Source organism: Nonomuraea sp. NPDC049378 (assembly GCF_055586745.1).
In genome coordinates, this window is the sequence record NZ_JBVJHP010000016.1 from 113,590 (window position 1) to 170,042 (window position 56,453).

The 56,453-nt window shown below is 70.3% G+C and carries 49 protein-coding genes (2 of these 49 only partly in view); 30 read left to right on the top strand and 19 right to left on the bottom strand.

Annotated features, from left to right (window positions below):
• From ACZ6SA_RS32075 to ACZ6SA_RS32125, 11 genes are all read left to right on the top strand, one after another.
• A protein-coding gene (locus ACZ6SA_RS32075) for an extracellular solute-binding protein (protein ID WP_465832396.1) crosses the window boundary here: on the top strand, nt 1-1,106 show its 3' portion. Its footprint begins 184 nt before the window's first position; the window shows 1,106 of its 1,290 coding nt (coding positions 185-1,290); the start codon falls outside the window, past its left edge; its stop codon occupies nt 1,104-1,106.
• On the top strand, nt 1,103-2,062 hold the full coding sequence (locus ACZ6SA_RS32080) for a carbohydrate ABC transporter permease (protein ID WP_347643697.1): 960 nt from the start codon (nt 1,103-1,105) through the stop codon (nt 2,060-2,062). Before ACZ6SA_RS32075 ends, ACZ6SA_RS32080 begins: the two co-directional genes overlap by 4 nt.
• Nucleotides 2,063-2,082: 20 nt before the next feature.
• Nucleotides 2,083-2,901 (top strand): carbohydrate ABC transporter permease, encoded by an 819-nt coding sequence (locus tag ACZ6SA_RS32085; RefSeq protein WP_465832399.1) that lies wholly within the window; start codon nt 2,083-2,085, stop codon nt 2,899-2,901.
• A 2-nt stretch (nt 2,902-2,903) separates the two neighbouring features.
• Entirely contained in the window at nt 2,904-4,274 is a 1,371-nt protein-coding gene (locus ACZ6SA_RS32090) for a glycoside hydrolase family 5 protein (RefSeq protein ID WP_465832401.1), read from the top strand.
• A 134-nt stretch (nt 4,275-4,408) separates the two neighbouring features.
• Nucleotides 4,409-4,771, top strand: coding sequence for a nucleotide pyrophosphohydrolase (locus ACZ6SA_RS32095; protein WP_347643700.1), 363 nt, complete (start codon nt 4,409-4,411; stop codon nt 4,769-4,771).
• A gap of 47 nt (nt 4,772-4,818) precedes the next feature.
• Nucleotides 4,819-7,971, top strand: coding sequence for an AfsR/SARP family transcriptional regulator (locus ACZ6SA_RS32100; RefSeq protein ID WP_465832403.1), 3,153 nt, complete (start codon nt 4,819-4,821; stop codon nt 7,969-7,971).
• A 44-nt stretch (nt 7,972-8,015) separates the two neighbouring features.
• The gene (locus ACZ6SA_RS32105; RefSeq protein WP_465832405.1) at nt 8,016-9,230 is read left to right on the top strand and encodes an amidohydrolase family protein; all 1,215 of its coding nucleotides are present in this window, start codon (nt 8,016-8,018) and stop codon (nt 9,228-9,230) included.
• A gap of 28 nt (nt 9,231-9,258) precedes the next feature.
• Nucleotides 9,259-9,939: a helix-turn-helix domain-containing protein gene (locus tag ACZ6SA_RS32110; RefSeq protein ID WP_465832407.1), complete on the top strand. Its 681-nt coding sequence runs from the start codon at nt 9,259-9,261 to the stop codon at nt 9,937-9,939.
• A gap of 113 nt (nt 9,940-10,052) precedes the next feature.
• Nucleotides 10,053-10,694 carry an HAD family hydrolase gene (locus ACZ6SA_RS32115; RefSeq protein WP_465832409.1) on the top strand — a complete coding sequence of 214 codons (642 nt, stop codon included), beginning with the start codon at nt 10,053-10,055 and terminating at the stop codon, nt 10,692-10,694.
• A gap of 230 nt (nt 10,695-10,924) precedes the next feature.
• Entirely contained in the window at nt 10,925-12,034 is a 1,110-nt protein-coding gene (locus ACZ6SA_RS32120) for a serine hydrolase domain-containing protein (protein WP_465832411.1), read from the top strand.
• Between the two features lie 612 nt (nt 12,035-12,646).
• On the top strand, nt 12,647-13,459 hold the full coding sequence (locus ACZ6SA_RS32125) for an alpha/beta hydrolase (RefSeq protein ID WP_465832413.1): 813 nt from the start codon (nt 12,647-12,649) through the stop codon (nt 13,457-13,459).
• 141 nt (nt 13,460-13,600) lie between these two features.
• Here ACZ6SA_RS32125 and ACZ6SA_RS32130 read toward each other — a convergent pair whose 3' ends face one another.
• Complete coding sequence (locus tag ACZ6SA_RS32130; RefSeq protein ID WP_465832415.1) at nt 13,601-14,173, bottom strand: hypothetical protein; 573 nt, start codon at nt 14,171-14,173, stop codon at nt 13,601-13,603.
• A 95-nt stretch (nt 14,174-14,268) separates the two neighbouring features.
• Here ACZ6SA_RS32130 and ACZ6SA_RS32135 point away from each other — a divergent pair, with 95 nt between their 5' ends.
• Nucleotides 14,269-14,874 carry a TIGR03086 family metal-binding protein gene (locus tag ACZ6SA_RS32135; RefSeq protein WP_465832417.1) on the top strand — a complete coding sequence of 202 codons (606 nt, stop codon included), beginning with the start codon at nt 14,269-14,271 and terminating at the stop codon, nt 14,872-14,874.
• A 444-nt stretch (nt 14,875-15,318) separates the two neighbouring features.
• Here the strand turns inward: ACZ6SA_RS32135 and recQ are convergent, their stop codons facing one another.
• A complete protein-coding gene (gene recQ, locus ACZ6SA_RS32140) occupies nt 15,319-17,127 on the bottom strand; it encodes a DNA helicase RecQ (protein ID WP_465832419.1) in 1,809 nt (602 codons plus the stop codon).
• Between the two features lie 208 nt (nt 17,128-17,335).
• Here recQ and ACZ6SA_RS32145 point away from each other — a divergent pair, with 208 nt between their 5' ends.
• The 3 genes from ACZ6SA_RS32145 (at nt 17,336) to ACZ6SA_RS32155 (ending at nt 19,090) form a co-directional block, all read left to right on the top strand.
• On the top strand, nt 17,336-17,746 hold the full coding sequence (locus ACZ6SA_RS32145; protein ID WP_347643710.1) for a DUF6463 family protein: 411 nt from the start codon (nt 17,336-17,338) through the stop codon (nt 17,744-17,746).
• Nucleotides 17,747-18,024: 278 nt separating this feature from the next.
• The gene (locus ACZ6SA_RS32150) at nt 18,025-18,783 is read left to right on the top strand and encodes an SDR family NAD(P)-dependent oxidoreductase (protein WP_347643711.1); all 759 of its coding nucleotides are present in this window, start codon (nt 18,025-18,027) and stop codon (nt 18,781-18,783) included.
• Nucleotides 18,784-18,886: 103 nt separating this feature from the next.
• Nucleotides 18,887-19,090 carry a DUF3040 domain-containing protein gene (locus ACZ6SA_RS32155; RefSeq protein ID WP_347643712.1) on the top strand — a complete coding sequence of 68 codons (204 nt, stop codon included), beginning with the start codon at nt 18,887-18,889 and terminating at the stop codon, nt 19,088-19,090.
• Here ACZ6SA_RS32155 and ACZ6SA_RS32160 read toward each other — a convergent pair.
• The 4 genes from ACZ6SA_RS32160 to ACZ6SA_RS32175 form a co-directional block, all read right to left on the bottom strand.
• The gene (locus ACZ6SA_RS32160) at nt 19,061-19,315 is read right to left on the bottom strand and encodes a DUF6343 family protein (protein WP_465832422.1); all 255 of its coding nucleotides are present in this window, start codon (nt 19,313-19,315) and stop codon (nt 19,061-19,063) included. The genes ACZ6SA_RS32155 and ACZ6SA_RS32160 overlap by 30 nt on opposite strands.
• 31 nt (nt 19,316-19,346) lie before the next feature.
• Nucleotides 19,347-20,051 (bottom strand): maleylpyruvate isomerase N-terminal domain-containing protein, encoded by a 705-nt coding sequence (locus tag ACZ6SA_RS32165; protein WP_465832424.1) that lies wholly within the window; start codon nt 20,049-20,051, stop codon nt 19,347-19,349.
• A gap of 17 nt (nt 20,052-20,068) precedes the next feature.
• Nucleotides 20,069-20,773, bottom strand: coding sequence for a DUF4344 domain-containing metallopeptidase (locus ACZ6SA_RS32170; protein WP_465832426.1), 705 nt, complete (start codon nt 20,771-20,773; stop codon nt 20,069-20,071).
• Between the two features lie 142 nt (nt 20,774-20,915).
• Entirely contained in the window at nt 20,916-21,650 is a 735-nt protein-coding gene (locus ACZ6SA_RS32175; protein ID WP_465832428.1) for a hypothetical protein, read from the bottom strand.
• 190 nt (nt 21,651-21,840) lie between these two features.
• Between ACZ6SA_RS32175 and ACZ6SA_RS32180 the strand changes: the two genes are divergently transcribed.
• The gene (locus ACZ6SA_RS32180) at nt 21,841-22,716 is read left to right on the top strand and encodes a sugar kinase (protein WP_347643717.1); all 876 of its coding nucleotides are present in this window, start codon (nt 21,841-21,843) and stop codon (nt 22,714-22,716) included.
• Between the two features lie 15 nt (nt 22,717-22,731).
• Here the strand turns inward: ACZ6SA_RS32180 and ACZ6SA_RS32185 are convergent, their stop codons facing one another.
• On the bottom strand, nt 22,732-26,004 hold the full coding sequence (locus tag ACZ6SA_RS32185; RefSeq protein ID WP_465832431.1) for a discoidin domain-containing protein: 3,273 nt from the start codon (nt 26,002-26,004) through the stop codon (nt 22,732-22,734).
• Between the two features lie 239 nt (nt 26,005-26,243).
• On the opposite strand from ACZ6SA_RS32185, the gene ACZ6SA_RS32190 reads away from it, so the two are divergent.
• The 5 genes from ACZ6SA_RS32190 (at nt 26,244) to ACZ6SA_RS32210 (ending at nt 32,025) form a co-directional block, all read left to right on the top strand.
• Nucleotides 26,244-27,260, top strand: a complete 1,017-nt coding sequence (locus ACZ6SA_RS32190; RefSeq protein WP_347643719.1) for a LacI family DNA-binding transcriptional regulator — start codon at nt 26,244-26,246, stop codon at nt 27,258-27,260.
• A gap of 93 nt (nt 27,261-27,353) precedes the next feature.
• Nucleotides 27,354-28,703: an ABC transporter substrate-binding protein gene (locus ACZ6SA_RS32195; RefSeq protein ID WP_465832433.1), complete on the top strand. Its 1,350-nt coding sequence runs from the start codon at nt 27,354-27,356 to the stop codon at nt 28,701-28,703.
• A 13-nt stretch (nt 28,704-28,716) separates the two neighbouring features.
• Nucleotides 28,717-29,574 (top strand): carbohydrate ABC transporter permease, encoded by an 858-nt coding sequence (locus tag ACZ6SA_RS32200; RefSeq protein ID WP_347643721.1) that lies wholly within the window; start codon nt 28,717-28,719, stop codon nt 29,572-29,574.
• Nucleotides 29,571-30,506 (top strand): carbohydrate ABC transporter permease, encoded by a 936-nt coding sequence (locus ACZ6SA_RS32205; protein ID WP_347643722.1) that lies wholly within the window; start codon nt 29,571-29,573, stop codon nt 30,504-30,506. The genes ACZ6SA_RS32200 and ACZ6SA_RS32205 overlap by 4 nt, the downstream gene beginning before the upstream one ends.
• A 4-nt stretch (nt 30,507-30,510) precedes the next feature.
• Nucleotides 30,511-32,025, top strand: coding sequence for a glycoside hydrolase family 13 protein (locus tag ACZ6SA_RS32210; RefSeq protein ID WP_465832436.1), 1,515 nt, complete (start codon nt 30,511-30,513; stop codon nt 32,023-32,025).
• Between the two features lie 4 nt (nt 32,026-32,029).
• Here the strand turns inward: ACZ6SA_RS32210 and ACZ6SA_RS32215 are convergent, their stop codons facing one another.
• Nucleotides 32,030-33,499 (bottom strand): nitrilase-related carbon-nitrogen hydrolase, encoded by a 1,470-nt coding sequence (locus tag ACZ6SA_RS32215; RefSeq protein WP_465832439.1) that lies wholly within the window; start codon nt 33,497-33,499, stop codon nt 32,030-32,032.
• A 101-nt stretch (nt 33,500-33,600) separates the two neighbouring features.
• Between ACZ6SA_RS32215 and ACZ6SA_RS32220 the strand changes: the two genes are divergently transcribed.
• The gene (locus ACZ6SA_RS32220) at nt 33,601-34,125 is read left to right on the top strand and encodes a carboxymuconolactone decarboxylase family protein (protein WP_347643725.1); all 525 of its coding nucleotides are present in this window, start codon (nt 33,601-33,603) and stop codon (nt 34,123-34,125) included.
• On the opposite strand, the gene ACZ6SA_RS32225 is transcribed toward ACZ6SA_RS32220, so the two are convergent.
• The 8 genes from ACZ6SA_RS32225 to ACZ6SA_RS32260 all read right to left on the bottom strand — a co-directional run bounded on the left by ACZ6SA_RS32225 (nt 34,122) and on the right by ACZ6SA_RS32260 (nt 44,277).
• Nucleotides 34,122-35,414: a phospholipase D-like domain-containing protein gene (locus ACZ6SA_RS32225; protein ID WP_465832441.1), complete on the bottom strand. Its 1,293-nt coding sequence runs from the start codon at nt 35,412-35,414 to the stop codon at nt 34,122-34,124. The two genes, ACZ6SA_RS32220 and ACZ6SA_RS32225, sit on opposite strands and share 4 nt — an antisense overlap.
• Nucleotides 35,415-35,491: 77 nt before the next feature.
• A complete protein-coding gene (locus ACZ6SA_RS32230) occupies nt 35,492-36,487 on the bottom strand; it encodes a LacI family DNA-binding transcriptional regulator (RefSeq protein ID WP_347621705.1) in 996 nt (331 codons plus the stop codon).
• 35 nt (nt 36,488-36,522) lie between these two features.
• Nucleotides 36,523-37,893: a GH1 family beta-glucosidase gene (locus ACZ6SA_RS32235; RefSeq protein ID WP_347643727.1), complete on the bottom strand. Its 1,371-nt coding sequence runs from the start codon at nt 37,891-37,893 to the stop codon at nt 36,523-36,525.
• On the bottom strand, nt 37,890-38,693 hold the full coding sequence (locus tag ACZ6SA_RS32240) for a carbohydrate ABC transporter permease (RefSeq protein ID WP_347643728.1): 804 nt from the start codon (nt 38,691-38,693) through the stop codon (nt 37,890-37,892). Before ACZ6SA_RS32240 ends, ACZ6SA_RS32235 begins: the two co-directional genes overlap by 4 nt.
• The gene (locus ACZ6SA_RS32245) at nt 38,690-39,652 is read right to left on the bottom strand and encodes a carbohydrate ABC transporter permease (protein WP_347643729.1); all 963 of its coding nucleotides are present in this window, start codon (nt 39,650-39,652) and stop codon (nt 38,690-38,692) included. Before ACZ6SA_RS32245 ends, ACZ6SA_RS32240 begins: the two co-directional genes overlap by 4 nt.
• On the bottom strand, nt 39,649-40,947 hold the full coding sequence (locus ACZ6SA_RS32250; RefSeq protein ID WP_465832445.1) for an ABC transporter substrate-binding protein: 1,299 nt from the start codon (nt 40,945-40,947) through the stop codon (nt 39,649-39,651). The genes ACZ6SA_RS32245 and ACZ6SA_RS32250 overlap by 4 nt, the downstream gene beginning before the upstream one ends.
• A 165-nt stretch (nt 40,948-41,112) precedes the next feature.
• Nucleotides 41,113-42,003 carry a serine/threonine-protein kinase gene (locus tag ACZ6SA_RS32255; RefSeq protein WP_347643731.1) on the bottom strand — a complete coding sequence of 297 codons (891 nt, stop codon included), beginning with the start codon at nt 42,001-42,003 and terminating at the stop codon, nt 41,113-41,115.
• A gap of 345 nt (nt 42,004-42,348) precedes the next feature.
• Entirely contained in the window at nt 42,349-44,277 is a 1,929-nt protein-coding gene (locus tag ACZ6SA_RS32260; protein WP_465832447.1) for an N-6 DNA methylase, read from the bottom strand.
• Between the two features lie 76 nt (nt 44,278-44,353).
• On the opposite strand from ACZ6SA_RS32260, the gene ACZ6SA_RS32265 reads away from it, so the two are divergent.
• Together ACZ6SA_RS32265 and ACZ6SA_RS32270 are read left to right on the top strand one after the other, a co-directional pair.
• Entirely contained in the window at nt 44,354-45,124 is a 771-nt protein-coding gene (locus ACZ6SA_RS32265) for a PP2C family protein-serine/threonine phosphatase (protein WP_347643733.1), read from the top strand.
• A gap of 222 nt (nt 45,125-45,346) precedes the next feature.
• Complete coding sequence (locus ACZ6SA_RS32270) at nt 45,347-46,234, top strand: CHAP domain-containing protein (RefSeq protein WP_465832450.1); 888 nt, start codon at nt 45,347-45,349, stop codon at nt 46,232-46,234.
• Between the two features lie 107 nt (nt 46,235-46,341).
• Here the strand turns inward: ACZ6SA_RS32270 and ACZ6SA_RS32275 are convergent, their stop codons facing one another.
• Entirely contained in the window at nt 46,342-47,391 is a 1,050-nt protein-coding gene (locus ACZ6SA_RS32275) for a glucose 1-dehydrogenase (protein ID WP_465832452.1), read from the bottom strand.
• 104 nt (nt 47,392-47,495) lie between these two features.
• Here ACZ6SA_RS32275 and icmF point away from each other — a divergent pair, with 104 nt between their 5' ends.
• The 4 genes from icmF to tpx all read left to right on the top strand — a co-directional run bounded on the left by icmF (nt 47,496) and on the right by tpx (nt 52,614).
• Nucleotides 47,496-50,708, top strand: a complete 3,213-nt coding sequence (gene icmF / locus ACZ6SA_RS32280) for a fused isobutyryl-CoA mutase/GTPase IcmF (RefSeq protein ID WP_465832454.1) — start codon at nt 47,496-47,498, stop codon at nt 50,706-50,708.
• Nucleotides 50,709-50,796: 88 nt separating this feature from the next.
• Nucleotides 50,797-50,973, top strand: coding sequence for a hypothetical protein (locus tag ACZ6SA_RS32285; RefSeq protein ID WP_347643737.1), 177 nt, complete (start codon nt 50,797-50,799; stop codon nt 50,971-50,973).
• Between the two features lie 95 nt (nt 50,974-51,068).
• Nucleotides 51,069-52,043, top strand: a complete 975-nt coding sequence (locus ACZ6SA_RS32290) for a helix-turn-helix domain-containing protein (RefSeq protein ID WP_465832457.1) — start codon at nt 51,069-51,071, stop codon at nt 52,041-52,043.
• 70 nt (nt 52,044-52,113) lie between these two features.
• On the top strand, nt 52,114-52,614 hold the full coding sequence (tpx, locus tag ACZ6SA_RS32295; RefSeq protein WP_347643739.1) for a thiol peroxidase: 501 nt from the start codon (nt 52,114-52,116) through the stop codon (nt 52,612-52,614).
• Here the strand turns inward: tpx and ACZ6SA_RS32300 are convergent.
• Entirely contained in the window at nt 52,584-53,498 is a 915-nt protein-coding gene (locus ACZ6SA_RS32300; protein ID WP_465832459.1) for a TIGR03619 family F420-dependent LLM class oxidoreductase, read from the bottom strand. The genes tpx and ACZ6SA_RS32300 overlap by 31 nt on opposite strands.
• A gap of 61 nt (nt 53,499-53,559) precedes the next feature.
• Between ACZ6SA_RS32300 and ACZ6SA_RS32305 the strand changes: the two genes are divergently transcribed.
• Nucleotides 53,560-54,309 (top strand): helical backbone metal receptor, encoded by a 750-nt coding sequence (locus ACZ6SA_RS32305; RefSeq protein ID WP_347643741.1) that lies wholly within the window; start codon nt 53,560-53,562, stop codon nt 54,307-54,309.
• A 4-nt stretch (nt 54,310-54,313) separates the two neighbouring features.
• On the opposite strand, the gene ACZ6SA_RS32310 is transcribed toward ACZ6SA_RS32305, so the two are convergent.
• Nucleotides 54,314-55,486, bottom strand: a complete 1,173-nt coding sequence (locus ACZ6SA_RS32310) for an ROK family transcriptional regulator (RefSeq protein ID WP_465832462.1) — start codon at nt 55,484-55,486, stop codon at nt 54,314-54,316.
• 471 nt (nt 55,487-55,957) lie between these two features.
• On the opposite strand from ACZ6SA_RS32310, the gene ACZ6SA_RS32315 reads away from it, so the two are divergent.
• On the top strand, nt 55,958-56,453 hold the 5' portion of the coding sequence (locus ACZ6SA_RS32315) for a zinc-dependent alcohol dehydrogenase (RefSeq protein ID WP_465832464.1). It continues 461 nt past the right edge of the window; 496 of the gene's 957 nt are visible here — the first part of the coding sequence; the start codon lies at nt 55,958-55,960; the stop codon falls past the right edge of the window.

Genomic DNA, 56,453 nt, shown 5'->3' on the forward strand with positions numbered 1-56,453 from the left:
AGTTCATGGCCAAGAACCCGAACGTCACCATCAAGGCCACCGTCCTGGAGAACGACGCCTACAAGGCCAAGCTCACCACGGTGACGCAGTCGGGCAAGGCGCCCGACGTCTTCGCGACGTGGGGCGGCGGGGTGCTCCAGCAGCAGATCGACGCGGGACTGGTCAAGGACCTCTCCGGCGACGTCGCCGACGTCCTGCCGAACTTCACGCCCGCCGCGCTGAGCGCGTACCAGTTCGACGGCAAGACGTACGGGCTGCCGACCGACATCGGGCTGGTGGGTTTCTGGTACAACAAGAAACTTTTCGAGAAGGCGGGCATCAGCGAACCCCCCGCCACCTGGTCGGCGTTCCTCGAAGACGTCAAGAAGCTCAAGGCCGCGGGCATCACCCCGATCGCCCTGGCCGGCAAGGAGAAGTGGCCTGGCCACTACTACTGGGCCTACCTCGCCATGCGCATCGCCGGCCTCGACGCGCTCAAGCAGGCCGCCACCGACCACGACTTCACCAAACCGGACTTCGTGGCCGCGGGACAGCAGGTCAAGGCGCTGGCCGACCTGCAGCCGTTCCAGAAGGGCTTCCTGGGCGCCGGGTACGGCACCCCTGACGGCCAGGCGGCCACGATGGGCAACGGCAAGGCGGCCATGGAGCTGATGGGCCAGTGGGCGCCGGTCACGCAGGAGGACGCGGGCGAGGGCCTCGGCGACGACCTCGGCTTCTTCCCCTTCCCCGCGGTCGAAGGCGGCAAGGGCTCGATCGGCGACGCCTTCGGCGGCGGCGGAGGCCTGGCCGTGGGCGCCGACGCGCCCAAGGAGGCCGTCGACTTCGTCAAGTACATGACGGAGATGGAGAACCACTCCAAGGCCGTCGAGGCGGGCGGCGTGCTGCCCGTGCTCAAGGGCGAGGAGAGCGCGGTCAAGGACGCCAACCTCAAGCAGGTGGCGGCCCTGCTCGCCGAGACCACCGGCTACCAGCTCTACCTCGACCAGGCCTACCCGCCGGCCGTCGGCCAGCAGGTCAACGACAGCGTGGCCGAGCTCATCGGCGGCACGAAAACGCCGGAAGAGGTCTCCCAGGACATCACGGAAGTGGCCAAGAGCGAAGAATGACGACACTCACCAGAGGGCCGGAGGCGGTCAAGCTTCCGGCCCCCGCCCCCGCCGCCAGGCGGCGCGGACGCTGGGTGACCATCACCCTGTTCCTGCTGCCGGCGCTCGTCCTGTTCCTCCTCCTCGTCGTGGCCCCCATGCTGGTGGCCGTCTACTCCAGCGCCTTCAAGTGGAACGGCTTCGGCGGGCTGCCGACCGACTTCATCGGCTTCGACAACTTCACCCGGCTGTTCGGCAGCGAGATCTTCGCGCAGGACCTGTGGCACCTGCTGGTGCTGGTCGTGTTCTCGATCTGCGTGCAACTGCCGTTCTCGCTGGCCCTCGCGATGCTGCTGAACCAGCGCATCCGCGGGCGGGCGCTCTACCGGGTCGTGTTCTTCGCGCCGTACGTGCTCTCCGAGGTGATCACCGGCGTGCTGTTCTCGCTGATCCTGGCGCCGGACGCGGGCATGGCCAACCAGCTGCTGTCGGTGTTCGGGGTCGAGTCGGAGTGGCTGGCCGACCCCGACACGGTGATGCCGTCGCTCTTCCTGGTCATGACGTGGAAATACTTCGGCTTCCACATGATGATCTATCTGGCGGGACGGCAGAACATCCCCAACGAGCTCATCGAGGCGGCGCAGATCGACGGCGCCACGGGCTGGAAGACGTTCAGGCACGTCACGCTGCCGCTGCTCGGCCCGACCATCCGGATCAGCATCTTCCTGTCCGTCATCTACACGATCCAGCTGTTCGACCTCGTCTGGATCCTCACCGGGGGCGGGCCGTCGCACTCCTCCGAGACGATGGCCGTCACGATGATGGAGTGGGGCTTCAAACGCACCCAGGTCGGCTACGCCAGCGCGATCAGCGTCGTGATGTTCGTGCTCAGCCTCGTCTTCGCTCTCGTCTACCAGCGTTTCGTGATGCGCCGTGACCTCGAGGGCGCGTCCACCTCCATGGGAGGCCGCCGATGAACCACGGCAAGGCGACCCGTGTGCGTCGCACCACCCTGCCGCTGCACCTGATCGCGTGGATCGTCGGCGCCTTCATCCTGATCCCGGTCGTCTACGCGCTGCTCGGAGGGTTCAAGCAGAACAGCGAGCTGTCCTCGAACCCCTTCGGCCTGCCCAGGACCTGGGCGACCGGCAACTACACCGAGGTGCTGGCCTCCGGCTCGTTCTGGTTGCAGATGTGGAACAGCACGTTCATCGCCGTCGCCACGACCGTGGTGACGGTCGCGCTGTCGGCGCTGGCGGCGTTCGTCTTCGCGAGGTTCGCCTTCCGCGGCAGGGAGCTGTACTTCACGCTCTTCACGGCCGGGCTGATGTTCCCGTTCGCGGTGGCCATCCTGCCGATCTTCGTGCTGCTGCGCACGCTCGGGCTGCTGGACGACCCGATGGGCGTGATCCTCACCCAGGCCGCCTTCGGCCTGCCGCTGACGATCATCATCCTGCGGGGCTTCTTCCGCAGCATCCCCGGCGAGCTCGAAGAGGCGGCCACCATCGACGGCTGCTCCCCGTTCGGCTTCTTCTGGCGCATCCTGCTGCCGATGGCCAGGCCCGCCATCGCCACCGTCTCCGTCCTCGCCATCGTGGGCAGCTGGAACAACTTCATGCTGCCGCTCGTGGTCTTCAGCGAAGAGGCGAGCTGGACGCTGCCGCTCGGCATCCAGCAGTTCCAGGGCCAGTACGCCTCGGACACCGCCCGCATCCTCGCCTACCTCGTCCTGGCCATGGTGCCGGCACTCGGGTTCTACGCCGTCGCAGAACGCCACCTTGTCGGTGGTCTCACCGCTGGTGCTACGAAAGGGTGAACATGCTTCACGTGTCCGGAACCCAGCTCGTCGCGGACGACCACACACCGGTACGACTACGCGGGGTGGGTCTCGGGGGCTGGATGAACATGGAGAACTTCATCACCGGCTATCCGGCCAACGAGAGCTCGATGCGGCGGGCCGTGCGCTCGGTGCTCGGCGAGGAGCGGGCGGAGCTCTTCTTCGACCGGCTGCTCGCGTCGTTCTTCACCGAGCAGGACGCCGACCTGCTGGCCGGGCTGGGGATGAACTGCGTGCGCATCCCGGTCAACTACCGCCACTGGGAGTCCGACGACCGGCCGTTCGAGATCGACCCGCAGGGCTTCCGCCACCTCGACCGGGTGATCGGGCTGCTCGGCGAGCGTGGCATCTACAGCGTCATCGACCTGCACGCCCTGCCCGGCTCCCAGAACCAGCACTGGCACTCCGACAACCCCACGCACGTGGCCGGGTTCTGGCAGCACCGCCACTTCCAGGACCGGGCGGTGCACCTGTGGGAGGTCATCGCCGACCACTACCGCGACCATCCCTGGGTGGCCGGCTACAACCCGGTCAACGAGCCGGGCGACCTCACCGGCAAGGTGATCGGGCCCTTCTACGATCGGCTGGTCAAGGCCGTGCGCGCCGCGGACCCGGGACACATCCTGTTCCTGGACGGGAACACGTACGCCACCGACTTCTCCATATTTCGTGAAATGTACGAAAACACGGTTTTCGTCCTGCACGACTACGCGCTCGCCGGCTTCGCCCACGGCGGGCCGTACCCCGGCTACACCCGGGGCGAGTGGTGCGACCGCGACGAGCTGGAACGCACCTTCGCCAGACGATCCCGCTTCCAGCGCGAGACCGGCACACCTCTGTGGGTGGGCGAGTTCGGCCCCGTCTACACCGGCGACCCCGGCGTGGACGCGCAGCGCTACCAGATCCTCCGCGACCAGCTGGACATCTACGACGGCCACGGCGCGGGCTGGTCGTTGTGGACCTACAAGGACGTGGGGCTGCAGGGCCTGGTGCACGCCGCGGGGCCGTACCTCGACAGGTTCGGCGACTTCATCGACAGGAAGCGGCGGCTCGGGGTGGACCGCTGGGGCTCCACCATGGAGGAGTCGGCCGACGTCCTGGCCCCGCTGCACGCGCTGATCCAGACGGAGTTCCCCGGCTGGGAGCCCTATCCGTGGGGCGCCCGCTACCAGACCGACGACCTCATCCGGCACATCCTCATGGCCCAGGCGCTGCTGCCGGAGTACGCGGAGCTCTTCCGCGGGCTCGACGACGGGGAGCTGACCGCCCTGGCCGACTCCTTCCTCCTCGACCGCTGTGTACGCCGCCAGCCCCTGCTCGACCTGCTCTCCGACAACCTCAAACCCCGCTGACCGCCATCGGCCGGCCCGCCGTGGACGCCCGGGTGATCCACCCCGGGTGATCCACCCCCGGGTGGTCCGCCCCGGTGATCCACAGGGTGCGCTCCTCGTCGTCGATGGCATTCCACTCGGTAGGGTCCTGTTCCGTGACGACGGAGCTGGAGGACCTCGCCGTACGGTTGCGGGAGTTCGCGAAGGTCAGGGAGTGGGAGCAGTTCCACACGCCGAAGAACCTGGCGATGGCGCTCGCGGGCGAGGTGGGGGAGCTGGTGGCGGAGTTCCAGTGGCTCACCGCCGAGGAGTCGAGGAGCCCCGGCGACGAGGCGCTCGCGCGGATGCGCACCGAGCTCGGCGACGTGACCCTCTACCTGGTGCGCCTGGCGGACGTCCTGGGCGTCGACCTGGTGGAGGCGGCCAGGGCCAAGCTCGACGACAACGACCGCCGCTACGACCCCGACGCCTATCGCGGTTCGGCCAGGAAGGCGCCGCCGTCCGCCGGCACCACCTGAGGAGGGCTTCTTCTCGCGGTCACCTGGCCGCACATATGGTGACGAGCATGCGATTCGGGGTGTTGGGCCCGCTGGCCGTGTGGACGGACGCCGGCGAGACCGTCACGATTCCCGGCCGGAAAGTCCGGGCGCTCCTCGTGGACCTGCTCGTCCACGAGGGCCATCCGGTGTCCGTGGACCGGCTGGTCGACGACCTCTGGGGCGAGGAGGCGCCGGCCAACCCCGCGGGCGCGCTGCAGGTCCGCGTGTCCCAGCTGCGCAAGGCGCTGGAGGACGCCGAGCCCGGCGGCAAGAACCTCGTCGTCTCCCGTGCCCCCGGCTACCTGCTGCGACCCGATGGCAGCCCTGATGGCAGGGCCGTGGACGCCGTCCGCTTCGCGGCCCTGCTGGCCCAGGCCGAGGCGGCGGGCAGCGCGCGGGCCAGGGCGCGGCTGCTGGGCGACGCGCTGGCGTTGTGGCGGGGTCCCGCGTACGCCGACTTCGCCGACGAGGAGTACACGAGGACGGCCGTGCTCCGGCTGGAGGAGCAGCGGCTGTCGGCGCTGGAGCAGCACGCCGAGGCCCGGTTGGAGCTGGGCGAGCACGGGCTGCTCGTCGGCGAGCTCGGCGACCTGGTGGCCAGGCATCCGCTCAGGGAGCGGCTGAGAGCCGTGCACATGCGGGCCCTCTACCGGGCCGGGCGGCAGAGCGAGGCGCTGGCCGGTTACGGCGAGCTGCGCGAGCGGCTGGCCGACGAGCTCGGCCTCGACCCCGGTCCCGAGCTGGTGGCGCTCCACCAGGCGATCCTCGGGCAGGCCCCCGAGCTCAACGTGCCCGCCGCGCGTCCCGTGACCAACCTGCCCGCCCCCGTCGGCAAGCTGATCGGCCGGGAGCAGGCGCTGGCCGAGGTGTGCGCGCTCGCAGGCGACGAGCGGCTGGTGACGCTCACCGGCAGTGGCGGGGTCGGCAAGACCCGGCTGGCGCTGGAGGCCGCGAACCGGCTCGTGGACGACTTCGCCGACGGCGCGTGGCTGGTCGCGCTCGACCAGGCGTCCCGCTCGCCCGCCGAGGCCGTCATGGCGGCCCTGGAGATCAGGGAGGACACCGGCGGCGACCCGGCGGGGCAGCTGACCGCCGCGCTCGGGCCCCGGCGGATGCTGCTCGTCCTGGACAACTGCGAGCACGTGGTCGAGCAGGTCGCCGAGCTGGCCGAGCGGCTCCTGCGGGCCTGCCCCGACCTGCGCGTCCTGGCCACCAGCAGGGAGCCGCTGGCGGTGGCGGGCGAGGTGTTGTGGAGCGTGCCGCCGCTGGACGTGCCCGCCGGCGCGGACCTTTCGACCATGGCCCGCTCCGACGCCGTCAGGCTGTTCGTGTCCAGGGCCGCCGCCTCCTCCCGCGGCTTCCGGCTCGACGCGGGCAACGCGCAGGCCGTCGCCCAGCTGTGCCGGCGGCTCGACGGCATCCCGCTGGCCCTCGAACTGGCCGCGACCCGGGTGCGGGCGCTCGGCGTGCACGGCGTGGTGGCCCGGCTCGACGACAGGTTCCGGCTGCTGGCCTCCGGGCAGCGCGGCGCCCCCGCCAGGCAGCAGACGCTCACCGCGGTGATCGACTGGAGCTGGGACCTGCTGTCCGACGGCGAACGTCGCGTCCTGCGCCGCCTGGCCGTGCACGCCGACGGCTGCACCATGGAGTCCGCGGAGGCGGTCTGCGCCGAGAGCGGCCTCGACGTGCTCGACCTGCTGGCCCGCCTCGTCGACCGCTCGCTCGTCGTCGTCACCGACGCTCCTGGCGGCGTCAGGTACCGGCTGCTTGAGTCGGTGTCCGCGTACTGCGTGGCCCGGCTGGCCGACGCCGCCGAGCTCGACCGGGTACGCCTCGCACACCTGCGCCACCACCTGGAGCTGGCCGAGCGGGCCGAGCCGGAGCTGTACGGGCCCGAGCAGCGCGACCGGCTGCTGCGCCTCGACGCCGAGGCCGCGAACATGCGGGCGGCCCTGGACACGGCGGTCGCGCAGAAGGAGGGCGAGCGCGCGGCCCGGCTGGTCAACGCGCTGGCCTGGTACTGGTTCCTGCGCGGCAGGCTGGCCGAGGGCCTGCGGTCGTTCGCGGAGGCGCTGGCGATCGAAGGGAGGCCGTCCCCCGCCAGGGCCAGGGCCGCCGCCTGGCACGCCGGGTTCGCACTCATCCTGGGCGAGCAGGTCGCGTACGAGCCCGCGCTGGCGGCGATCGACGACCCGGGCGCGCGGGCCAGGGCCGAGCTGTTCGTCGGCCTGCACCTCAGGGACATGCCGACCGGGCAGGAGCTGACCAGCCGGGCGCTGGCCACGTTCCGGGCCCTCGGCGACAGGTGGGGCATCGCCGCGGCGCTGACCCGGCAGGCGAGAGACGCGTTCACCCAGCGCGACCTGGACGCGCTCGAACGCACCGCGGGGGAGAGCGCGCGGCTGTTCACCGAGCTGGGCGACCGCTGGGGGCTGCTGCGGGCCACCGAGTGGCTGGCCTCCCAGGCCGAGATGGCCCACGACGCCGAGCGCGCGAACCGGCTGTTCGGCGAGGGCCTGCGGATGGCCGAGGACCTCGGGTTGTGGACGGAGGCCGCCACGCACACGGCGTGGCTGGGCTGGACCGCGTTCTCGAGCGGCGACTACGACGGCGCCGTCGAGATCTGCGAGCGCGCCATGAAACTGGCCATCGGGCAGGGCTACAAGGAGGGCGAGGTCATGGCCAGGATGGGCCTGGCCTTCGCCGCGCGCCGCGCCGGGCTCCCGGACCTGGCCGAGGAACACCTGCGCCGCCTGCTCGAAGGCGTGCCGCGCGACCCGGACACCGAGCCCTCCCTGCACGTCCCGTCCACGCTGATCGAGCTGGGATTCCTCACGGAAGGGCGCGGCGACCCGGCCACCGCCCTGGACCTGCAGCTGGAGGCGCTGGCCGGCGCCGCGAAGATCGGTGACCCCAGGACGATGGCGTGGGCCGTCGAGGGCGCGGCCGCCGCGACGGGGGCGCCCGGCGAGGCCGCCCTGCTGCTGGGGCTGGCGGCCGCGGCCAGGGAGCACAACCGGACCCCCGCGGGGCCGCCGGAGCAGGTCGAGATCGACCGGGTCACGGCCAGGGCACGCGAGGCGCTGGGGGAGGAGGGGTTCGCGGCGGCGTACGCGGAGGGCGCGGCGTACAAGCTGGTGGACGTGCACGACCTGCTTCGCGGTGGCGTACGGCGCTGACGATCCCCTTCTCGGCGCCCGAAGGACCATGACAGGGTGAGATCATGCGGATCATTCGCGCGGCCAGAGTGCTCACCGGACGTCCCGGAGAGGTGATCGCCGAGGGGGAGGTCCTCGTCGACGGGGCGACGATCGTCTCGGTCGGGCCGCGCGGCAGCGCCGGCGAGGCCGGCGAGGTCGTCGAGCTGCCCGGCCACACGGTGCTGCCCGGCCTGGTCGACGCGCACGTGCACCTGGGGTTCGACGCCGCGGTCGACCCGGTGACGCGGCGGAGCGCCGAGAGCGACCACCACCTGCTGCTGCGGATGGCGGAGAACGCGCGCAAGCTCGTGTCCGCCGGCGTCACCACCGCCCGCGACCTCGGCGGGCGCGACTTCCTCGACCTGGCGCTCCGGGACGCGATCGAGGAGGGGCTGGCCGTCGGCCCGCACATCGTGGCCGCCACCAGGCCCATCACGATCACCGGCGGCCACTGCTGGTACATGGGCGGCGAGGCCGACGACGAGGTCGCCATCCGCCGCGTGGCCAGGGAGAACCTGCGGGCCGGCGCCGACTGCCTCAAGGTGATGGCCTCGGGCGGCCAGATGACGCCGGGCGCGCCTCCGAGCTGGGTGCCCCAGTACACCACCGAGCAGCTCAGAGTGGTCGTGGAGGAGGCCGGCGCGCGCGGCAAGGGCGTCGCCGCGCACGCCCACGCCCACGCGGCGATCCGCAGCGCGCTCGAAGCCGGGGTCACCACGATCGAGCACTGCTCGTTCTTCACGCCCTCGGGCCATCGTTACGACTCCAAGCTCGCCGACCTCGTCGCGGCCGGCGGCACGTACGTCTGCCCGACCCTGCACGGCGTGTTCTGGCGCTCGCGCGAGGTGCTCGGCGCCGAGATGCTCGACGACTGGCTGAGCGGCATCGTGGCCATGCGGGAGGCGGGCGTGCGGCTCATCGCGGGGACCGACGCCGGGTTCGTCTCCGGCGGCGTGGCCAACCGTACGGACGGATTCGTGGCGAGCCTGGAGGTGTTCGCGGAGGCCGGGTTCGGCAACGCGGAGATCATCGAGCTGGCCACCGTGCGCGCCGCCGACGCCTGCGGGGTGGGGGAGGTCGCCGGCAGCCTGGAGGCGGGCAAGCGGGCGGACCTGATCGCGGTCGCGGGCGACCCGCTCACCCGCCTGTCCGACCTTCGCAACCTCGCCCTCGTCCTGGTCTCGGGCCGATCCGTGGGGCAGGCGGGCGTGGACACGGTGACGTCGTCGGCGGGCTGACGTGCTCGCGGACGGCTAGGCTCCTCCCATGAACTTGAAAGATCGCGTACGCGAGCTGCGCCTTCAGGGCCGCTCCCCGAAGGAGATCGCCCGCGCGCTCAAGGTCGCGCCGTCGGTCGTCGCGCCGCTCGTGCGGGCCATCGCCGCCGAGACCGCCCCCACGGGCGACCCCGAGGTGGTCGGGTGCTGGATCAACACCGGCTGGAGCGACGGCCTCGACGTCGACCCCGCGCGCGGCTGGGTGGACGAAGCCCCCGGCTCCGGCGCGGACGGCATGGTGTGCGTGCTCGTGGCCCGGCGGCACACGTGGGACCGGATGACGGTCTGCGGCTACCTCGCCGACGTCTACTGCCTGGGCGTGAAGAACGCCATCGGGCCCGACGTGCTCGACGACCTCGAGCTGCGGCGCTTTCGAGAATACTTCTTCGGCGAGTACGCGGGATGGCAGGAGGCGCCGATCGAGCTGGCCAGGCACCTCGTGCTCGGGTCGATCGACTACGCCCGCACGCTCGGGTTCGAGCCCGACGAGGAGTTCGAGCCGGCGGCCGGCGCGCTCGGCGCGTGGGACGAGAAGTCGGCGATCACGTTCGGCCGCGACGGCAGGCCCTTTTACGTGGAGGGGCCGCACGACGACGCGGCCAAGGTGCTGCGGATCCTGCGGCGCACGCTCTCCGACGACGACTTCGACTACGTCACCGCGGCCTCCTGACGGCCGGCCGCAGGGGACCTGGCCGGCACGGATCGCATGACGAGGGGGGCGCACGAGCGAGCCCGGCCGGCCAGGCGCCGCCATCCTCCGGCTGCCGGAAAGGACCCGGGACAGTGCGAAAGTACATTCTCTTCGATCACGATGGCGTTCTGGTGGACACCGAATTCTGGTATTACGAAGCCGGGAGGCTGGCCCTGGCGGACCTTGGCTTGACCTTGGACAAGGATCAGTATCTCCGGGGGATGAGCCAGGGATCGGGCACATGGGCTCAGGCCAGGGCGGCCGGTACTGATGAAAGGACCATCAGCAGGCAGCGTCAGATCCGTGATGACTTCTATCAAGAGTATCTGAGGACAGAAGCCATCGAGATCGAAGGCGTCGTTGAGGCGCTGGCTGAACTGTCGAAACACGTTCGTATGGCCATCGTGACGACTGCGAAACGTGCGGATTTCGAGCTCATCCATGAAGAGCGTCAGATCAAGCACTTCATGGATTTCGTCGTCGTTCGTGAAGATTGCCAGCTCACCAAGCCGCATCCGGAACCATATCTGATCGGCTTGAAGCGGTTCGGAGCCACCAAGGAAGAGGCGCTGGTCGTCGAGGATTCTTCCAGAGGACTGAAGTCGGCCGTGGCGGCCGGCATCGACTGTGCTGTGGTCCACAACGACTTCACGAAGTCACATGACTTCGCGCAGGCTGCCTATCGAATCGAAACTCTGGCTGAACTGAAGGACATCATCCTGCGGGCTGGATGAAAAAGCGTTGTCCAAAAATCCTTTGGTCGTGGCTCTTCCCCGGCGGCCGGAGCGATGACCCGCTGGGCGATGATCGAGCCGGCCAGGAGCGGGTCTCCGGGAGCCGGAAACGGCGCGGAAACGTCTGCTGCTCTAGACATGAGGCCGGCGTCGCGGTGGCTCCGGCTCGGCGAGTTCCGGGCATGCGGCCGGCGCCTTCCAGATGTTTCCGGCAAGGAAGGACCACGAGTATGAATCGCACGAAGGCCATCGGCATTGCCGGGCTGGCCTGCGCGATGATGGCGCTGGGCGGCGTGCAGACCGCCACCGCCGAGGCCAAGCCCCGGTACGGGGACGTGCAGAAGGCGCTGACCGCCCTGGCCAAGAACCCCGGGATCGTCGGGGCCATCGGCGAGCTCTATGTCGACGGCAAGAAGGTCGACGGAGGTACGGCCGGCTCCAGGCTCCTGGACGGCAAGGGCGGGAAGATTCCCGAGAACGCCCGCTACCGCATCGGATCCCAGGGCAAGTACATGACGGCCACCGTGGCGTTGCAACTGGTCGAGGAGGACAAGCTCGACCTGGACGACAAGCTCAGCGACGTGCTGCCGATCGTGGTCGAGCAGGACCTTGTGGAACTCGCCGACGAGATCACCGTCCGGCACCTTGTCCAGCAGACCTCCGGCATCCCCAACGGCCACCTCGACATCTTCGACTTCACGACCGACTACTCGCCGGCCGATCTGGTGAGGAAGACCCGCGACCTGCCCAGGACGGGGGAGCCGGGCGAGAAGTACCACTACTCCAACACCAACTTCATCCTCCTCGGAATGATCATCGAGGAGATCACCGGCAACCCTTCCACAGAGGAGTTCAAGCGGCGGATCTTCGACCCGCTCAAGATGACCCGCACCTACGGGACCGCCAGGTCCTCTGAGGGCATCAAGGGCCCGCACGGGCACGGTTACGCTCGTGATGACGAGGGCAAGCTCCACGACATGGACCGGCTCAACTCGAGCTACGGTGCGGGCACCGGAGGAGTGGTCTCCACCGCGCGTGACATGGGCAGGTTCTTCAGCGCGTTCGAGAAGGACAAGCTGTTGCCGGACGACCTGCAGCAGGTCTGGGACGAGAAGCCGCCCGGCAAGCCGGAAGCGCCGCCTCCCGCCGAGCGCCTATGCGGGAACGAGCCGCCGATGCGGGTTGCCGGAGGCGCAGCGGCAGGTTTCAACGCGACGACCTACAGCACGCTCGACGGGCGCGTGCAGTTCGCCGTCTCCACCACGCTGACCATCAATCCGCATGCCCCTAACCCGATCATCCAGCAGGCGGCCGAAGCGGTGCTCTGCCCGAAGCGGTAGCCGCCGCTCCGCGTTCACGCGCGTTCCCGCCGTGGCCCCGTGACGGCCGGCCGGGCGGAGGGACCCGGCCGGCACGGAACGCATGACGCCGGCGTCCGTGGCTTATCGGTGATCACAAAGTGCTTTTCATCCCGCTTCGCGGAGCTGTAGCACGAGGATTACCTCTGTTGTTGCGGCGGTCAGGGGCCGCCGCAGGCCGAGCGCGGTTTTCAGCTCCGCGCGACGCGAACCGTACAGGGCGATCGCGACGGGGCCGTTGGCGGTGTCCCGGGGGTTATCCCGCTTGGCCGCCTCAAGATCTCCTCACCGGCAGGTGTCGCGAGCCGCGACCACGGCCCGTAGGTGCGACGATTCCACGCGATCAGTGCGGTCAGCATCACTGCCGCCAGGACGCACAGGGTGAGCACCGGTAGCGGTGTCACGCTCGTGGCCGGCGCGGCCCATAACGCCCCGAGCGCCACCGCCACCGCCGCCGAGGTCCAGCCCAGCACTGCCACTGTTGCGACCCGCCGGTCGATCGGGTGGAAGCAAGCGGGCGGACGCAGCAGGTCAGGTGGACGGCCGGGCGGCTCCGGGCGTACGCTCGCCGCACTTTCGATCAAGGAGTGAGCGATGGCGCAGTCACGGGAGCACACCTTCTCCGGCACCAGGGGTCGCATCACGGTCCGCAGCTGGCCGAATGACCGGCCGCGCTATGCAGCCGTGCTGGTCCACGGGTACGGCGAGCACATCGGCCGCTACGAGTACGTGGCCGACCGGCTCGTCCGCCACGGCGCCGCCGTCTACGGGCCCGACCACATGGGCCACGGCAGATCCGAGGGCGATCGCGTGCTCATCGAGGACTTCGAAGACGTGGTCACCGACGTGCACACCGTCGAGGAGCGCGGCAGGGCCGAGCACCCGGACGTGCCCGTCGTGGTGATCGGCCACTCGATGGGCGGCCTGATCGCGGCCCGCTACGCCCAGCGCTACGGAGCCGGGCTGGCCGCGCTCGTCCTGTCGGGGCCGGTGATCGGCAGCTGGGCGATCGTGCCGGAGCTGCTGGCCTACGAGGAGCCGCCGGACACCCCGATCGACCCGGCGACCCTCTCCCGCGACCTCACGGTCGGCACCGCGTACGCCGCCGACCCGCTGGTGTGGCACGGCCCCTTCAAGCGCGCCACCCTGGAGGCGTTCGCGACGACGCTGGCCACGATCACCAAGGGCGGCACGCTCGGACCGCTGCCGACGTTGTGGGTGCACGGGGAGGCGGACGAGCTCGTCCCGATCAGCGGCAGCCGCCCCGGCGTCGAGGCCGTGCGCGGCACCGATCTGACGGAGCACGTCTACCCGGAGGCCCGGCACGAGGTGTTCAACGAGTCCAACAAGGACGCGGTGCTGGACGACGTCACGGCCTTCATCGACCGCGCCCTGCCCCAGACCTGACCCTCCCGACCCGGCCCCGGCGTGGCTCTCCTGGCGTCGGACGGTGGGTCCGGGCCTTCTGCTCCGGGCCTGGGCGTGGCTCTTCGGCGACGGGCGTGGTCTTTCGGCCTGGAACCGCCCTCGGCCGGGGCGGGCGCGGGGTCAGTCCACGGCCAGCCAGACGTGCCCCGAGCCCCGCGTACGGGTCAGCTCGACCTTCCAGCATCCCGGCTCGGGGAACACGAACCCGGTGCCCCACTCCTGACCGGGCCGCCGCCAGGTGGATCCGCCGTGTTCCTCGGGCCCCCAGACGAGCGTGGCGGCGGCGCCGCCGGGCAGCGTGGCCTTGACGCGCAGCGGCCCCTCACCGGTCATCCGCCACACGATCTTGATCTCGTCGCCATGGTGGAGCGGGGTCTTCTTCACGAAGAGCAGCCCCCACAGCTCCGCGTCCTGAGCCGTCCCCTGGACCTCGGGGAACCCCCCGCCCGCCGGCGGCGCCACGGCGTCCGCACACCCGCCGCTCCGGCCGGTGTCCGGGGTGGCGCCGGCGGCGCCGCTCGGAGCCGGGGTCGTCACGCTGGTCGGGGTCGCGCTCGCCGCCCCGCTCGGTACGCCGCCCGCGGTCGGGCTCGCCACGCCGCTCGGGGCGGGACCAGAAGCGGGCGCCGCGGTCGAACATCCGGCCAGGACGGCCGCCGCCAGCACGGCCGCCCCGCATGTCAGCCACCTCATGATCGAACCTCCTCACGTTGTCTACTTCCGATCGGCCAGGAAGGTTGCGATGAATTTCCCGCCGTGGCCGGGTCTTCCTGTCCGAGGAGGCGATGATGGGCGAGCAGAATCGGGCACTGGCCGCCGGTGTGGCGCTGCTGGAGCGGGCGATCGAGTATGCCGTGGGGAGCCTGCGGGTCGTCACGCCGGACGTGCTCTGCCGCGGCACGCCCTGCTCCGGCTGGAGCCTGCAGCGGCTGCTCGACCACGTCGGCGACTCGCTGCGGAGCCTGAACGAGGCGGCGGCGTCCCGTGCCGTCGAGCTCTGCGGGGCCGCCGCTCCCCGCCCGGCGGCCGCCAATCCGGCCCTGCATCTCAGGGACGACGCGACGGCGGTGCTCGGTCTCTGGACGGCCCTGCTCGCCGACGAGCCCGTCTCCATCGGCGGATGGCACGTGTCGAGCCCGATGGTGGCCGCGGTCGGCGCGATCGAGATCGCCGTGCACGGCTGGGACGTGGCCAGGTCGTGCGGGGAGCACCGCCCGATCCCGCCCGCGATGGCCGAGGAACTGCTGGAGCTGGCCCGGGTGTTCGTCACGCCCGCGGACCGCCCGGGCAGGTTCGCCGCGCGCGTGGTCGTTCCGCGCCAGGCGCCCGCGCAGGATCACCTGCTCGCCTTCCTGGGCCGCGACCCGGACTGGCGCGCACACCTGGGGACGTGATCCCGGCCACGGACGTGCAGGCGCGGCGCGGTTTCGTCCATCAACAGGAGATCTTGGGTGTTCCGCATGGATCGACTCTTGGAGGGGGAAGCGTCGCGGGCGCCACCCGAGGTAATCGAGCGCGCCCATCCCACCAAAACCACACAAAACGCCGTACGATCGTGCTGTACAGAGCAGTCACCCGGACATGACTCTCCGCGAACCCCCAACGATCCATCCGATACGGTGGGAAGATCGTAAGTGGCCACCGGTCACCACCGGACCATCACACGGGGCATTCCGTGTCACAAGGGGGCGGATATCCGTCCGGCCCGGTCGGCGGGGCGACCCGGCGGATCGCCGCGGCCTGGGCCGAGCAACGTGGTGGCGACGACCGTTCTTCGTGCGGCCGTCGCCACCACCCGACCCGGCTGGTCGCCGCCCTCCGATCCCGATGGCCGGGTGTCAGGGGTTGTCGTGCAACGTGGCCAGCACCTGCTCGCCGTATTTGGCCAGTTTGTTCTCGCCCACGCCGTTGACCTGGCTCAGCTCCGCCAGCGAGGACGGCGATCGGGTGGCGATCTCGCGCAGTGTCGCGTCGTGGAAGATGACGTAGGCGGGCACCCCCTGCTCCTTGGCGGTGGCGGCGCGCCAGGCGCGCAGGCGTTCGAAGACCGGCGCCGCCTCCTCGGGCAGCTCGGCCGCGACCTGGGCCTTCGCCGACGCGGTCCTGGCGCGGGCCGGGCGCAGCGTGTCACGGCGCAGCGGCACCTCGCGCCGGCCCCTGAGCACCTCCGCGCTGCCGTCGGTGAGCACCAGCGCGCCGTGGTTGGGCTCCACCGCCAGCAGCCCCTGGGCCAGCAGCTGCCGCACGACCCCGTGCCACTCCGCGTTGCCCAGGTCGGCCCCGACCCCGAACACCGTCAGCGTCTCGTGGCCGTGCTGGAGCACCTTGGCGGTCTTCTTGCCGAGCAGGATGTCGACCGTCTGCCCCACGCCGAACTTCTGGCGCCGCTCCTTGTCGAGCCGCCACACGGTGGAGAGCACCTTCTGGGCCGCGGTCGTGCCGTCCCACGACTCGGGAGGCGTCTGGCAGGTGTCGCAGTTGCCGCAGGGCTCCGAGCTCTTCTGGCCGAAGTAGTCGAGCAACATCATCCGCCGGCAGCCCACGGTCTCGCAGAGCGCGAGCATGGCGTCGAGGTGGTGCACCTGGCGGCGGCGGTGTGCTTCGTCGCCCTCCATGGCCATCCGCCGGTGTTGCACCACATCCTGCAGGCCGTAGGCCATCCACGCGGTGGCGGGCAGGCCGTCGCGCCCGGCTCGCCCGGTCTCCTGGTAGTAGCCCTCCACCGACTTGGGCAGGTCGAGGTGGGCGACGAAGCGCACGTCGGGTTTGTCGATGCCCATCCCGAACGCGATCGTGGCCACCACGACCAGCCCGTCCTCGCGCAGGAAGCGGGCCTGGTGGGCGGCGCGCGTGCGGGCGTCGAGGCCCGCGTGGTAGGGCACCGCGGCGATCCCGTTGGCGGCCAGGAACTCGGCGATCTTCTCCGCGGACGAGCGGGACAGGCAGTAGACGATGCCCGAATCGCCCGGGTGCTCGGTGCGCAGGAAGTCGAGCAACTGCCGCTTGGGCTCGCTCTTGGGGAGGATGCGGTAGTGGATGTTGGGCCGGTCGAAGCCGGCGACGAAGTGGCGGGCCTCGTCGAGACCGAGCCTGGCGGAGATCTCGGTGCGGGTGGCCGGGGTGGCGGTGGCGGTCAGGGCGATGCGCGGCACGTCGGGCCAGGACTCGCGCAGCTTGGACAGCTCGAGGTAGTCGGGGCGGAAGTCGTGGCCCCACTGCGCCACGCAGTGGGCCTCGTCGATGGCGAACATCGAGATGTCACCCTTGGCCAGCAGCCGCAGCGTGGCATCGACGCGCAGCCGCTCGGGGGCGAGATAGAGCAGGTCGAGCTCGCCCGCCAGGAACTCCGACTCCACCAGCCGGCGCTCGTCGAAATCCTGCGTGGAGTTGAGGAACCCCGCCCGCACGCCGAGCGCCCGCAGCGCGTCGACCTGATCCTGCATCAGCGCGATGAGGGGCGAGACGACCACCCCCACACCGCGTCGCACCAGGGCGGGGATCTGATAGCACAGTGACTTGCCGCCGCCGGTGGGCATGAGGACGAGCGCGTCGCCGCCGGTCACGACATGGTCGATGATCTCTTGCTGACCCGCCCTGAACGAGTCGTAGCCGAACACGCGGTGGAGGACCTCGAGGGGTGTATCCATGCGGCTACCTTACGTGTTCGGGGGACGGCTTTTCGTGAGTTCGCCGACGGCGATCGGAAGATCGGGCGGGTGCCCCGCCGGTCGACTCGCTCCACGGTAAGTCACCTGATCCCGTGGGACGGTCGTCGCGGCTCCTCCCCGTAGCGGGGGACGCTGATCGCTCCCGCAGGGGAGTGTCCCAGGTCGCGACCCGGTGAGGATGGCTGTCATGAGCACTGACACGCCCCCGAGCCGGCTCACCGTCTGGGCCGGCCGCACCATGATCCTCATCGCGGCGCTGCACACCGCCGTGTTCGCCGGCCTCGCCCCCTGGTCGAGCTGGTTCGCCGGTGACCTGCGCAACCGGACGGGGAACACCGAATCGCTGACGACGTTCTGGGCCCTTCCGGGCGGGTTCGTCGTGGTCCTCGTGTTGCTGGGGCTGCTGGTGTCGCGGATGGGGAGACAGGGGCAGCAGGTCCCGGCTTACGTGGGCTGGACGATGCTCGGGTGGGTGGCGCTGGCCGTCTTCCTGATCGGGCCGAGCGGGTTCCTCGGCGGGCTCATTCCCGCCGGGCTGCTGATCGCGGCGGGTCTCACCGCCAGGCAGCCGGCGTCCGCGAGCAGGCTCCCGTCGTAGGGCCGACCGCCACGGTCGACGCCGTTCGCCGTGATGACTTCGCGACCGGTCGGCGCGCTGCGCGGGCGGGCCCGGCGAAGGCGACCTCCCGGTGGGGCGAATAGCCGGAACGCGTAATAGAGCACGCCGTATCCGGCGGTCCGGATGATCGCGCGTGCCCGATCATTCGTACGGCAGGCGACGCGTCTGTTGCCTCATGTGGCGGCAACTCGTGATAAAAGTCACGACGCCGGAAATTGCATTGTCCTATATGCGTGAACGGCTAATAGCGTTGTGTCATGGATCATTCTTATGTGGTAACCGGTGGCGGGCGCGGTATCGGCAAGGCCGTGGTCGAACGGCTGCTCGGCGAGCGGAACACCGTGGTCGCCGTCGAGCACGACCCCGACGCCCTGGCCTGGGCGGGCCCTCGGGTGATCCCGGTGATCGGTGACGCGGCGGACGAGGAGGTCGCCGCCTGGGCCGCGGACCTGGCCCAGGAGTCGGGCACGCTGCGCGGCTGGGTGAACAACGCCGCCGTGTTCCGGGACGCCTCGGTGCACTCCGCCCCGATCGCCGAGGTCAGAGCGTTGATCGCGGCCAACCTGGACCTGGCCGTGGTCGGCTGCGCCACCGCCGTACGCCATTTCCTCGGTGCCGGCACGCCGGGCGCCATCGTCAACGTCACCTCGCACCAGGCCGCCAGGGCGGTGCCCGGCGGCCTCCCGTACGCGACCGCGAAGGCCGCCACCGAGGGGCTGACCAGGTCGCTCGCGGTGGAGTACGGCAGGCACGGCATCAGGGTCAACGCCGTGGCACCCGGCACGGTGGCCACGGAGCGGCACGAGGCGTTCATGGCCGCCCAGGCCCCGGAGAGCGCGGCGGCCATCGAGGAGCAGCTGGCCACGCTCCATCCCCTGGGCCGCGTGGCGACCCCCGCCGAAGTGGCCTCCGTCGTGGCCCACCTCCTGTCGGACGACGCCTCCTTCGTCAACGGGGCCACGATCCCGGTGGACGGCGGACGCACCGTCCTCGGGCTCGACCCGGAGGCGCGGTGAGCCCGGCCAGGAGGTACGGGAATGAGGACGCCCCGCCCCCGGGCGGGCGGCATGTCCGCCCCCACGGCGGGTAAGAGGTGGTCACCGGTGTGAGGTGATCGCGATGAGTCTCTCCCCAAGGGAGCGCCGCATCCTCGCCGAGATCGAGGGTGCCCTTGAGCAGGAGGACCCCGAGCTCGCCAGGCGCGTCGCTGAGATCAACAAGGACGCGCGCGGCGTGCGCAGGAGGGCGCCCCGCGCCTGGATGATCTATCTCGCCGCCGCCCTGGTGATCGTGTCACTGCTGGTCGCCGTGCTGGCGACCTGATCGGTGGCGCAGCACCACCAGGTCGATGGCGGCGACGACGGCCACCGCGGCGGCGATGGCCGCCTCCCAGCGCCATACCTCCTCGCCCGTGCTCATGGCGCGTACGAGGAAGAACACCCCCGCCACCACGGCGATCACGAGTGCCACCCACGACAGGATCCGGCGCGCGCGCAGGGGGCTGCGCGCGGTCACCGGCTCCGTTCCCGAGCGGTCGCGCAACCACATGACCCGATCTCCTCTCCGCAGCTGGAAGGGCTCAGGCCAGGCACCTCAGCGCCGCGACGACGCGCTGGTCGACGCCGCTCGAGGCGGGCAGCCGGCCCACCGTGGCCTCGACGAACTGCTCGGGCGACAGCGTCGCGGCGACTCCGTCGACGGACGCCCGGATCTGCCCGGCCGCCTGCTCGACCTGCACCTCGGCCTCCTGCTCCGCCAGCACGAACCGCCCCACGGCGACCCGCCACGCGGTCCTGCCCTCGGCCTCGCCGGCGGGCACGGGGGCGCCGACGTCGTCGGCGTGGGTGGCGTACTCGGAGTCGTAGTGAAAGGCCTGCAGGCCGTTGGGATAGGGGCCGGCCATCGTGTCGAGCAGGGCGTCGGGGCCGAGCTCCCGCATGCGCCTGCGCGTCTCGCCGTTCTTGACCCGCCACTCCTCCAGGACCTCTCCGACGGGCGACTCCCGGCGCCTTCGCACGGACCACTCGTTGAAGTCGTTGTAGCCGCTCACGCCTTCCGCGGACAGGCGGGTCAGCAGGTCCTGGACGGTCCCGTCGAGGCAGGCGTGGTTGTACAGCTCCTCGCCCGCCAGGTGGCCCAGCACGTCGCGGACGGACCAGCCGTCGCAGCGCGAGGGGCTCGACCAGCCGGCCTCGTCGAGCCCCGAGAAGAACCGGTCGAGCCGGGCCGCCTCGGCGTCGAGGATGTCGAACGGGTCGTGATCCTTGAGCAGGTCGTCAGCCATACCCCGGACGCTACCCGTCAGGTGCCGGCTTTCACCGCCATGGAGCCGAGGGCCGTCCTGACACGGGCGTATTCGTCGGCGCAGGAGGGCGCCCGCTCGGCGGGGACCCAGCCGCCCCTGGCGATCTCGGCGTGCTTGCCGGGGTCGGAGCCGTACAACAGGCAGGCGAACGTGGCCGACTGGGTCAGGCCTGACAGGTGGTCGACGCCGGTGTGCCCGGCCAGCAGGTGGCGGGCCTCGGCGGCGGACACCACGCGCTTGGGCGCGTCGGCCGCGAGCGTGAGCGCGGCGAACTGGTCGGCCTGGCCTTCGCTGTCCGGCATGCCGTTCAGCGTGGTCAGGGCGTGGCCCAGCTGGTGGTGGAAGAGCATGCTCAGCGCGCCGTCCATGCGGGCGGCCGCGTCTTTCGCGTCGGCCTCCTCGGTCTCCGCGATGCCCTTCATCGTCGTGCGCACCTTGTCGACCAGCTGGTAGCAGATCGTCATGCGGCGCTCGGCGTGATCCCAGATGGCCCTGGGCGAGCCGCAGTCCTTGGCCACGACCTTGACGGGCCGGGGAACCCGGATCTTGGTCTTCAGCGCGCCGCTGTCCTTCAGGAGCTTCCTGGCCTGCTCGGCGCGCGGCGAGCCGGCGGGGTCGTAGCGTACGGACACTTCGGATGGAGGGGCCGTCCCGAGCGTGCTCGTCATGCTCAGGACGAGGGCGATCACGGGATGCGGCATCCGGCGGCTCCTTCGAGGTCGATCAACGCAATGGGGTACTCCATGCAACATTCGCGTGATCGATAAACCTCGGATCGTGCACGAATCCGGAAAGCCTGAGGCCCGGTCCCCCCGACAGGGGACCGGGCCTCAGGTGGATGAACTAGCGGCGCCAGCTGTAGACCCGCACGTAGTCCGTGCGGCTCGTGGTCGGCTCGAGCTCGCGGTCACCGCGGTAGACGGCCTTGAAGCTGCCGCTGCGGTAGGCGCGCGTCTTGCCGTAGAACTTGCCGTCCCGCCCGGTCCTGGCGGAGTCGACCCACTTCCAGGCGCTGGAGCCACTGGCGCGGTGGTAGATGCTGACCCGCTCGCCGCGGACGCCCTCCCACCGGTGGTCGTCGGCCTGGAGCTTGCCGGAGAAGTAGATCGACCGGCCCTTGCGCACCTTGTACGGGGACGCGTTGAACCGGGTGATCCTGGTGTCGGCCCGGCCCTTGCGGATGTCCACGTAGAAGTACGCGGAGTCGGTGGCGATCCGCCTGCCGTCCTCGTTGTAGGCGACGGCCGTGGCCTTCCACTTGCCCTCGGGGTCGTTCTTGTTGAAGGCGATGGCGTAGCGCCAGCCCTCGAGGTCGTCGACGCCCTTGGTGCGCATGGTGCGGAACTTGGAGCTGGCCGGCTCCACGCGGAGGACGACCTTGTCGACGCGGCGGCTGGCGCCGACGTCGAAGAAGGCCTTGGTCTCCTTGTCGCCCTTGACCACGACGGGGTTGGGCGAGATGTCGCGGATCTTCAGGTACGTGTCGTGGGTAGTGGTGGCCGAAGCCACCCCCGCGCCGGTGACGAGCATGGTGCCGCCGGCAACGGCGGAAATGAGTCCTGCTGTGATCTTCTTCATGAGGGTGCTGATTCCTCTCCCCGTATTGACTTCAGAACCGGCCCGGGGCGCCGGCTCCTCTACTGCTTAGAGGCACCCGTTCGGGAAAAGGTTGGCCCAAGTTTCGAGAAAATTTTTGATCACGCTTTAACCTGCGCTTATGCGAGAAAAAAGACTGTTTGGGTGACTTGAGCCACTACAGTTTGAGGTCATGACCGACGTCTACACCCTGGGCGAGCCGCTGGGCGTCGTCTCCAGCGGCCGCGTACGCCACGAGAGCGAGGCCAGGCTGGACGTCTGCGGGCCCGAGTTCACCCTGGCGATCGCCCTGGCCCGGCTCGGGCACCGGTCCGCGTACCTCGGCAAGGTGGGCGACGACGAGCTGGGCGCCAGGGCGCTCACCGTGCTCAGGGGCGAGGGCGTGGACGTGCTGGACATGCGCGTGTCCGAGGGGTTGCGCACAGGGCTGCTCCTCAGGGAGACGCGCGTCGGCCGCGAGCCGAGGGCGGCCCAGTACCGCGCCGGCTCGGCGGGCTCGCGGCTGGCGCCGGGCAACGTGCCCATCGACCGGATCGCCGCGGCCAAGATGTTGCACGTCACCGGCCTGACGGCCGGCCTCGGCAGGGACACGCGCGAGGCCGTGCGGGTCGCCGTGAACGCCGCCAGGAACGCCGACGTGATGATCTCCTTCTCCGTCGAGTACGTCCCCGACCTGTGGGCGTCCGTACGCGAGGCCGAGGAGGTGCTCGGCGAGCTGGCCTGCCGCTCCCACCTGCTCTTCCTCCGCCAGGACGAGCTCGATCTGGTCAAGCCCGCGCTCACGCCCGAGCGCGAGGTCGTGGTGGACCGCGGGGCGAAGGGCGCGAGCGTACGGGCCGACCGCATGCGGTACGACGTGCCCGGCTGGCAGGTGCCCGTCGTGGACACGTCAGGGGCGGGGGAGGCCTTCACCGCGGGTTACATCAGCGCCGCGCTCGACGGCCTCATCCCCCAGGAACGCCTGCACCGCGGGGCGCTGCTGAGCGCCGCCGCGGTGACCAGCGCGAGCGACTGGCAGGGCCTGCCCACCAGATCCGACCTCACCTGACGGTGGAAGGCGCTATCAGGGATCGATGTCCAGAGTGAAGGTCGAGGTCGTGTTCTTGACGTCCTGGGCGTTGCCGGAGAAGCGCAGGCCGTTGAACGTGGCCGATCCGACCGCCGGGCCCTGACCGGGCTCGGGCAGCTCGTTAACCCAGATGCCGAACCCGGACTTGGCGTCGAAGGCGTCACCGCTCTTCTTCGCCCCGCTGATGGACACGTTCGTGAAGACCGTGTCCTCGATCGGGTTGAGCGGCGCCGGACCCTGGTAGCCGGTCTGGAACATGATCCCGCTGTACGTCGGGTCCACGATGTCCAGGTTGCTGACGCGGATGCCCTGGAACTTCTTGGACGCGGAGAACAGCCACATCGCCGGGAACGTCTGCTGTCCCCAGAAGTGCCCGCCTGCCCTGACCAGCGAGATGTTCTCGAAGACCGTGGGCGGGTCGGCCCCGAACCCGTGCATCGGGATGCCGAAGTCCAGCGAGCTGATCGTGACGCCGGAGTACACCAGCGTGTCGGCCACGTGGATGTTCCTGAACGTGTTGCCGTAGCCGCCGTAGACGGCCACGCCCGCGGCCCGCCAGGTGAGCAGCGAGGTCAGGTTCTCGTAGACGTTGCCGTGCTGCTCGCCAGCGTTGTTGTCGGTCGCGGAGAACAGCGCGAAGCTGTCGTCGCCCGTGGACCGCGTCTCGACGTCGGTGACGTGGTTGCCGGTGCTGCCGTTGGTCATGTTCAGGCCGTCGGCGAACACGTTGCGGATGCGCGAGTTCCTGATCGTCATGTCGTCGGTGTTGGAGCCCCAGTACATGCAGATCTGGTGCTCGACCCAGATGTTGTCGATCGTCATGTTCGCCACGTTCGTGAAGTCGAACACCTTGCCGGGGCCGTCGATGCGCGAGGTGTAGTTGCCGAAGTAGGCGAAGTTCGCGAACGTCGTGCCGTTGGCCGTGGCGTCGGCCCGGAAGCCGATGTCGGTGTTGGACTGCCCCGAGGGCGCGTGGAACCTGGTGAACCACGGGCCGGCGCCGACGATCTCGATCGCCTTGCCGTACACCTGGAACTTGCCGGAGGTCTGGTAGTCGCCCGCGGGCAGGTAGACGCCGGTCAGGCCGGCGTCCATGCGGGCCTTGTCCAGCGCGTTCTGCACGTCCTGGTGGGAGAAGCCGGCCGGCACGGCGTAGGCGTCCGGGTCGGGGTTGGCGACCGGGGCCACCCGCTCGAGGTCCACGAAGTCGATCGCGTACGTGGAGCCGTTGGCCGCGTCCTTCTGCAGCCTGATCTTGCTGCCCGCCGGCACGGTGGCGTCGAGCATCAGGTTCGCCTCGTCGTAGATGTGCCGGGGCGGGCCCGAGCCGGGATCGTTGCCGGGACTCGCCTCGGGGCCGTAGAGCCAGGCGTAGCGGGAGGTCAGGTCGATGGCCTTGTGGAACGTCCCGTCGACGTAGACGTTGAGCGTCGAGTCGATGCCGCCGCCGCCCGGGGCGTCGGGGATGGAGAAGCGGGTGACGAGGGTGTTGGCCGGCGCCTTGGTGGTGAACTCGACGTAGGCGCCGGTCCTGTCCAGCGTCACCGCGCGCCGCCCCGACGCCTCGCCGGCGGTCGTGCCGATCTCCCTGCTCGGGCCGACGCGGGTGGCGCCGCCGCCGAGCACGGCGTCCTCGGCCTCGTAGGTGTCGTACGGCATGTTCGCGCCGCGGCCCACGAACAGCGGCAGCGTGCTGGTGTTGTTGTCGCGCCGGACCGGCAGTTCTTCGGGGTCGGCGGCGAGCACGGTCTTGACGGTGTACCTCCCGTCGGCCGCGGTCCAGGTGCCGAGGTTGACCGGGGCGGTGGTGGCGCCGGGGGCGATCACGCCGGTCACGGAGCCGGTCAGCGTCCTGACGACGTCGCCCGAGCCGTCGGCGACGGTGAGCGTGACGCCGTGGGAGCCGCCGCCGGAGGCGACCGTGCCCTGGTTCCTGATCGCCACGGTGAACGTCACGGTGGCGCCCGCGGGCGGGTTGCCCGGCGTCCAGGAGACGGGGGAGGCGACCAGGTCGGCCGTGTCGGCGGGTTTCACGGTCAACGTGCCGGTCGTGGCGTTGTTGGTTTCGTCCTGCTCGGTGACCTCGCCGTCCTCGTCCACCCTGGCGGACAGCTCGTGGGTGCCGGCCGTACGCGCCCCGATGTCCGCGGACACGGTGGCCGACGCCCCCGCGGCCAGCGCGGCCACGTCGGCGCTGCCGGCCTTGTCGTCGCCCACGTAGAAGTTGACCGTGGTCGCGGCGGAGCGTTCGGTGCCGGCGTTCCCGACCGTGGCCGAGAGCGTGACGTCGTCGGTCTCGACCGGCGACGCGGGCGAGGAGGTGAGGCCCGACACGGTCAGGTCGGGGTTGGGCGCGGGCGCGCCGAAGATCTGGAACTCGGCGATCTGGCCGCCGGGCGCGCCGGAGTTGGCGGTGATCCTGAGCCGGACGTCGGCGGCCCTGCCGGTCACGGGGATGGTGACCTCGTTCCCGGTGGCCGGGTCGAAGGTGTAGGTGGTCTGGGAGACGAGGCTGATGAAGCCGGTGGCGCCCTGCGCGCGGCCGAGGACCTGGATGGCCTGCGTACGCCTGGCCCACGCCTGGGCGGGGTCGAGCTTGAGCGTGACGGAGCTCAGGTCGGTGTCGGCGCCGAGCTTCACGGTGAGCGTGCCGGGGTAGGCGGCGCCCTCCCAGTACGTGCTCAGGTCGTCGTCGTTGGCGTTGGCGGCGACGTAGGTGTGGGTGTGGGAGGAGCCCTCGACGGGCTTTCCGAGGGCCAGGTTGGCGCCGTCGCCGGGGTCGCCGGGCCCGTCGGGGCGGCTGCCCCAGATCTCGAACTCGGACAGTTGCCCGGCCGGCCAGCCGGTGTTGGCGGTGAACGCCAGCCGGACGTGGCGGGTTCTGGCCTCGGTGAGGGTGATCGTCGCGGTGGGCTCGAAGGTGTACGTGGCCGAGCCGGCGAGCGTGGTGAAGGCCGTGCCGTCGGCGCTGCCCTGGACGGTCAGCGTCTGGGTGCGGCGGGGCCAGCCGGCGGGCAGCTTGAGCACGAGCCTGCTGATGTCGGCGGCGGCGCCGAGATCGACCTGGATCCACTGCGGGAAGGCGTGGTTGGCCGACTCCCAGTAGGTGGCCTGGTCGCCGTCGGTCGCGTTGGCGGCGCGGTAGACGTCGGCGTGGCTGCTGGCGGTGGCGGTCTTCCCGGCGGCGAGGTCGGTGTCGGCCGCGGCGTGCGCGGGGGCGGCGAGGAGTCCGGTGAGTAACGCGAGGGCGGCGATGAGTGCTCTCATGGGGGTGGCCCTTCGGGTCAGGCGGTTGGCCGAACCATAGGATGACAAGCAGATAGCCGCAATATTCCGACGACATTTCGCAAGGAATTGACCGGGTCTCGCGATGGCTTCCAAGGCCCTCCTCGCTGGTCAGGGCTTGCCCGGGTCATCGAAGGGCGCCGTGCGTCCACTGCAAGCGACCGCGCCGGATTCACGTAAGCCGTTGCAAGCGCTTGCGTTCCAGGCCGTATAGTTTGCGCATGACACGACGACTCGCAGAGGTGGCCAAGAAGGTCGGGGTGAGCGAGGCGACCGTGAGCCGCGTGCTCAACGGCAAGCCGGGGGTGTCCGACGCGACCCGCGAGGCGGTGCTCACCGCCCTCGACGTCCTCGGCTACGAACGCCCCACCCAGCTGCGCGGCGACCGGGCCAGGCTGGTCGGCCTGGTGCTCCCCGAGCTGCAGAACCCGATCTTCCCCGCCTTCGCCGAGGTGGTCGGCGGCGCCCTGGCCCAGCAGGGCTTCACCTCGGTGTTGTGCACGCGCACGGTCGGCGGCGTCTCCGAGGCCGACTACGTCGACCTGCTGCTCCAGCAGCAGGTCAGCGGCGTGGTCTTCGCCGGCGGGCTCTACGCACAGGCCGACGCCGCGCACGGGCACTACGAGCTGCTGCACGAGCGCAAGCTGCCCACCGTGCTGGTGAACGCGGCCGTGGCCCGGCTCGACTTCCCGCAGGTGTCCTGCGACGACGTGGTGGCCGCCGGGATGGCCGTCGCCCACCTGCGCGCGCTCGGCCACGAGCGGATCGGCATGGTGCTCGGGCCGAAGGACCACATGCCGTCGCGGCGCAAGCTGGAGACGTTCCTGTCGGAGGGTGGCGATCCCGAGCTGGTCGAGCACACGATGTTCTCGCTGGAGGGCGGGCACGCCGCCGCGGCCCGGCTGGTCAGGCGCGGCGTCACCGGCGTGGTCTGCGCCAGCGACCTGCTCGCGCTCGGCACCGTCAGGGCGGCCCGCCGCGCCGGGCTCGCCGTGCCGGCGGACGTCTCGGTCATCGGCTTCGACGACTCGGCGCTGATGAACTGCACCGAGCCGCCGCTGACGACGGTCCGCCAGCCGATCGACGCCATGGGCAGGGCCGCGGTGGACCTGCTGGTCGCGCAGATCGACAAGGCGGTCGTGCCCGCGGACGAGCTGCTGTTCGAGCCCGAGCTCGTGGTCAGGGCCTCCACGGCCCGCGCTCCCGGCAAGGCGCCGTTGACGCGAGCTCGCTCGTGACGTAGTCGTTATCTTGCAATAGTCCGTCGAAATATTGCGGACTTCGGTTGGCGATCCTATGGTGTGGGCACCTCGCATCAGAAGGGTCAGACCATGCAGAGATCCACCGGACTCCTGCTCGCAACCGTGCTCGGGCTCGCGGCCACGGCCTGCGGCTCGGGCGAGCCAGCCTCCCCTTCCGCCGGCGGCGCCGAGGCCGTGACGATCACGGTGGCCTGCCAGCCCGCCAAGTCGGCGCCGAAGGAGCGGCAGGCCTGGGATGACGACGTGGCCACGTTCATGAAGAACCACCCCGGGGTCACGGTCAAGAGCACGGACCAGCAGCCGTGCTTCGACCCCAAGACGTTCGGCCCCAAGATGGCCGGCGGCCAGATGGAGACCGTCTTCGTGGTGCCCGTGACCAACTACGCCGACGTCATCGGCAAGGGCCAGGCGCTCGACATCACCCCGTACACCAGCACGATCAAGAACTGGAACGACCTGCGCCCCGACGTCCGCGACCTGGTCACCAAGGACGGCAAGGTGTACGGCGTCCCGAACGTCCACTACGGCGTCGGACTCGTCTACAACCGCGCCCTGTTCGCCAAGGCGGGGCTCGACCCGAACAGCCCGCCCACGACGTGGGCCGAGGTCCGCGAGGCGGCCAAGAAGATCGCCGCCCTCGGCCAGGGCTACGTCGGCTACGGCGAATACTCCGGCGGCAACACCGGAGGCTGGCACTTCACCCAGGCGATCTACGGCCGCGGCGGCAGCATCCTGACCCCCGACAACACGAAGGCCGCCTTCAACTCCCCCGAGGGCAAGGCCGTGCTGCAGACCCTGCACGACATGCGCTGGGTGGACGACAGCATGGGCAACAAGCTCCTGGTCGGCTGGGAGTCGCTGATGATGGCGATGGGCAGCGGCAAGGTGGGCATGATGCTCGGGGCGCCCGACGTGGTCACCGACGTGGTCAACAAGTTCAAGGGCAACGTCGCCGACTACGGCATCACCGGCTTCCCCGAGGCCAAGGCGTCGCTCAGCGGCGGCGAAGCGTTCATGATCAACCCGAAGGCCACCCCTGAGGAGGCCAAGGCGGGCCTGGCCTGGCTCGACTTCCGCTTCAACACCGTCGGCAAGGGCCGCTTCGACTTCGCCCGGGGCAAGGCCCTCGGCAACCCGGTCGGCGTGCCCGACAACGACGTCTACGGCGACTCGCCCACCGGCAAGGCGATCCAGGCCGACCGCGTGAAGAACGCCTCGCTGCCGGTCGAGAACTACGACCCGTACGTGCGGGCCGCCGCCACGATCCCGCCGAAGGCCGAGCCGGTGCACGCGCAGGAACTGTACGCCATCCTCGACGTGCCCATGTCGGGCGTGCTGAGCCGCGAGGACGCCGGCATCGACCAGCTCCTCGCCGACGCCGAGACCAAGGCGAACTCCCTGCTGGCGGCCAAGGGCTGACCCTGTGGGAATCGTGAGGCGCAATCTGACGGCCTACGGGTTCCTGTGCGCGGCGCTGGCCTGCTTCGCGGTGTTCGCCTGGTATCCGATGGTCAGGGAGTTCGTGCTGAGCTTCCAGAAGACGGACCTGATCAACCCGCCCGAATGGGTGGGCCTGGACAACTTCACCGCGGCCGTCCAGGACCCCGCCTTCGGCGAGGCCTGGCTGAACACCATGGAGTTCACCCTCCTCGCGCTGTTGTGCGGCTACGCCGTGCCGTTCGTCGTCGCGCTCGTGCTGAACGAACTGCGCCACGCCCGGGCCTACCTGCGGTTCGTCGTCTACCTGCCGGTCATGTTGCCGCCCATCGTCGCGGTGCTGCTGTTCCGGTGGTTCTACGATCCGGGGCCCGGGCTGTTCAACCAGATCCTCGGCGCCGCCGGCCTGCCGCCGCTGGCCTGGCTCGACAGCTCGTCCACGGCGCTGATCTCGCTGGTCCTCGTCTCGACGTGGATGAACATGGGCAGCGCGACGCTGATCTACCTCGCCGCCCTGCAGAACATCCCGCCCGAGCTGTACGAGGCCGCCGAGCTCGACGGGGCCGGCATCCTCAAGCGCATCAGGCACGTCACCATCCCGCAGACCCGGCTGATCCTCCTCCTCATGCTGATGTTGCAGATCGTGGCCACCATGCAGGTCTTCATCGAGCCGTACATGCTCACCGGCGGCGGGCCGGAGAACGCCACGGTCTCGGTGGCGTACCTGATGTACCAGTTCGCCTTCTCGCAGATGAACTACGGCCAGGCGGGGGCGCTCGGCATGATGCTCATGCTGGCCCTCCTCGTCTTCGCGGCCTTCCAGCTCCGGACGACCAGGGAGGACCAGGCATGACCTCCGCAACGGACGTCCGGCCCGCCGCACGACGCCGGGCCAGGAAGGCGCGCGCGCCGAGACCCATCCACGTGCAGTTCCGCACGATCGTCTCGCCGCACCAGCTCAACAGCAGGTGGGGGCGGCGGATCTACTGGCTGGTGCTGGCCGCGGTCATCGTGCTGTTCACGCTGGCCTTCGTCTTCCCGCTCTACTGGATGGTCACCGGCGCCATGAAGACGCCGGAGGAGATCGCCGAGATGCCTCCGTCGCTCTTCCCCGCCCGCCCGACGACCGACGCGTTCGCCGAGGCGTGGGACCTGTTCGACATCGGCACGCTGCTGGCCAACACCGTCTACTACGCGCTGGGCGCCTGGTTGTTCTCCATGGCGGTGGACGTCACGGCCGCGTACGCGCTGTCGAAGCTGCGGCCGGTCCTCGGCAACGTGATCCTCGGCGCCATGCTGGCCACGCTGATGATCCCGCCGATGGTGATCCTCATCCCGCTCTACGTCACGATCGTGGACCTGGGGCTGCTCAACAACCCGTGGGGCCTGTGGTTCCCCGCGGCGGCCAACGGCTTCAACATCTTCCTGCTCAAACGGTTCTTCGACTCCATTCCCCGCGAGCTGATCGAGGCGGCGCAGATCGACGGCGCCGGCCCCTTGCGAGTGTTGTGGTCGGTCGTGCTGCCGGTCTCCAGGCCGATCCTCGGCGTGGTCTCCATCTTCACGATCGTCGCCGCGTTCAAGGACTTCGTCCTGCCGCTGCTGGTCATGACCGACAGCGACAAGATGACCATCAGCGTGGGCCTGTCACAGACGGCGGGAGCGGTGACGCAGAACCAGGTCATGGGAGGCCTGGTCATCGCCGGCATCCCCATGATCATCGTTTTCTTCATCTTCCAACGGCACATCATGGCGGGACTCACCGCCGGAAGCATCAAGGGATGAGCGCATGTCGCAAACGTGGTGGCGGGGAGCCGCGATCTACCAGGTCTACCTGCGTAGCTTCGCCGACGGCAACGGCGACGGCGTGGGTGACCTCGCCGGCCTGCGCGCCCGCCTGCCGTACCTGAAGGACCTGGGGATCGACGCCATCTGGCTGAACCCGTGGTATCCGTCGCCGATGGCCGACGGCGGCTACGACGTGGCCGACTACCGGGACATCGAGCCGGACTTCGGCACGCTCGCCGAGGCGGAGCGGTTCATCGCCGAGGCGCACGAGCTGGACATCAAGGTCATCATCGACGTGGTGCCGAACCACAGCTCGACGCAGAGCGCCTGGTTCCAGGAGGCGCTGGCGAACCCGGCGGCCAGGGACCGGTTCTGGTTCAGCGACGAGCCCGTGAACGACTGGCAGTCCATCTTCGGCGGCTCCGCCTGGACCCAGGTGCCCGACGGGCAGTGGTACCTGCACCTGTTCGCCCCCGAGCAGCCCGACTTCAACTGGGCCAACCCGGAGGTGCACCGGGAGTTCGAGGACGTGCTGCGGTTCTGGTTCGAGCGCGGCGTCGACGGTTTCCGCATCGACTCGGCGGCCCTGCTGTACAAGTCGGACACCGGCTACGAGGACCTCGACGAGGTCCACGACGTCTACCGCCGGTGGCGCGAGGTGGCCGACGAGTACGGCGAGCGCGTCCTGATCGGCGAGGTCTGGCTGCCCGACCAGGAGCGGTTCGCCCGCTACCTGCGCCCCGACGAGCTGCACACGGCTTTCAACTTCGGCTTCCTGTCATGCCCGTGGGACCCGGCCGAGCTGCGCCGGGTCATCGATCTGACGCTGACCACCCACACCCCGATCGGCGCCCCGCCCACGTGGGTGTTGTCCAACCACGACGTGACCAGGCCCGTCACCCGCTACGGCCGCGCCGACACCGCGTTCGAGCACGGCGGGCGCCTGCACGGAACCCCGTCGGACCCGGAGCTGGGCTACCGGCGGGCGCGGGCGGCGGCCCTGCTGTCGATGGCGCTGCCCGGGTCGGTCTACGTCTACCAGGGCGATGAGCTGGGCCTGCCGGAGGTGGAGAACCTTCCTGACGAGCTCCGCCAGGACCCGATGTTCGCCAGGTCGGGCGGCGCCAACCCGGGCCGTGACGGCTGCCGGGTGCCGCTGCCCTGGTCGGGCGACGAGCCGCCGTACGGCTTCGGGACCGGCACGCCCTGGTTGCCGCAGCCGGAGAGCTGGCGCAAGCTCACCGCGCAGGCCCAGCGCACGGATCCGGGGTCGATGCTCACCCTCTACAGGGCGGCCCTGGCCATCCGGCGCGACCGGCTGGGCGACGGCACCATGACGTGGCTTCCGCTGGGGGAGAACGTGCTGGCCTTCACCCGCGAGTCGGGCCTGACCAGCGTCACCAACCTGGGCCCTGGCCCGGTGCCGAGGCCCGCCGGCGAGGTCGTCCTGGCCAGCGGGCCGCTGGAGGACGGCGCGCTGCCCTCGGACACCACGGTCTGGCTGACCGCGAGCTGACCGCTCACGCGCTGTGCGCGGTGTGGACGACCCGGCGGGTCCCGGCCGTCTCGGGTGCGGATCGCCCGCGCCTGAGGAGCCGCAACCCGCCGGCCGCCGCGAGCGCCAGGCACAACCAGGCGAACCAGTCGCCGAAACGGGCGTAGACGGTGGTGCCCGGCCCTTCGGGCACGCCGGCGGCGGCCATGACGAACGGGCTGCTGCTCGTTTCTGTGTCGGTCTCGGCGAGCACGCGTCCCCACGGGTCGGAGATCATCGGCGTGCCCTGCTGGGCCGCCCACGCCACCGAGAGCCCGTTCTCGACGCCGCGCAGCAACGCGTTGCGGCTGTGCTGCCGGCCGTTGCCGAACTCGTCGGCGGCCGGCGTCGCCAGCAGGCGCGCCCCCGCCAGGGCGTAGCCGCGGATCGGCGTGGGGAAGTTGAGGTCCATGCAGTTGGCCAGGCCGACGTCGCGGCCGTGGCCGTGCGCGAAGACCAGCGCGTCACCGCGGCGGAAGGGCGCCCCGGGGGCGAAGTGCCACTTCGTGTAGGAGACCGGCGCGGACCCGTCGGCCGGGAGGTGCACGGAGTAGTTGTACTTGATCTCCGGGGTCGTGTGCACGATCCCGACCACCACGTCGACGCCTCGCTCGCGGGCGACCGCGCGCAGCGGCTGGAGCGCGCCGGGCAGGCTGTCCTCGTCGGTGCCCAGAGCGCCCTCCGGCAGCACGGCCATCGTGCCCTTCGGCAGCGCCGCGATCCTGGCCGCGTAGTCCTTGATCAGGGCCTGGCCTCCCGGGCCGGCCGCGTCGGGGGCCCACTGGAAGCGGCTCGCCGACATGACCACCACCCGCTGCGCGACGGGTCCGCCCGCGTCGGCCAGGCGCAGCACCCCGAAGCCGAGCACGACGGCGCACGCCGCCACCCCTGCGACACCGGTGCGCAGCCGCGCCCTCGGGACCGCTCCCGGCCAGGCCACCGCCGCGATGGCGGCCGGCACCATGAGCACGAAGAACGTCACCCCCCACGTGCCCGTCACCGAGGCGATCTGGATCACGACGGGCACGTCGGCCACCGACGTGGCGAGCGGCCAGACGATGCCGGTCGGGTTGGCGAGAACGGTCACGTACATGAAAGCCACCCATACGGCGGGTGGCGCGCTCGCGGCGAGCAGCGGCAGCCCGCGCAGGAGGAGCGTCCGGAACAGCCAGGCCACCAGCCCGAACAGCAGGGAGGAGCCGATGACGATGGCGATCCCGATGGGCAGCGGCACCGACGGCGTCTTCAGGAAGAACTCGAACTGGTTGCCCAAGCCCAGCAGGTACGCCAGCAACGCGACGCAGAAGGTCGACCTCGCGCTCACCCGCGGCGCCAGCAGCAACACCGGCAGCGGGGCCAGCCAGGTCAGCGCCGGGATGGGCGCGAAGCCGGTGCCGAAGTAGAACAGCAGCGCCGAGGCCACCAGTGCGGCCGGCGCCCTGAGTCGTGATGCCATGAAGCTTGCCCCGTCCGTTGGCGTGTATACACCGTAAACATCGACGTATACGGTGTCAACATGCCGCGGGCGACCCCGCCGCGCAGCGCTACCATCGCCTGATGGCCCGCCTGCGCAGAACGCCCCCGCACGACCTGGCGCCGCACGCCCGCGCCCTCCATGACAAGATCACCGCCGGCCCGCGCGGCACGTTCATGGTGGACCCGGAGGGCGGGCTGACCGGCCCGTTCAACGCGATGTTGCTCAGCCCGCCGGTCGGCGACGCGCTGCAGGAGCTGGGGGCGGCCGTCCGCTACCGTTCGGCGCTCACCGACCGGGCGCGGGAGCTGGCGATCCTGGTCGTCGCCGGCCACCACGACAGCGCGTTCGAGCGGGCCGCCCACGAGCCGATCGCCCGCGGCCTCGGCTTCACCGACGACCAGCTCCAGGCGTTGCGCGACGGCTCGCCCCTGTCACTGCCCGAGGACGAGCAGGCGGTCCTCGACGTCGCCCGCGCCCTGGTGACCAGAGGCGACCTCGACGACGACGAATACGCGAAGCTGGAGGAGAGCGTGGTGTTCGAGCTGACCACCCTGGTCGGCTACTACACGACGCTGGCGCTCCAGCTCCGCGTCTTCCGTGTCTAACTGGGCGGCGGGCCGCCGCAGGCTCCACGGATGCTCTTGAACCAGGCCTCGTACCGGTCGTGCAGGTCGCGGCCGGAGAGCCGCAGCCAGGCGTCGTCGGCGTTCTCCAGATACGTGAAGTTCGCGCTTCCGGTGTAGACGCGGGGCGTGATGTCGTCGTCGTAGAAGCCGTCCAGCAGCATGAGCTTGGTGTGCGGCACCACGCTGCGCGAGCCGACGGTGAACCGGCAGGGCGTGACCTGCATCTTCTTCCCGTTGGACGCCGTGGTGCCAAGGATCTTCCGGATCTCGCTGTCGACGTTCTCCATGGCGTTGCCGGCGTTCTCGTAGAAGACGATGTCGATCCAGCAGTTCTTGCCCCTGAGCCGCAGCAGCTCGTCGGCGATGGCCTTGCGGTTCTTGTTGAAGGCCGTGAGCGCCATGCGGATGTCGGTCTGCCGGGTGACGCCGTCGGGGGTCTGGTACGAGCACTCGACGAGCCGCAGGATGTTGACGACGGGGTCGCCGGACGACACCCGGCGCGGGAAGAACATCGCCCGGATGGGAGTGCCGGTCGGGGTGGTCCAGAAATAGCCGGGATCGACCGACGTGCGCCGGCCCGCGCGCAGGTCGTTGAAGTAGGTCAGGTAGCCGTCATAGACCGTGGCGTCGGTGAAGGTGTAGGCGTCGTTGTAGGAGTTGTACAGGTACCAGTCGGACAGGTTCGACGACGTCTGGAAGCCGACCTTGGGATGCACGGTGCCGCCGACCAGCACGTTGGAGAAGAGCGCGAACTTGTTGTGCTGGTAGTTGCGCGCGATGCAACCGCGGTTCTCGGCGGACGGGTCGGGATATTCGCAGCCCACCACCCACGAGCCTGCGCTCTCCGAGGTGCCGAGCGCGGCGGTGAGCTGGGCCTCGACGGCGTCGTTGGAGGCGTCCTCGCGGCTGTCGAGGATGACCTTCACCCGCACGCCGCGCTCGTGGGCGGCGACCAGCGCGTTCGCCACCTCGCTCGACCGCTGGCCGGTGGAGAACTGGTGCATCACGAACCGGATGTCGCCACCGGGCTGCACCGCCTGGATCAGCCTGATCAGCTGGTCCATGACGGCGGACTGGGCGGCGCTCGGCGTGCCGGGCACGTCCGAGTCGGCGGTGGGATCGTTGAAGACGGGCGCGTCGAGGACGGGCGGGCCGGTGACCGCCGTCGTCCGCGCGGGGTCGGCGGCGGCCGGTTGGCCGGTGGCCAGGAGCGAGGCGGCCAGGCATAACGCCACACTGACGCGGCGGCTGACGGATCTCGTGGTCATGGGGTCCCCTTCGGGGAGTGGGGCATGATCGTCGAGACCGACTGTCGTGTCAGCGGTCGGAGCTGTCAAGGCCGCGGTCAGGCCGACTCGCGGATCACCAGCTCGGTGGGCAGGATCACCGGCTCGCTCGCACCACCCTCGAAGAGGTTGAGCAGCAGCCTGACCATGGCCGCCGCCTGCTCGGCGACCGGATGGCGGAGCGTGGTCAGCGGCGGCTCGGTGTATTTCGCCGCCTCTATGTCGTCGAAGCCCACCACGGCGACGTCGTCGGGCACCCGCCGGCCGGCCTGGCGCAACGACTGCAGCGCGCCGACCGCCATCAGGTCGTTGGCCACGAACACGGCGTCGAGCTCGGGATCGTCGCGCAGGAGCTGGCGCATCGCCACCGCCCCCGACTCCCGCGTGAAGTCGCCGACGGCGACGATCGAGCGGTGGTCGGAGTCGCGCAGCACGTTGCGGTAGCCGGTCAGGCGGTCCTGGCCGCCGATCATGTCCTGCGGGCCGGCGATCGTGGCGATCCTGCGCCGCCCCGTCTCCACCAGGTGCCGAACCCCCGCCTCCGCGCCGCCGATGTTGTCGTTGTCGACGTAGGGGATCTCCACGGGGACGGCCGGCCGGCCGTAGGAGACCACGGGGACGCGCAACCGAGACAGGGCCGACGGCAGCGGGTCGGCGCCGTGCATGGAGATCAGCATGACGCCGTCGACGTGGCCGCCGGAGATGTAGCGCTCCACGCGGGCGTGGCTCTTGGCGGAGGAGGCCATCATGAGCACGACCTGCTTGTTGACCGCCTCCAGCTCCATGGAGGCCGACCTGATCGCCGTGGAGAACATCGGGTCTTCGGAGAAGACGCGGGTGCCGGGCTCGCTGACGACCAGGGCGATCGAGTCGGTGCGCTGGGTGACGAGGCTGCGCGCGGCGGAGTTGGGGACATAACCCAGCTCGTCGATCGCGCGCAGCACGGCGTCACGGATGTGCGGCGCCACCGTCGTCTGCCCGTTGACGACCCGGGAAGCGGTGGCGCGCGACACGCCCGCCCGGGCGGCGACCGCTTCCAGCGTCGGACGTCTCATGGCTGGACCGGCAGGAGGGAGAGCATGGAAAAAATCTACAGGCCGTTTCGGCCGATCACGTCCCGGTACCAGAGGGCGCTGTCCTTGGGCGTCCTGGTTTGTGTCGCATAGTCCACATGGACGATGCCGAAACGCCGCCGGTAACCCTCCGCCCACTCGAAGTTGTCGAGCAGCGACCAGACCAGATACCCGCGCAGGTCCGCGCCCGCCTCGATGGCCCGGTGCACCTCGCGCAGGTGCCCGTCCAGGTACGCCACCCGCTCGTCGTCGCGCACGCGCCCGTCCTCCACGACGTCCTCGAAGGCCGCGCCGTTCTCCGTGACCATCAGGCCGACCTGCGGGTAGTCCCGCGAGAGGCGTACGAGCAGCCTGGACAGGCCGTCCGGCACGATGGGCCAGCCCATCGCGGTCGTCGGCGCGTCCGCCGCGGCGAACCTGACGTCCTCCGAACCCGGCCACGCGGCGTCCGCGGGCAGCCCTGGGCCCGCCTCGACCACGCACGGGTTGTAGTAGTTGATGCCCACCAGGTCGATCGGCGCGTTGATGAGCGCGAGGTCGCCGTCCTCGATGTGGCCGGTACCGCCGTTGCGGGCCGCCGCGTCCAGCACCTCCTGGGGGTACGTCCCGTACACCGCCGGGTCCAGGAACTGCCGGGTCAGCAGCGTGTGGATGCGGTGGGTGACGGCCGCGTCCACCTCGTCCGGCACCGCGGAGGGGTTGTTGACCTGGGCGGGGGTGAGCACCGGCGCCGAGTTGACCACCAGCATGATGCTCTGCGCGCCTCCGGAGCGCAGCCGCCGCGCGGCCAGCCCGTGGCCGAGCAGCAGGTGGTGCGCGGCACGCATGGCGTCGGCCGGGAGACGGCGGCCCGGGGCGTGCAGGCCGTTGCCGTAGCCGAGGAACGCCGCCACCCAGGGCTCGTTCAGCGTCGCCCAGTCGCTGACGCGGTCGCCGAGCCGGTCGTGTACGGCCTGGGCGTAGTCGGCGAACCGGTAGGCCGTGTCGCGGTGGGTCCAGCCGCCGCGTTCTTCGAGGGCTTGGGGGAGATCCCAGTGATAAAGCGTGACGTAGGGCGAAATTTCGGCGGCTAGTAGTTCATCGACGAGCTTGTCGTAGAACGCCAGCCCGCGCGGGTTGATCGGCCCCGCGCCGTCGGGCTGGATGCGCGGCCAGGCGATCGAGAACCGGTAGGCCGCCAGCCGCAGCTCGCGCATCAGCCCGACGTCGTCCCGGTAGCGGTGATAGTGGTCGCACGCCACGTCGCCGGTGTCGCCGTCCGCCACGTTCCCGGGGGTATGGGAGAAGGTGTCCCAGATCGACTGGCCCCGCCCGTCCTCCTTGACCGCCCCCTCGATCTGGTACGAGGCCGTGGCGGCTCCCCAGACGAAGTCCTCGGGAAAGATCATCCCTTCACAGCTCCTTGCATGATTCCGCCGATGATTTGCTTGCCGAACAGGGCGAAGACGGCAACGAGTGGCAACGTGCCGATCGCCGTTCCGGCCAGGCCCAGCACGTAGTCGTTGACGTATCCGCTGGCCAGCGTCGACAGGGCGACCTGGACCGTCGGGTTGTCCGGGCTCAGCACGACCAACGGCCAGAAATAGTCGTTCCAGGCCGACATGAAGGTCAGCATGCCGAGCACGGCCGCCGCTGGCCGGGCCGCCGGCAACACGACGTGCCAGAACAGGCCCCACGTCGTGCACCCGTCCACCCGCCCGGCCTCCAGCAGGTCGGTGGGCAGGGCGCGCGAGAGGTACTGCGTCATGAAGAACACGCCGAACGCGTTGACCAGCGCCGGCACGATCAGCGCGTAGTTGGTGCCGGTCCACTCCAGCTTCACCATGAGCATGTAGAGCGGGATGATGCCGAGCTGCGCCGGGACCATCATGGTCGCCACGGTGATCACCAGCATGGCGTTCCTGCCCCGGAACCTGAGCTTGGCGAAGGCGAACCCGGCCAGCGTCGAGAAGAACATCACCGCGACGGAGATCGATCCGGCCACGATGATGGAGTTGAGCAGCGCGAGCCCGAAGGGGACGGTGTCGAAGACCCGGGCGACGTTGGCGAAGAAGTTGCCGCCGGGCAGCAGCGGCGGCGGCACCTCGGCCAGCGCCGAGTTGTGCCGGGAGGCCACCACGACGCTGTAGTAGAGCGGGAACGCCGAGAAGAAGGCGACCGCGGTCAGGGTCAGATAGCGCAGCCTCATACCAGCCCTCCCTTCGCCCTGCGGGTGATCAGGAAGTTGATGCCGGCCACGATCACCACGGCGAGGAACATCAGCCAGGACGCGGCCGAGGCGTAGCCGAAGTCGAACGTCGAGTTCGCGAAGCCCTGCTCGTAGACGAACAGCGCCAGGGTCTGGAACTGCCGGTCGGGCCCGCCGGTGGCGATGCCGCCCCCGCCGCCGCTGCTCTGTCCGAACAGCATGGGCTCGGCGATGATCTGCATGGCGCCGATCGTGGAGACGATGACCACGAAGATCATCGTTGGCCGGATCATCGGGATGGTGATCTTGCGCAGCTGCGTGAGGTTGCTCGCCCCGTCGAGGGTGGCGGCCTCGTACAACTCGCGCGGCACGGCCTGCATGGCGGCCAGGAAGATCAGCGCGTTGTAGCCGGTCCAGCGCCACATGATCATCACCGAGAGGGCGACGTGCGAGCTCGCGGTGCCCGCCGCCCAGTCGATGCTGCCGACACCGAACCACGACAGGACCCAGTTGATCATGCCGAAGTCGCGGCCGAAAAGCTGGCTGAAGATCACCACCACCGCCACCACGCTCGTGACGTTGGGCAGCAGCAACGAGACCCGGAACAACGTCTGGAACCGCAGCCGCCGGTTGAGCAGGTGCGCCAGCCAGATGGCCAGCGCGAGTTGCGGCACCGTCGACAACACACCGATGGAGAGCGTGTTGAACGTGGCGTTCCAGAAGTAGTCGTCGGCGAGCAGCGTCGCGAAGTTGTCCAGCCCGACGAACGTCTGGGTCTCCGACAACAACGTCCACTCGTGCAGGCTCACCCAGGCCGTGTAGATGAGCGGGAACAGCCCGAACGCGCAGAACAGCAGGAAGAACGGCGCCACGTAGGCGTACGGCGACACCCTCACGTCGAGGGTGTGCCGCACGCCCTTCCCGCGCCGTCGCGTGACCGCGAGGGGGAGAGTGCTCATTTGATCTTCTTGACGTCCTCGAGCACCTGCGCCCACGCCTCGTCCGGCGTCTGCTTGCCCTGCTCGACCCGGCCGAGCCCGTTGCCGATGGCGACCCGGACGTCAGCCTCCTTGGGGCCGAGGTGCTGCGGCTTGAGCGCCTTGGCCGCGTCGGAGTAGATCTTGCCGATGGGGGCGTCGCCGAAGAACGGCTTGGTGAAGTTCTGGATCTCCGGGTCGTCGTAGAGCGCCGGGATCGAGGGGAACGTGCCCTCCTCCTTGAACACCTTGGCCTGGTTCTCCTTGGAGGTGAGGAAGTCGATCAGCTCCGCCGCCTCCTTCGGGTGGTCGCTCTGCTTCGGCACCATCAGGTGCGAGCCGCCGCTGTTGCCCGAGCCGCCGGGCACGGCCGCGATGTCCCACTTGCCGGAGGCGTCCTTGGCCTGCTCCTGGATGAAGCCCGTCATCCAGGCCGGGCAGATGATCGTGGCGAACGAGCCCTTGGCGAAACCGGTGTTCCACGGCGGGGAGAAGGCCGCCAGCTTCGCGGTCAGGCCCTCCTGGGTGAGCTGGTTCGACAGGTCCCAGGCCTTCTTCACGTCGGGGTTCGACTCCACGATGATCTGGTCCTGGGCGTCGTACAGACCGACGGGGGCCTGGTTGACCATGGCGCGGAAGATCTCGCCGGGGGAGTCGACGAACTTCGCGCCGACCACGTCGGCCGCGGCGAACTTCTTGCCGGTCGCGATGTACTCGTCCCACGTCGGCCAGAGCGCCGCGACCTCCTCGCGGTCGCTCGGCAGGCCCGCCTTCTCGAACAGGTCCCTGCGGTAGCACATGGCCAGGCCGCCCACGTCGGTGCCGAGCCCGAGCACCTGCGAGCCGTCCTTGCTCAGGCCCTGCTGCCACTTCCAGTCGAGGTAGTCGGCCTGCCGCTTGTCGAGCCCGAACTGCTTGAGGTCGGTGAACTTGGCGGGCTGCGCGGTGAACGTGCTGATGTAGCCGACCTCGACGGCCGTGACGTCGCCCGCGCCCGAGTTCGTGGCGAGCCGCTTGACCAGGTTGTTGTGGTGGTCGTTGAACTGCGTGACGTTCTCGACGATCTCGATGTCGGGATGGGTCTTCTTGTATTCCTCGTAGAGAGGTTTGAACCCGAAGTCGCCGAAGAGGTCGACGGTCAGTTTGATCTTTTCGCCGGGGTTGGCGCTCGCCTCTGCGGCGGAGTCCCCGCCACCGCCGCCGCCGCACGCGGCCGCCAGGGTGAGTGCGGACGCGGCGAGCAAGGACAGGCCGATCCGCCGGATACGAGGGGTCATCGGAAACCCTCCTGGGTAGGTGCTGAAGGGTGGAGAGAGCGCTCTCTCAAGAGATTCCAGGCGTTCGTACGGCTCTGTCAACGGGCTCTGTGTAACAATCGGGGTTATGAAGAGAGCGTTCTCACAAACCGGACAGGTGCCCGGCAGGCGTCGTGCGGGGTCTGATCAGTCGCTGAGCACCCGCCCGGCCATCCGGGCGTACATCCGGCCAGGGCTCGGCGCCCTCGTCAGGAAGCCGGGCAACATGGGCAGGCTGACGGCGAACGGGTCGAGCCGCTCGTACAGCTCTTCGGCGTCCGCGGGCCGGTCGTCCGGCTTCTTCTCCAGCAACTGCGCCAGCAGCGCGCCCAGCTCTCCCGGCAGCCCGGGCAGGGCGGGCGGACGCTCCTTGACCTGCTTCTCGAAGACCACGTAGTCGGTGGGACCGGTGAAGAGCTGGCGTCCGGCCAGCATCTCGTGCAGGACGCAGCCGAGCGAGTAGAGGTCGCTGCGCGGCTCGGCGACGCCGTGCTGGATCTGCTCGGGCGCCATGTACGCCGGCGTGCCCAGGATCTGGCCGATCCTCGTGAACGTGGTGACGTCCGCGTCGCGGAGCATGGCCAGCCCGAAGTCCAGCACCTTCACGCTGCCGTCGGGGCAGAGCATGAGGTTCGTCGGCTTGAGGTCGCGATGGCAGATCGACAGCGCGTGGGCCGCCGACAACACCGCGCACGCCTGGGCCGCGATCGCCGCCGCCCACGGCACGGGCAGCGGGCCGTGCTCGCTGACCACGTCGGCCACCGTGACGCCCTCGATGAACTGCATCACCTGGTAGAGCCGCTGATCGTGGGCGCCGAAGTCGTACAGCACGGGGGCGCCGGGGTGCTCCAGCCTGGCCAGGATGCGGGCCTCTCGGATGAACCTGCGCTCCAGCTCCTCGTCGGGCCCGCTGGGCAACCTGAGCAGCTTCACCGCGACCCGGCGATCGAGGTGGCGGTCGTGGCCCGCGTAGACCGCACCCATGCCGCCCTGCCCTAGGGGCAGGTCGTCGAGCTCATAGCGGTCGCCGATGACCATTCGCCCTCCTGCCGCCTTATCGGGAAAAAACTACACCGTCAGGACGGCGAGGAGTGCCGTCGTCTGGAGGAGTGGCGGGAGCGGAGCGACCAGAACGGGGGAAGGCGGCGGCGTCTGGCGATCGAGCCGCCGAACGGAGTGAGGCCATGAACTCGCGAGGAGTGCCGTCGCCTGGAGGAGCGGCGGGAGCGGAGTGACCAGAACGGGGGAAGGCGGCGGCGTCTGGCGATCGAGCCGCCGAACGGAGTGAGGCCATGAACTCGTGAGGAGTGCCGTCGCCTGCCGGAGCGGCGGGAGCGGAGCGAGGCCATGAGCAGGCGGCGACATGGGGTGATCGAGCCTGTCTCACGAAGTGGGGCCATGAGCAGGTGGGTGCAGGTGGCCGTCGGCGAGCCCGTCGAGGCCCAGCCTGATGAGCGTCTGTCCCAGGGCGGCGGTCTCGCGCAGGGTGTCCTCCAGCACGGCGAGCTGCCGGAACGCCGCGCCGTAGGCCTGCTGCTCCCGCAGCGACAGGCGCGGCAGCCGGGTGCGGCGCACGTCGAACCTGCTGGAGCCGGTCGTCACCCGGCCGCCCGCGGCCCGCAGGAAACCGGCCAGGAAGTCGGGGTCGAGCCGCCCGGCGTCGACGCGGTAGAGGGTCAGGTGGGGCCCCAGCACCGCGCCGTCGTCGGCCATCACCCGCACCGCCGAATAGGAGGCCACCACGTCGCCGGGGCGGATCGCGACCAGCCCTTGCTGCGTGCTGGTGAGGCCGGACGGCGAGGTGCCGTTGAGCACGTCGTCGGTGGTCAGCACCGGGATGTCGCCGCCGTCCGCGGCCATCTTGGGCGGGGCCTGCGCGGAGGTCACCAGGCCCTCCTTGATCAGGTCGCCCAGCGTGGTGGCGGGCTGGTCGAGCGGCTGCTCCAGGACCTTGAGGTCGGGCGGCACGGCGGCGGCCGCCAGGAACCGGTCGCGGGCCTCGGCGAACGCCCGTCCGACGTCGTCACGCCGCTGGTGGCGGGCCGGGGTCATGTCGACCTCGTCGGCCAGCAGGTCGATGATGCGTACGGTCTGGTCGGAACGGTCCTCCAGATAGGCCTGCCAGGCCGGCTCGACCAGCGACAGGTCGGCCGTGGCGTCGAGGATCAGCACGTCGGACGGCGGCCGCTCGCCCGCCGCGGGGCGGCGCAGCAGCCACAGGTCGGAGCCGGGCAGCGCCACGACAGCCCGCAGCGCGCCCGCGCGCAGCAGGTTGGCGCGGATGCGGCGGCCGGCCTTGCGGCTGGCGGCCGCCGGGGGCATGAGGATGGCGACCAGGCCGCGCGGTTTGACATGGGTGAGGCAGTGCTGCACCCATGCCAGCTCGGGCTCGCCGCGCGGCGGCAGGCCGTGCTCCCAGCGCGGGTCGCCGGTCAGCTCCTCGTAGCCCCAGGCCCGTTCGTTGAACGGCGGGCTGCACACCACCGCGTCGGCTCGCTCTCCGGCGAACCCGTCGTGGCGCATGGAGTCGCCCGCCACGACCGTGGCCTCGATGCCGCGCAGGCGGAGCCGGGAGGCGGTGATGGCCGCCGACGTCTCGCTCAGCTCCTGGCCCAGCATCCTGGCGGGCATCCTGCGCTCGTCGCCGTCCTGGCCGTGGACCGATCGTGCGGGGGCGAGCAGCAGCGTCCCGACGCCGCAGGCAGGGTCGAGGATGGTGGCGCCGTCCGGTTCGACGAGCCGGAGCATCAGCTCGGCCACGTCGTCGCGGGTGACGGAGAGCTGCCTGGAATGCGCTTCGAGGTAGCGCTCACACAGGAACTCGTACGCGGTCAGGGGGCCGTGCTGCCCGGCCAGCTCCAGGATCAGCTCGGCCAGCTCGGGGTCGAGCCCGGCCGGTTCGTCCACCGTTCTGGCGCTCTCAACGGGGTCGTCTCCGGCTTGGGGGCGAGGTCGCTCGCCGTCCCGGCCGGGTCCGTCGCCGGCGTGGGTTCCGGGGGCGGGAGAGGAGGCGGTGGCCTGCGCGTGGCGGGTCAGGAGCACCCCGGCCTGGGCCACCAGCTCGCCCAGTCGCAAATCGCCGGCGGCTTTCAGGCGTTGCCACACCCGATCACCCAGGGAGACCTGGTAGGACTTCCCGTAGCGACGCAGCCAGGACTCGACCTGCCGCAGCGAGAACAGCGGCTGGTTGGCGGTGCCCCCGACCGGGTGGGGGAAGTCGTCGTGGCGGCGGCGCCAGTTGCTCACCGCGGCACGCCCGACACCGGCGAGCCGGGCGATGTCCCCGGCGTTGACGGTCGGGTCGTGGCTCATGGGGCCCACATTAGTTCACAAGGGTCTTCAGCGCATCTGCTTGTGAAGTCTTTCAACCAATGATTTACTGCTGGGTATGAAGCACAACATCCGCTATGCCGCCGGATCAGACGTGGGCCGCCGCAGGGAGCAGAACGAAGATTCCGGCTATGCGAGTGGCCGGTTGCTCGTGGTGGCTGACGGGATGGGCGGCCATGCCGCCGGTGAGCTGGCGAGTTCGGCGGCGATCGCCGTCATGCGGGAGCTGGATGCCACGCTTCCCGAGAGCGGCGCCGACCTGGAGGCGGCGCTGGAAGGCGCCGTGCACGAGGCGGCCCGCAGGCTGGTCGAGCTGGCCGACATCGACCCCGCGCGCAGAGGGATGGGGACCACGGTGACCGCCATGTTGTGGGACGGCTACCGGTTCGCCCTGGCTCATCTTGGTGACTCCCGCGGATATCTGCTTCGCGACGGCGCTCTCTACCAGATGACCAAGGATCACACACTTGTGCAGTCGATGGTGGACGAAGGGCGGATAACGGAGGACCAGGCGGCCGTGCACCCCAGGCGCTCGATGGTGCTGCGGGTGCTGGGCAGCGAGGGCAGGGCGGAGCCGGACATGGCGCTGCGCGAAGCCGAGCCTGACGATCGCTACCTCCTCTGCTCCGACGGTCTCACGACCGTGCTCGGGCCCGAGGTCCTGCACGAGGTGCTGACCACGGTGGCAGACCCGGGCGCGGCCGTCCAGCGGTTGATAGATCTGGCCAACGAGGGCGGCTCTCCCGACAACGTGACCGTGATCGTGGCCGACGTCGTCGCGCCGGGCGCCGGAGAGGTGAGCGTCTACCGCGTCGGCGCAGGTTCCTGATCTTCGCAGCGCAGGCCGGATCCCAGGAGTCTCAGAATTCTCCTCAGCCTCGTCGGTGTGCTGATGCCCCGAAAACCGCATAGCCGATATTTCGCCTCATAGCGAGACACTTTCGCAGTGACGCACGCGTATGCGCGATGGCGCTATTACAGTCCATCGTGATTTGTCGGTTATCTGGGAGGTGTCACCCTGGACCCGATCGCGGACGAGCTGCTGAAGACGGTGCGGCAGGAACTCGGCTACAGGGAGAAGAGCGGCCAGGTCACCAAATTCGGCCAGTGGTATGCGGATCGCGTCCAAGACACCCAGTATCGCAACGCGCCATGGTGCGACATGTTCCTCGCCTGGGCCGCGGACAAGGCCGGCCTCACCGAATACGTCGGCGAATTCGCGTGGACACCCTCCCACGCGGCCTGGTTCATCAAGCAGGACGCGTGGACGCGGAAGCCCGAGCCGGGAGCGCTGGTCTTCTTCGACTGGCGCGGCGGCGAGAGTTACAAAGGTGTCGACCATGTGGGCGTCGTGGAGCGCGTCGCCGGCAAGAAGATCCACACGATCGAGGCCAACGTCGACCGGGAGTGGCTCAAGCGCAAGACCCGCGAGACGGACAAGGTCGTCGGCTACGGTGTCCCGCGATTAGTCAAGGCGAACGCCGAGCGGCTCGACGAGATCCGGTCGACCGAGCGGCCGTTCGTGTCCGCGCCTCGACCGGAAACGGGCAACGGCTCGCCGCTGGACGTCTTAGGCACCCCGCCCGCGCTGCTCGCCGCGATGGTGATCACCACGATCGTGCTCACGCTGCGCGTGACCGGCCGCCGCCGCGGCACCCACCGCCGCTTCACCCGCCGCTTCATCCGCCGTTTCGCCCGCCGTTTCCCCTGGCCCCGGAACGCGCCAACCACTCGCCGTCCCGCCAAGACCTCCTCCGGTACGCGGCCTCCCAAGGTACGCGAGAAGGCACGGGCCGCAACCCACCCCGGCACCGCCCAGCGCCATCCGGCCCCCGAGCAGCCCGCCCGCCCCGCCAGGATCCGCGTTCCCGCCGGCCCGGCGCATCAGGCCGCCAAGCAGGCCGCTCCCACCCGGCGCCGCCCGTACGAACCCCGCTGAGTTCGCCCCGCGCATGCCCGTCCGGCAACGGCACGGCGCGCCGCCCGGTCGGTCCGACCCCGTGCACGGCCTTCCGGTAAGGGTGCGGTGCGGGAGCCCGGCGGGCGCTAGGACGGGAGATCGATGACGGCCTTGACGTCGTGGCTCGGCTCGAAGGCCTCCAGGGCGCGCTCCAGCGGCAGCCGCCGGGTGATCAGCCGCTCCAGCCACGTGATGTCCGCCTGGGCCAGTGCCGCCGCCGCGTCCCTGAAATGGCGCAGGTTGCCGTTGACCGTGCCGAAGATCACGTCGTTCTCCAGGACGATGTCCCGGTTGATCACCCCGGCGTCCACCCGATGGGAACGCCCTCCAGGGGCGAGGCCGCACAGGCAGACGATGCCCGCGGCGGCGGTGGTGCGCATGGCGTCGATGACGAGTTGCCCCACGCCCGTGCACTCGATGATGATGTCCGGCTTCGCGTCGGCGAACGGCTCCAGCCCCGTGCCCGAGTGGTAGGTGGCGCCCAGATCCTCCACCAGGCCGGACTTGAGCCCTTTGGGGGCGCGGTCCAGCACGTGCACGTCGAGCCCCCGCTGCCGGCCGAGGAGCGCGGCCAGCAGCCCGATCGGCCCCGCGCCGATCACGAGCAGCGTGCGTGGCTCGAACCAGGATCGCGACCCGATGCGCTCGATCTGCTCCCACGCCTTGGCGACCACGGAGGTGGGCTCGACCAGCATGCCGACGCTCTCCAGCGAGGGGTCGAGGCGGACGGCGTAGCCGGCTTCGACGACCCAGCGCTCGCTGGCGTACCCGTCGAGGTCTTTGATGCCCCGCTCGGTGTAGCGGCCGTTGCGGCACATGTCGAACTCGCCCCGCTCGCAGGCTCCGCAGGGCACGGGGTCGGGGCGGCGGACCACGCCCACCACCAGGTCTCCGGGTGAGAAGGCGGATCCTTGGGGCGATTCGAGCACCCGGCCCAGCGACTCGTGCCCGATGACCATGCGTTCCCTGCCGGGCGGCGGCCAGCCGTATTCGGCGGCGGCCAGTTCGCGGTCCGTCCCGCAGATGCCCAGGGCCAGCCCCTGGACGAGCAGCTCGCCCTGGCCGGGCTGGGGTTCGGGTAGTTCCTCGACGCCGAGTGTCCCCTGTTTGCCCGGTGCGAACGTCAGTGCACGCATCGCGCTCACCCCCTCCAGCGGGACCCTACCCCGGACGGGCTTGGGAAATAGTAGGACGTCCTAGTATCTTCGGAGATGACACCCTCACGAAGGAGTGAACAGGCGTGCACGTCCCGGTACACCCAGTCCGTTTCGTGACCGCCGCGGCCCTGTTCGACGGCCATGACGCGGCGATCAACATCATGCGACGCATCCTCCAGTCACAGGGGGCCGAGGTCATCCATCTCGGGCACAACCGTTCGGTTGACGAGATCGTCACGGCCGCCATCCAGGAGGACGCCCAGGGGGTGGCGATCAGCTCGTACCAGGGCGGGCACGTGGAGTTCTTCTCCTACCTGGTGCAACTGCTGCGCGAGCGGGGCGCCGGCCACGTCAGGGTGTACGGAGGCGGCGGGGGAGTGATCGTCCCCGAGGAGATCGAGCTGCTGCACTCGCGCGGCGTCGCCCGCATCTTCTCGCCCGAGGACGGCCAGCGCTACGGACTGCCCGGGATGATCAACAAGCTGGTCGAGGAGTGCGACGTCGAGCTGGACGACCCGCCCTCGGTGGAGGCCGTGGTCTCCGGCGACCAGGCGGCCCTGGCCCGGGCGATCACGCTCGTGGAGTCCGGGCGCGCCCCCGCCGACCTGATGGAGGGCCTGCGGGCCGCGGGGTCGAAGGAGGGCGACGCGAGGGCGCCGGTGCTCGGCATCACGGGCACGGGCGGCTCGGGGAAGTCGTCGCTGACCGACGAGATCGTCCGCAGGTTCCGCGTCGACAACGACGACAAGCTGCGTATCGCGATCATCGCCATCGACCCCACCCGCAGGCGAGGCGGTGGCGCGCTGCTCGGCGACCGCATCAGGATGAACAGCCTGGGACCCCAGACCTACTTCCGCTCCCTGGCCACCCGCGGCGCCGCCAACGAGGTGCCCGCCTGCCTCGACGACGTGATCACCGCCTGCCGCGCGGCCGGCCACGACCTGGTCATCGTGGAGACGCCCGGCATCGGACAGGGCGACGCCGGCATCGTCCCGCACGTCGACGTGCCCATCTACGTGATGACGCCCGAGTTCGGCGCGGCCTCCCAGCTGGAGAAGATCGACATGCTCGACTTCGCCGAGGCCGTGGTGATCAACAAGTACGAGCGGCGCGGCGCGGAGGACGCCCTGCGTGACGTGCGCCGCCAGCTCGTACGCAACCGCGAGGCGTTCGGGGTGTCCCCGGACGACATGCCGGTCTTCGGCACCATCGCCGCCCGCTACAACGACAGCGGCGTGACGGCCCTCTACCAGCACCTCAAGCCCTTCCTGCTGCCCGGCGCCGGCCCCGGGCTGCTGCCCCGGGTGTCCGAGCGCACCTCCAGGGCCTCGGCCGCCATCGTCCCGCCCGCCAGGGCGCGCTACCTGGCCGAGATCGCCGAGACGGTCCGCGCCTACCACGCCGAGACCCTCGCCCAGGCGGAGGTGGCCCGCCGCCGCCAGCAGCTCGCCGCCGTACGGTCGCTGCTGGAGGAGGGCGACGGGCGGCTGGCCGAGCTCGAAGCCCAGGCCGAGCGGGAGCTCGGCGACGAGAGCCGGGCGCTGCTCGACGCCTGGCCGGCGCTCAAGGAGCGCTACACCGCCGACGAGCTGGTGGTGAAGATCCGCGATCGCGAGATCCACACCCCGCTCTGGCGCGAGACGCTCTCCGGCAACCGCGTCCCCAGAGTCGCCCTGCCCCGCTACACCGACCACGGCGACCTGCTGCGGTTCCTGCGCGGCGAGAACCTGCCGGGCATGTTCCCCTTCACCGCCGGGGTGTTCCCGTTCAAGCGCGCGGACGAGGACCCGACCAGGATGTTCGCCGGTGAGGGCGACCCGTTCCGCACCAACAGGCGCTTCAAGCTGCTGTCGGAGGGCCAGCCCGCGACCCGGCTGTCCACCGCGTTCGACTCGGTCACGTTGTACGGCCACGACCCCGACCTGCGGCCCGACATCTACGGAAAGGTCGGCACGTCGGGCGTCTCCATCGCGACGCTCGACGACATGAAGGTGCTCTACGACGGTTTCGACCTGGCGGCGCCCAACACGTCGGTGTCGATGACGATCAACGGGCCGGCTCCCACGATCCTGGCCTTCTACCTCAACGCCGCCATCGACCAGGCCCGCGACCGGTTCCGGGCCGAGCACGGCCGCGACCCCGGGGAGCAGGAGGACCGCGACCTGCGCGCCCGCACCCTGGCCACGGTCAGGGGCACCGTCCAGGCCGACATCCTCAAGGAGGACCAGGGACAGAACACCTGCATCTTCTCCACGGAGTTCTCGCTGCGGATGATGGCCGACATCCAGGAGTGGTTCATCCGCAACGGCGTGCGCAACTTCTACTCGGTCTCGATCTCCGGCTACCACATCGCCGAGGCCGGGGCCAACCCCATCAGCCAGCTGGCCTTCACCCTGGCCAACGGCTTCACGTACGTGGAGGCGTACCTGGCCAGGGGCATGAAGATCGACGACTTCGCCCCCAACCTGTCGTTCTTCTTCTCCAACGGCATGGACCCCGAGTACAGCGTGCTCGGGCGGGTGGCCCGCCGCATCTGGGCGGTGGCCATGCGGGAGAGGTACGGCGCCGGCGAGCGCTCGCAGAAGCTGAAGTACCACATCCAGACCTCGGGGCGGTCCCTGCACGCGCAGGAGATGAACTTCAACGACATCCGCACCACGCTCCAGGCGCTGATCGCCGTCTACGACAACTGCAACAGCCTGCACACCAACGCCTTCGACGAGGCCGTGACCACGCCGTCCGCCGACTCGGTGCGCCGGGCCATGGCGATCCAGCTCATCATCAACAAGGAGTGGGGCCTGGCCAGGAACGAGAACCCCCTGCAGGGTTCGTTCATCATCGAGGAGCTCACCGACCTGGTGGAGGAGGCGGTGCTCGGCGAGTTCGAGCGCCTGTCGGACCGGGGCGGGGTGCTGGGCGCGATGGAGACCGGCTATCAACGCGGCAAGATCCAGGACGAGTCGATGCTGTACGAGATGCGCAAGCACGACGGCTCGTTGCCCATCGTCGGCGTCAACACCTTCCGCAACGGCGCCCACGGCGAGGACTCCGACCCGCACAAGCTGGAGCTGGCCAGGGGCACGGAGGAGGAGAAGCAGTCGCAGCTCGACCGCCTGCGCGCCTTCCACGAGCGCAACCGCTCGGAGGCGCCCGCCCAGCTGGCCCGGCTCCGTGAGGCGGCGATGTCGGAGGAGAACGCGTTCGAGGTGCTGATGGACGCGGCCCGCGCCTGCTCGCTCGGCCAGATCACCGACGCGCTGTTCGAGGCCGGAGGCCAGTACCGCCGCAACGTCTGAAAGGTCCGCTGGCGGGATTCCGTCAGGGCGGGTTCTCGCCAGCGGATGACCTACCCGAGGGCATGGCGGAAACGGTGAAATCCTCACCATGCCCCTCAAATCGCTGACGGGTGCGCTGGTCACGAGGGAGTGGTTCGAGACGCTGGGGCCGCTCGCCAGGATCGCCCTGTCGGGACCACGCAGGATGTCGCTGAAGGCCACCGCGGCCGACGCCAGGGGCAACACGGTGAGTCGTGAGATCATCCGGGCGATCGTGGCTGAATAACCGTGCAGTCACGATTGAGGGCTGATGTCGCCTTTGGGCCTGTCGTCTCTTCCATACTGGTCGGCGTTCCGGCCGGGAAGGGGGAGACGGGCACCGTGCTCGAAGCGCTGGGTCTCACAGCCGGTGAGGAGGCCGTCTACCGCTTCCTGATCGACGGCCCCCGCGCCGCCACCGAGCTCGCCGAGTCCCTCGACCGCTCGCGCTCCTCGATCGAGGAGGACCTCGTCGCGCTGATCGGGCGCGGCCTGGTCTCGCGGCTCGCGGGCACCCCCGTCCGGCACGTGGCCGCGCCGCCCTCGGTCGCGCTCGGCGGCCTGCTCACCGCGCGCAGGGAGGAGCTGCGCACCGCGGAGCTGGCCCTCGTCGCGCTGGCCGAGCAGCACAGGATGGCGGCCACCGACCGTGCCGCCGGAGACCTCATCGAGGTCGTGACCGGCATGGAGCCGGTACGGCAACGTTTCCTGCAGATCCAGTGGGCGGCGGGCAGGCAGGTGCGCTCATTCTCCACGGCGCCCTTCGTGGCGGTGCCGCCCGGCGACAACACCGCCGAGGACCAGGCCGTCGACCGCGGCGTGGAATATCTCGTGGTGCTGGAGCGCGAGGTGCTGGCCACCCCCGGCGTCGCCGCGATGACCCTCGACTCCGTCCGCAGGGGCGTGCAGGTCAGGGTGGTGGACAAGCTGCCCATCAAGCTGATCATGGCGGACGGCGAGCTGGCCCTGGTCCCGCTGACCACCGAGCCGGGCGGCGAGCCCGCGGCCGTGCTGCTGCACCGCAGCGGCCTGCTGAGCGCCGTGGAGGCGCTGTTCGACGCGGTGTGGCAGCGGGCCTACCCCCTTCGCCTGGACGCCTCCGGCGCGCTCGACGAGCAGCCCGAGCCGGCGATCACCGAGCTCGACAGGAAGATCCTCGGCCTGCTGCTGTCAGGGCTGACCGACGAGTCCGTGGCCGGCCAGCTCGACCTGTCGCTGCGCACGCTCCAGCGGCGGCTGCGCGCTCTGATGGACCTCGCGGGCGTGCGCACACGCGTGCAACTCGGCTGGCACGCCGCCCGCCACGGGTGGGCCTGACCCCCTGGTTCGTGGATCCCCGGCCCAACCTGATATCCAGTGAATCGAACATCGCTACCAGGAGGCACTCATGTCCGACGTCACGTTCAAGGGCAACCCCATCACCGTAGGCGGCTCCTTCCCCGAGCCGGGCGACAGCGCGCCCGCGTTCCGCCTGGTCGGCGACGACCTGAGTGAGCGTACGCTCGCCGACTTCGGCGGGCAGACCAAGGTGCTCAACATCTTCCCGAGCCTCGACACCGGCGTCTGCGCGGCCTCGGTGCGCCGCTTCAACCAGGTGGCGGCCGAGCACCCCGGCGTGGCCGTGCTCTGCATCTCCGCCGACCTGCCGTTCGCGCAGAAGCGGTTCTGCGGTTCCGAAGGGCTCGACAAGGTGACCACGCTCTCGCTCATGCGGGGCCGCGAGTTCCTGGCCGACTACGGTGTCGCGCAGGAGTCGGGGCCGCTGGCCGGGCTGGCCGCGCGCGCGGTCGTCGTGCTCGACGGCGACAACAAGGTGGTCTACTCCGAGCTGGTGCCGGAGATCACGCAGGAGCCCGACTACGAGGGCGCGCTGGCCGCTCTCAAGTGACCCCCGAACTCCGCGGCCAGCTCCAGTAGGTGCTCGTCGCCCGTGGCGGTGTGCTGGAGGTCGATGATCACCGCGTGGACCCCGGCCTCCGCCGCGGCGGCGAGATAGTCGCAGATCTGGGCGACCGTGCCGCTCCACGGAGGCCTGCCGGTCTCCGTGATCTCGGGGTTGGCCCGCAGCACCATGCGGAGCGCGCCGGGGTCGCGCCCGGCCCGCTCCGCCGTCTCGCGCACCGTCCGCCACATCGCGGTGAGCATCGGGATCGGCAGCGAGGCCGTCAGCCAGCCGTCGGCCCTGCGGCCGATGCGGCGCAGCGCGGGTGCGGCGAAACCACCCAGATAGATCGGCGGGCGGCGGGCCGGCTTGGGCTCGATGTGGCTGGGCACGATCGTCCACGGCTCGTGCTCGAACGAGACGGGATCGTCGCGCCAGATCGCTTCCAGGGCGTCGAGCGTGGCGTCATAGCGGCTCGCCCGGTCCCGCCAGGGCACGCCGGCGGCGGCGTACTCGTCGGACGACCAGCCGAGCCCCAGGCCGACGTCCAGCCGGCCGCCGCTGAGATGGTCGATCGTGGTGAGCGAGCGGGCCAGCACCACCGGGGGATACCAGCAGGCGTTGAGCGCGCTGGTGCCCAGCCGGATGGCGGAGGTCGCCGAGGCCGCCACCGAGAGCACCGCGAACGGGTCGAGGAACACCCGGTGCGCCTCGGGGATCCGGCCGTCGCCCCCCGGGTAGCGGTCTCTGGGCCGCAGCGGCGTCAGCAGCCGGTCGCCCGCCCACAGGCCGGCGAACCCCATCGACTCGGCCTCCCGAGCCACCCGCAACACGCTGGACAGCGCGGCGAACCTGCCGTATTGCGGCACGGCCAGCCCGACGTCCATCATTCAGGTCGTCTCCAGCGCATGGCGTGGATTCTACGGGTCCGCACCGCTTTAGGCTCGTGTTGTGGAAGACGACACCGGGGTGCAGGTGAGGGTTCCGGAGACCGTGCGACGGATCGTGTCGCTGGTGCCGTCGCTGACCGAGTCGGTGGCGGCCACCATGCCCGAGGCGCTGGCAGGGGCGACCGACTGGTGCACGCATCCGGCCGACCTCGACGTGGCCAGGGTCAGGGGCACGAAGAACCCCGACCTCGACGCGATCAGAGCGCTGCGGCCCGACGTGGTGCTGGCCAACGCCGAGGAGAACCGCCCGCCCGACATCGAGGCGCTGCGCGGGGCGGGCATCCCGGTCTGGGTGACGAGGATCGAGACCCTGGACGAGGCCTTCGCGTCCCTGGGCCGGATGTTCGCGTACGCGTGCCGTACCGACCGGCCCGGCTGGCTGGACGCGGCGGAGCGGGCGTGGCGCGTGCCCGCCGGGGGCCCGCGGCGCACGGCGATCGTGCCGATCTGGCGGCGGCCGTGGATGGTGGTGGGACGCGACACGTTCACCGGCGACGTGCTGCGGCGCCTCGGCGTGGACAACCTCTACGCGGGCCACGCCGAGCGCTACCCCAGGATCCCGCTGACCGAGCTGGCCGGGCTCGGGCCCGATCTGGTGGTGCTGCCGGACGAGCCGTACGCGTTCTCCGCGACCGACGGGCCCGAGGCCTTCCCCGGGCTCTCCTGCGCCCTGGTCAGCGGCCGCCTGCTCACGTGGTACGGCCCGTCGCTCGTGCAGGCGCCCGACCTGCTCCGCCGCGCCCTGGGCTGACCGGTCAGCCCGTCGTTCGCCCCCGCCCGGCGGGCCCGTGGACGCCGAGCGCGGCGTCCACGGCGGAGGGGGAGAGCACGTGCTCCATGACGACGACCGCCATCCCGACGATCCCGGCCCGCTCGCCCAGGGACGTGGTGACGATCTCCAGGTTCGCGGTCGTGTACGGCAGGCTGCGCCGGTGGACGACCTCCCTGATCCCCGTCAGGTAGTGCTGCCCGGTGTCGGCCATGTCGCCGGCCAGCACCAGCACGCCCGGGTTGAGCAGGCTGACCGCCGTGGCCAGCACGAGGCCCAGGGTGCGCCCGGCCTCCTGGGTGCGCGCGATGGCCGCGGGATGGCCGGCCTGGACGAGGCGGACGACGTCGCGGCTCGACCCGTGGCCCAGGCCGGCGGCCACGGCGTTGCCGCTGGCCAGCGAGGCCACGCAGCCGCGCGAGCCGCAGGTGCAGACGCGGTCGTCGCTCTCGTGCAGCCGCACGTGCCCAAGATTGCCCGCGGCGTCCCCGACGCCGCGATAGATCGACCCGTCGAGTACGATGCCGGTGCCTATCCCGGTCGACACCTTGACGAGGAGCAGGGATTCCGTGTCCCGCCACGTCGACCACCACTCGCCCAGCGCCATCGCGTCGGCGTCGTTCTCGACCATGACCGGCACGTCGTAGGCCGCGGCGAAGGCCTCCCCGACCGGGTGATCGTCCCATCCCGGCATCAGGAACGACCTGATCGGCCGGCCGGTGCCGTGGTCCACCGAGCCCGGCACGTCCAGGCCGATCCCGCACACCTCGCCCGGCGCCCGTCCGGCCCTGTCGAGCAGGCGCTGGAACGCCTGCCGCACCCACGACAGCACGGCCTCGGGCCCGAGCTCGATGCGCATCGCGGTGCGCTCCTCTGCCAGCGGCCTGGCCGCCAGGTCGGTCAGCGCCACCCTCGCGTGGGCGGCGCCCAGATCGGCCACCAGCACCAGCCGCCTGGTGGCGTCCACGGCGAGCACCGAGGGCGGCCGCCCGCCCCCCGAGACGGTCACCCCCGACTCGTGGATGTAGCCGGCGTCGATGAGCCGGTCGACCCGGTCGGTGATCGTCGAGCGGGACAGGCCGGTGTGCTCGATCAGTTCTTTGCGCGTGCGGCAGGTGCCCTGGCGGATGAGCCGGAGGATCTGCCCTGCCGTCAGCATGGGCCGCGGCGCCGGGCGTTCACCTGCGCCCCTTGCGGAGGGCGCGGATTGTCCTCGCGACAGGCGATTGTGGAAAGCGTCGGTCCGGTATCCGCGAAGACACGCCTGACACGATCACATTCGGCGGCATCGAAACGATCTACTCTGATGTTATTTCGGTCATCAGAAGACCGTCGGCCCGCCACGTCGAGAGCCTCGAAGCCGTGCGCTGTCGCTGATCGAGCGATGTCGGTAAGGTCGCTTTCCGGAAGACACGTTGTCAGGGACCCCGATTTCATCAGCCACCTCCCAGGTCGGAGTCGTAGACTTACTACTGTTACGAGCGCAACTAGGGTGTGCAAACAACGACTAAATCTTTGACTTTTGTCTGATCATAAAGCGTAAGTGTGGGGAATGCGCGTCATCACCTTTGAAAAGCCAGGCCAAGTCAGCGTCAACCTTGAGCCGCCCGCCGATCTCGTGCCGGGCTCCGTGCGCGTGCGCACGATCTACTCCGGGGTTTCGGCGGGCACCGAACTCACCGCCTATCGAGGCACCAACCCTTACCTCAGCCGCAAGTGGGACACCGAGCGACGGCTCTTCGTCGACGGCCGCACTCATGCCTACCCGCTGTCCGGCTGGGGCTACCAGGAGGTCGGCGAGGTGGTGGAGGCGGCGCCCGACGTCGCCGATCCCCCTGTCGGCAGCATCGTCTGGGGCATCTGGGGCCACCGCGCCGAAGCCGTCGTCCCGGCCGGCAAGCTCGTCGGCCACGCGCTGCCGCCCGGCGCCGACCCGCTGAGCGCCGTCCTCGCCCGGGTCGGGGCCATCGCGCTCAACGCCGTGCACGCCGCCGACGTGCACCTCGGCGACCAGATCGCGATCTTCGGCCAGGGCGTCATCGGGCTGCTCGCCACCCGCCTGGCCGTGCTGAGCGGCGCCAGGGTGGTGGCCGCCGACGCCATCGCCGACCGGCTCGAACTGGCCA

What these genes read in the sequence shown, in the direction of transcription:
- ACZ6SA_RS32265 (WP_347643733.1), top strand. Translation starts at nt 44,354, where the DNA reads ATGAAGCACAACATCCGCTATGCCGCCGGATCAGACGTGGGCCGCCGC.
- ACZ6SA_RS32210 (WP_465832436.1), top strand. Translation starts at nt 30,511, where the DNA reads ATGTCGCAAACGTGGTGGCGGGGAGCCGCGATCTACCAGGTCTACCTG.
- ACZ6SA_RS32145 (WP_347643710.1), top strand. Translation starts at nt 17,336, where the DNA reads ATGAGCACTGACACGCCCCCGAGCCGGCTCACCGTCTGGGCCGGCCGC.
- ACZ6SA_RS32240 (WP_347643728.1), bottom strand. Translation starts at nt 38,693, where the DNA reads ATGAGGCTGCGCTATCTGACCCTGACCGCGGTCGCCTTCTTCTCGGCG.
- tpx (WP_347643739.1), top strand. Translation starts at nt 52,114, where the DNA reads ATGTCCGACGTCACGTTCAAGGGCAACCCCATCACCGTAGGCGGCTCC.
- ACZ6SA_RS32150 (WP_347643711.1), top strand. Translation starts at nt 18,025, where the DNA reads ATGGATCATTCTTATGTGGTAACCGGTGGCGGGCGCGGTATCGGCAAG.
- ACZ6SA_RS32170 (WP_465832426.1), bottom strand. Translation starts at nt 20,773, where the DNA reads ATGCCGCATCCCGTGATCGCCCTCGTCCTGAGCATGACGAGCACGCTC.
- ACZ6SA_RS32100 (WP_465832403.1), top strand. Translation starts at nt 4,819, where the DNA reads ATGCGATTCGGGGTGTTGGGCCCGCTGGCCGTGTGGACGGACGCCGGC.
- ACZ6SA_RS32180 (WP_347643717.1), top strand. Translation starts at nt 21,841, where the DNA reads ATGACCGACGTCTACACCCTGGGCGAGCCGCTGGGCGTCGTCTCCAGC.
- ACZ6SA_RS32260 (WP_465832447.1), bottom strand. Translation starts at nt 44,277, where the DNA reads ATGAGCCACGACCCGACCGTCAACGCCGGGGACATCGCCCGGCTCGCC.
- ACZ6SA_RS32110 (WP_465832407.1), top strand. Translation starts at nt 9,259, where the DNA reads ATGAACTTGAAAGATCGCGTACGCGAGCTGCGCCTTCAGGGCCGCTCC.
- ACZ6SA_RS32215 (WP_465832439.1), bottom strand. Translation starts at nt 33,499, where the DNA reads ATGGCATCACGACTCAGGGCGCCGGCCGCACTGGTGGCCTCGGCGCTG.
- ACZ6SA_RS32300 (WP_465832459.1), bottom strand. Translation starts at nt 53,498, where the DNA reads ATGATGGACGTCGGGCTGGCCGTGCCGCAATACGGCAGGTTCGCCGCG.
- ACZ6SA_RS32190 (WP_347643719.1), top strand. Translation starts at nt 26,244, where the DNA reads ATGACACGACGACTCGCAGAGGTGGCCAAGAAGGTCGGGGTGAGCGAG.
- ACZ6SA_RS32130 (WP_465832415.1), bottom strand. Translation starts at nt 14,173, where the DNA reads ATGAGGTGGCTGACATGCGGGGCGGCCGTGCTGGCGGCGGCCGTCCTG.
- ACZ6SA_RS32250 (WP_465832445.1), bottom strand. Translation starts at nt 40,947, where the DNA reads ATGACCCCTCGTATCCGGCGGATCGGCCTGTCCTTGCTCGCCGCGTCC.
- ACZ6SA_RS32185 (WP_465832431.1), bottom strand. Translation starts at nt 26,004, where the DNA reads ATGAGAGCACTCATCGCCGCCCTCGCGTTACTCACCGGACTCCTCGCC.
- ACZ6SA_RS32175 (WP_465832428.1), bottom strand. Translation starts at nt 21,650, where the DNA reads ATGAAGAAGATCACAGCAGGACTCATTTCCGCCGTTGCCGGCGGCACC.
- ACZ6SA_RS32120 (WP_465832411.1), top strand. Translation starts at nt 10,925, where the DNA reads ATGAATCGCACGAAGGCCATCGGCATTGCCGGGCTGGCCTGCGCGATG.
- ACZ6SA_RS32080 (WP_347643697.1), top strand. Translation starts at nt 1,103, where the DNA reads ATGACGACACTCACCAGAGGGCCGGAGGCGGTCAAGCTTCCGGCCCCC.
- ACZ6SA_RS32275 (WP_465832452.1), bottom strand. Translation starts at nt 47,391, where the DNA reads ATGCGTGCACTGACGTTCGCACCGGGCAAACAGGGGACACTCGGCGTC.
- ACZ6SA_RS32245 (WP_347643729.1), bottom strand. Translation starts at nt 39,652, where the DNA reads ATGAGCACTCTCCCCCTCGCGGTCACGCGACGGCGCGGGAAGGGCGTG.
- ACZ6SA_RS32255 (WP_347643731.1), bottom strand. Translation starts at nt 42,003, where the DNA reads ATGGTCATCGGCGACCGCTATGAGCTCGACGACCTGCCCCTAGGGCAG.
- ACZ6SA_RS32205 (WP_347643722.1), top strand. Translation starts at nt 29,571, where the DNA reads ATGACCTCCGCAACGGACGTCCGGCCCGCCGCACGACGCCGGGCCAGG.
- ACZ6SA_RS32105 (WP_465832405.1), top strand. Translation starts at nt 8,016, where the DNA reads ATGCGGATCATTCGCGCGGCCAGAGTGCTCACCGGACGTCCCGGAGAG.
- ACZ6SA_RS32125 (WP_465832413.1), top strand. Translation starts at nt 12,647, where the DNA reads ATGGCGCAGTCACGGGAGCACACCTTCTCCGGCACCAGGGGTCGCATC.
- ACZ6SA_RS32310 (WP_465832462.1), bottom strand. Translation starts at nt 55,486, where the DNA reads ATGCTGACGGCAGGGCAGATCCTCCGGCTCATCCGCCAGGGCACCTGC.
- ACZ6SA_RS32230 (WP_347621705.1), bottom strand. Translation starts at nt 36,487, where the DNA reads ATGAGACGTCCGACGCTGGAAGCGGTCGCCGCCCGGGCGGGCGTGTCG.
- ACZ6SA_RS32155 (WP_347643712.1), top strand. Translation starts at nt 18,887, where the DNA reads ATGAGTCTCTCCCCAAGGGAGCGCCGCATCCTCGCCGAGATCGAGGGT.
- ACZ6SA_RS32160 (WP_465832422.1), bottom strand. Translation starts at nt 19,315, where the DNA reads ATGTGGTTGCGCGACCGCTCGGGAACGGAGCCGGTGACCGCGCGCAGC.
- ACZ6SA_RS32135 (WP_465832417.1), top strand. Translation starts at nt 14,269, where the DNA reads ATGGGCGAGCAGAATCGGGCACTGGCCGCCGGTGTGGCGCTGCTGGAG.
- ACZ6SA_RS32220 (WP_347643725.1), top strand. Translation starts at nt 33,601, where the DNA reads ATGGCCCGCCTGCGCAGAACGCCCCCGCACGACCTGGCGCCGCACGCC.
- ACZ6SA_RS32235 (WP_347643727.1), bottom strand. Translation starts at nt 37,893, where the DNA reads ATGATCTTTCCCGAGGACTTCGTCTGGGGAGCCGCCACGGCCTCGTAC.
- recQ (WP_465832419.1), bottom strand. Translation starts at nt 17,127, where the DNA reads ATGGATACACCCCTCGAGGTCCTCCACCGCGTGTTCGGCTACGACTCG.
- ACZ6SA_RS32225 (WP_465832441.1), bottom strand. Translation starts at nt 35,414, where the DNA reads ATGACCACGAGATCCGTCAGCCGCCGCGTCAGTGTGGCGTTATGCCTG.
- ACZ6SA_RS32285 (WP_347643737.1), top strand. Translation starts at nt 50,797, where the DNA reads ATGCCCCTCAAATCGCTGACGGGTGCGCTGGTCACGAGGGAGTGGTTC.
- ACZ6SA_RS32090 (WP_465832401.1), top strand. Translation starts at nt 2,904, where the DNA reads ATGCTTCACGTGTCCGGAACCCAGCTCGTCGCGGACGACCACACACCG.
- ACZ6SA_RS32195 (WP_465832433.1), top strand. Translation starts at nt 27,354, where the DNA reads ATGCAGAGATCCACCGGACTCCTGCTCGCAACCGTGCTCGGGCTCGCG.
- ACZ6SA_RS32165 (WP_465832424.1), bottom strand. Translation starts at nt 20,051, where the DNA reads ATGGCTGACGACCTGCTCAAGGATCACGACCCGTTCGACATCCTCGAC.